We start from the raw sequence: 56,599 nt of genomic DNA, 5'->3' as shown, positions 1-56,599 counted from the left end.
CAGCAAGCCGAGGAAGGGGGAGCGGGTGCCGGCCATGGCAGTGGGCCTCCGGTGTGTCGACAAGAGGGCACAACTGCCCCCAGGACGCCGACCAGACTTCCCGGCACACCGCGCGCCTCTTCTTGACGCGTTCTTTACACCGTATCCAGCGGAGGGAAGACTGTCTGCCCCGCACGCCTCCCCAAGATCAGATCGGTGTCAGGTTGTGATCAGCCCTGGCGGGAGGCACCAGGCAGCAGCCGCCGCGAGCACCAGTGCGCGGCCGCGTACAGCTCAGGCCGCTCGGCGGGCATCGTGTTAGAGGACGGCGCCCGCGATCGTGAGGATCGCGCCCGCCGAGCGGCGGGCTCGCGGGTGAACAGCGTCACCCTCCGTCACCACCGCAAGTGCGACAGATCCGAAGTTTTACAGTCCCCCCGCGCGCAGGACGCAGCCGGCGCGGGGGGGCGCTGCGGCGGGGTGCGCTCGCAGGCCGCGGCGTGGCTGTCGGCCACCACGCCCACGATCGAGCTGGCCAGGTCCGCCCGAGAGCGCGGTCTCCGCCGGGCGGGAGTCACTGGTAGGACGGGTCCTCCCACGGACCGACGCTTCGGGAGCGGACCGGTTCCACGAAGCGCGGAGGGACGCTGTGCGGGTGGTCGGGTCCCCAGTTGGTGGCCTGGCCCTGCATGACGACGCGGGCCTCTGAGGTGTACCAGTCCACGAGATCACTGTCGGAGCGCACGATCCAGGTGCAGCCCTGTTCCGCGTCGGCGGTGAAGTCGCCGTGCCGGATGAGGGCGGGGCGCCAGAAGTAGGTGCCAGGCCACATCTTGCCGTAGTTGTAGTCGAAGGCGCCTTCGAGGCAGTACGCCTCCTCCGTGCACGGGTGGTGGGCGAGCGGCTCCTCGCGCCAGCCCGGCTTGGCCTTGATCAGCCTGCTGTAGAAGCCGGTCTTCTCGTCCCGGTGCAGCATCTTGATGTACAGGCCGGGGACCGGGGTGCCGCCGAGGTCGAAGCGCATCGGGCTGCCGTCGCGCACGTCGGTCCAGGACATCTCCGAGGTCTGCAGGACTACCAGCTTCCGGTCGGCGCGCAGGCCCTCCCGGTCGGCATCCGCGAGGTCGAAGCGCCAGTCACCGTACTCGCGGAACAGCAGGATCTCCGTACCGGCCGCGGCCGTGACGGCGGGGGTGCGGACTCCGGCCGGCGCCATCCAGAAGCCCTCGGGGCCGAGGACGGCGTCCCCGACGGTCACCCGGCCGGACAGGACGTACCACTCGGTGGCCGCGTGGTGCACGCCGCCCGGCCGCGACCAGTCGGTGTCGAAGCGGACCTTCAGCGACGCCGAGCCGTCCTCCTCGTCGTAGCTGAGGTTGCGCTGCCGGGTGCTGCCCTGCGCGTGCTCGAACTCCCCCATGTGCCAGATCAGATCGCGCTCGTCCACAAGCTCCACGTGCGGCCGCATGGCGGCTCCCTCCGGGTCGGGTTCCGATATGGAATGTAGCGCCGACAAAAATCCGATACAAGATGTACCGTTAATCAGGTGACTCGACCTGGCCGCCCCGCAGGACCCGCCTCGGACACCGAGGCCGTCGTCCTGACCGCTGCGCTGGACCTGCTACTCACCGAGGGCGCAGCCGCGCTCTCCGCGCAGCGCCTGCACACCGCCACCGGGGTGTCGCGGTCGACGATCTACCGCCACTGGCCCACACCTCACGCGGTACTGGCAGCGCTGATCGAGGTCGCCCCGCGCCCCGCACCCTCCCAAACGGGTGAGGCCCGGACCGATCTGCACGCCGAGGTGGACGCGCTCTGCGACCGCCTGCGCGACAAGCCGGTCGGCGACTTCCTGCACGCCATCGTCGCGGCGGCCGCATGGGACTCCGCGATGGCGGATCTGCGGCGCCGGTACGTGGAAGACCTGCTGGCACCCTTCCGCACCGCGCTGGCCCCCGCGGGCCTGACCGGCGCGGCACGGGAGGACGCCGTCTCCGCGATCGTCTCGCCCCTGCTGCTCGACGCGCTGCTGCTGGACCGCCCGGCGGCGCGAGAGCGCGCCCACCGCACTGTCGACGCGGTCCTGGACACCCCCCACTGCCTTTTCAGTGCCCCGCGATGGGGCGTCAGGCCTCCGGAGTTGGCATGACTCTCTCCCCCCGTCGAACGCATGGCGAGGCCCTCCCGTAGGGGGCCAAGAGGCGCTGGGCCGCTGGGCGCGGGCTTCGTCCTCTCATTGCCGGTCAGCCGCCTCCACCTGCACGGACTAACCCGGTGGGACCGCAAGCGCGGTCGTGCCCGCCCCCGTCGGCGCGGGGGCGGGCACGCGCGGAACGGTTTCAGGATCCACTGAGGGTCTGGATGGTGCCGGCCGTGCGCAGGGACTCGTAACGGCTGCCGCCGGGGCGGTGGGTGGCGGTGACCGTGCCGCTCACATCGTCGGCGGCCCAGACGGTGGCGAACTCCTGGAGGACGGCGACGTTGGCGTCCTGGGGTGCCCCGTTGGGCAGGGTGCAGAGCGTGTCGGTGCTGGCGCCCTCGGCGTCGCAGTGCGAGCCCGTGCTGAGCCGGATGCCGAGGAAGTCCCGGTGCACATCGGTGGTCAGCTCGCGGGTGCCGGAGGCCTGGCCGTTGGCGAGGTAGGGCGGCGAGGAGATGGCGTGCATGGGCAGGTTCGTGGTGTTCAGGCCGTTCAGCGCGTTGGCCATGTTGAGCCCGACAAAAGAGTTGACGGGGTCCAGGAGTACGAGGCCCGAGAGGCGGGCGAACGCCGCCGGGTACTGGGTGCGGAGCCGGTTGGCGACGTAGCTGACGGCCTCTCCGCCGGCGGAGTGACCGGAGAAGACGAACTTGGCGGGCATCTGGAGGCCGGGCCGGCCAGCCTTGGCCGCGGCATCGGCGAAGCTGCGGCCGAGCTTGTCGTTCGGGTCGGCGGCCTTGCCGAAGAGGTCGGCGACGTTGTTGAGGAAGGCGGTGTTGTTCCCGATGTTGGAGACCGTACAGCCGAACATGTCGGCGGAGGGCAGCGTGGGGGCGAAGACGACGAAGCCGGCGGCGGCGTAGCGCCGGGCGATGTCCTCCAGGTGGTCGTTGGCACGGCTGAAGCCGTGCTGGAGCCAGACGGTGCCCTTGGGCGCGGTGGACGGGAAGTACCAGTCGCCGGAGCGCTTGTAGACCAGGAAGGCGCAGCGGACGTCGACGGTGTTGGAGACCTTCACGACGTCGGTGGGGGCCTGCTCCGCGGCGGTGGCGGGCGAGAGGGCGGTGAGGGTCGCGGCGGCGGCCAGGGCTGCGGCGAAGAGGGTGCGCGGGAGGGACATACGTCTGTGCGAGGTGTCGCTCATGGGGACTCCCAGGGGGAAGGCCGCGTGGCGTCGCGGCGTCGCCGGGCCGGCCCGGAAGGGGCCGGGATGTTTCCACTGCTGGAACTCTGTTTCTCCTGCGGTTCCATTGGGCCCGAGCGGGGGAACCGCGTCAAGCAGAGCGGCGGTGATTCTTTTGCGGCTCCGCAGGCCGCTTGGAGCATGCCGAAAGCCCCGGCACGCGGGGCGCGGTGGCGGGGTCGGCGGACGGATCGGCGCTGATCAGTCAGGTGCGCGTGCGGGACGGAACCCGGCGAGGACGGGGTGCACGAGCCGCTCGATCGCGGTACGGCGGGCGGCCCGGTCACCCCGGGGCAGGGCGACGGGGCCGGCGACGGCCGGGAAGAAGGGGGCGAGGGCGGTGTGGGGCAGCAGCAGGAGAAGGAGGGAGAGGAGGGCGTCGACATCGGCGTCCGCGCGCAGTTCGCCGGCGGCGACCGCCTCCTCGACAAGGGGGCGCAGTCCGGCGAGGTAGAGGTGCTGGACGGGCTCCAGTACGGCCTGGCGTACGACGGGGTCGATCTCCATGTTGGTGGCGGCGGTCACGCCCCGTTCCAGGGGATGGGTCTCGAAGTAGGAGACCCAGGCGTCGATCGCGTCGACGAGGTACGAGGGGAAGTCCTGGGCGGCGCGGGGCCCGTCGGTACCGGGCGCGGCGCCGCTGTAGCCGTCGAGCCAGGGCCGCATGGCCTCGAAGATGCGCAGGGAGGTCTGCTCGGCGACGTAGGTGAACAGGTCGAGCTTTCCGGCGAAGTACTGGAAGAGGGACCCCTTGGCGACGCCCGCCTGCCGGGCGATGACGTTGAGGCTGCCGGTCGAGTAGCCGTGGGTGCCGAACTCGTCCATCGCGGCGATCAGGATCCGCTCCCGCCGGTCGGGCGGGAGGTGGGTCCAGGTGGTGGTGGGCATGCGCGCTCCCCCGACGTATGACCGGGCGGTCAGGTGACCGCCCGGTCATCGTCGGGGGCGTGCAGGCGCTCTGTCAACGCAAGGGGCCTGTCAGCGGGATCCGTTCAGCGGGCGAGGTAGCGGCCGGCGGGGGCTGCGGTGACTGCTCCGTCGCTGTAGGCGACCTGGCCGCCGACGATGGTGACCGTGGGCCAGCCGCGCAGTTCCTGCCCCTCGAAGGGGCAGTGGTCCTGTCCGGACAGCAGCAGGTCGGCCGTGACCGTGCGGACGGTGTCCAGGTCGGCGACGACGATGTCGGCGTCGGCGCCCACCATCAGCGACCCTTTGCCGGTGAGGCCGTAGGCGGCGGCCGGGTTAGCGGAGAGCAGTTCCGCGACGCGGCGCAGCGGCAGGCCGCGCTTGTGGTGGCCTTCGGAGAGCAGGATCGGATAGAGGAGGGCGGTGCCGCCGAAGCCGGGCAGCGCGGGCCACAGGGCGTCCCCCTTGGACTCCTCCATGCAGCAGGCGTGGTCGGAGGCGACCCAGTCCACGGTGCCGTCGAGCACGCCCGCCCACAGCGCGTCATTGTCGGCTCGGGTGCGGATCGGCGGGTTGACCTTGGCGCCGAGGCCGCATCCGGCGGCGTCCAGGCTTTCGTGGTCCAGGCACAGGTGATGCAGGGTCACCTCGGTGCGCAGGTCCAGCCCGGGCGAAGCGGCACGGGCGGCGCGAGCCCCGGCGAGAGCGGCGGCACTGGAGAGGTGCAGCAGGTTGACCGGGCAGCCGGTGGCGCGGGCCAGGGTGGCCGCCTCCGCGATCGCGACCTCCTCGGTCAGGGGCGGGCGGCCGTCGTGGTAGGCGCGCAGGGTCTGGGGGTCGCCCGAGCGGCGGACCCGGTCGATGAACAGCCTCATCAGCTCGGACTGTTCGCAGTGCAGGGAGAGCGAGACGCGGCCGTGGGGGCGGGCGGCGCCGGCGGCGGCGACCGCCTCCATGAGCTGGTAAAGGTGACCGAGGTCGTACTCCTCGCCCTCCTCGGCCATCCGGAAGCCTTTGGCGTCCCGGGAGTCGGCGGACAGGTTGAACCCCTTGTAGAACATGTAGTACTTGAAGGAGCTGACCCCGTGCTTCGCCACGAGGTCGGGTATCTCGCGCACCTGGGCGGTGTCCATCGGGGCGAGGTGGAAGCCGTAGTCCGTGTGGCTGCGGCCGCCGACCGCCGCGAGGACCTCGGGGAAGATGTCGCCGTAGGCCCCGGTCCGGTTGAGGTAGTGCTCGCCCGTGCGGAAGTAGGACAGGACGCTCGTCGCACCGCCGACCAGGGAGGACCGGGTCTCCTCCGCCGCGTCCTGTTCCAGGGAGCGGTAGATGCCGAGATGGAAGTGCGCGTCGACCGCGCCGGGGAAGACCGCCCGGCCCGAGGCGTCAATGACCTCGGCGGCCTCGGAGGTGTCGATGCGGTCGGCCAGGGCCGCGACCTTCCCGTCGCGCACGGCCAGGTCTGCGGTGATCTCGCCGAGGTGGGGCTGGATGAGCGTGCCGTTCTTGATGAGCAGGTCGTAACGAGACATGACAGGCCGGGCAGCCGCAGGGGGCGCCGCCCGCACCTCCCTTCCGCACCCGTGGGCTAACGGGAAACGCTGTTTCCCTTTTTCGTGACGAAGGGTCATGCTAGCTTTCCGGAACAGTGTTTCACAAGGAGAAACAGCGATCCGTGAAGGTGCGTGAGCCCCGATGGAGCCTTCCCTCCCCCGCGCAGCCCCGCCGCCCGCTCCGGCTGCCCTGCGTGGCGTGACCGTTCTGGACTGCGCCACCCTGTTCGCGGGGCCGCTGGCCGCGACGGTCCTCGGCGACTACGGCGCCGACGTCATCAAGATCGAGCACCCGGCCCGGCCGGACCCGGCCCGCACCCACGGCCCGTCGAAGGACGGCGAGGGACTGTGGTGGAAGATGCTCGGCCGCAACAAGCACACCGTCACCCTGGATTTGAGCCGCCCCGCCGGAGCGGATCTGCTGCTCCGGCTCGCCTCGCAGGCCGACGTACTGATCGAGAACTTCCGGCCGGGCACGCTGGAGCGCTGGGGGCTCGGCCCGCAGGACCTGCACCGTGCCAACCCCCGGCTGGTCATCGCCCGCGTGACCGGCTTCGGCCAGTACGGGCCCTACGCCCGCAGGCCCGGCTTCGGCACGCTCGCCGAGTCCATGAGCGGCTTCGCGGCCCTGACGGGCGAGCCGGACGGCCCGCCGACGCTGCCGCCCTTCGGGCTGGCCGACGGGGTGGCCGCGCTGGTCGCCGCCTCGGCCGTACAGACCGCGCTCTACCACCGCGACGTGCACGGCGGGCCGGGGCAGGTGGTCGACCTCGCGATCATCGAACCGCTGCTGACCCTGCTGGGCCCGCAGCCCACCGCGTACGACCAGCTCGGCACCGTGCCGGCACGCACGGGCAACCGTTCGGTGAACAACGCCCCCCGCAACATCTACCCGACCCGGGACGGCGCGTGGGTGGCCGTGAGCACCTCGGCGCAGTCCGTCGCCGAGCGGGTCATGAAGCTCGTCGGGCACCCGGAGGTGACCGCCGAGCCCTGGTTCGCCGGCGGCGCCGGGCGCGCCGCGCACGCGGACCTGCTCGACGGGCAGGTCGGGGAGTGGATCGCGGCCCGCGACCGGGACACGGTGATCGCCGCGTTCGAGGAGGCCGAAGCCGCGATCTCCCCCGTGCACGGCATCGCCGACATCTTCGAGGACCCGCAGTACCGGGCCCTGGACTCGCTGACGACCGTGGAGGATCCGGTGCTGGGACCGATCCGGATGCAGAACGTCCTCTTTCGGCTCTCCGCCACGCCCGGCGCCATCCGCTGGACCGGCCGCCCGCACGGCCGCGACACCCGGGCCGTCTACGCCGCACGGCTCGGCCTGACGCCGCGCGAGCTGGACGAACTCGCCGCAGACCGTACGATCTGACCCCCTCTTGGAGACCCCATGAACAGCGTCCACGGGTACCGTGGCGGGCCGCTGTCCCTCGCCGGCGCTCCCGTGATCGACCTCTCCCAGCCGATGCGCCGAGGCATGCCGCAGTCACCCAACCACCCGCCTTTCCGCATGCTCCTGGAACGCCGCCACGGCGACCACGTACGCGCCGACGGCGGCTCCGCGGCGAACGAGCTGATCGTCACCGGCGGCCACGTCGGCACCCACGTCGACGCCCTCGCCCACGTCTCACAAGCCGGGCTGCTGCACGGGGACGTCCCGGCGGCCTCGGTGCAGAGCCACGAGGGCTTCTCCCGGCACGGCATCGAGGAGTTCCCGCCGTACGTGGGCCGGGCGGTCTTCCTCGACGTCGCCGCCGTGCACGGCGTCCCCGTCCTGCCCGCCGGGTACGAGATCACCGTCGCCGACCTGGAGAAAGCTCGGGACGCGGCCGGCGTGGACATCGAGGCGGGCGAGGCGCTGCTGCTGGGGACGGGATGGTCCCGGCACTGGGCGGACGCGCGCGTCTTCACCGGCCAGGAGGGCGGGGCGCCGGGCCCCGGTCCCGCGGCCGGGGACTGGATCGCGGAGCGCGGGGTGCGGGTGACCGGCGGGGAGACCATCGCCTTCGAGCATGTCCCGCCGGGGCGCGGGCACGCCGAACTGCCCGTGCACCGGCTGCTGCTGGTCGAGGCGGGCATCCACATCGTCGAAACAATGCGGCTCACCGGGCTCACCGAGCCCGCCGGACTCGCCTCGCGCAGGCGGGCGGACTTCCTGCTGATGCTCGCTCCGCTGCCGGTCGTCGGCGCCACCGGCTCCCCTGTACGCCCGCTTGCCATCCTGCACGACCACGACAGGGAAGGCCGGGCATGAGCGGTCAGGGGTACGCGGCGCGCCTGGCCGCCTTCGCGTCGGCGTGCCGCGACGGAGTACCGCGGGAGATCGCGGCGGACGCTGCCGCGCGCACGCTGGACTGCCTCGGCAACAGTCTGGGGGCACTCGGCGCCCACTCCGGTGAGGACGCGGGTGCCTCGCCCCAGGCGGCGGCGCTGGCCCTGGCGCGCGCGGCCGGCGGGGTCGGGGAGGCCACCGCCGTCGGCAGCGGCATGCGGATGCCGGCCGACCGGGCCGCCCTGGTCAACGGCACCCTCGCGCACGCCCTGGACTTCGACGACACCCACCTGCCGTCCGTCCTGCACCCCACGGCCGCCGTCCTGCCCGCCGCGCTCGCCGCCGCCGAGGCGACCGGGGCCACGGGGGCCGCGCTGCTGGCCGCGCTCGCGGCGGGCGGCGAGGTGTGCGTCCGCCTCGGGATGGCCTCCTACGACCCGGGGCTGCGCAACTCGGTGTTCTTCGAGAAGGGCCTGCACGCCACCTCGATCTGCGGCACCGTCGGCGCCGCCGTGGCCGCGGGCCTGCTGTATGGGCTGACCACGGCCGAGCTGGCGCACGCCATCGGCATCGCCTGCTCGATGGGCGCCGGGGTGATCGAGGCGAACCGCACCGGCGGCAGCGTCAAACGCCTGCACTGCGGGTGGGCGGCCCACTCCGGGGTGTGCGCCGCCCAGTTCGCGGCGGGCGGGGTCACCGGGCCGCCGACCGTGCTCGAAGGCCGCTTCGGATTCCTGACGGCGTTCCTGGACGAGCGGTGGACAGCGCAGCCGCTGCTGGCCGGCCTGGAGGAGATGGGCGCGGCCGGGAACTGGCAGTACGCGCGGACCGTGTTCAAGCCGTACCCCTCCAACCACTTCACCCACCCCGGGATCGACTGCGCACTGGCCCTGCGCCGGGCCGGGCTGCGCGCCGAGGACGTGGCGAGCGCGCAACTCGGAGTGGCCGCGGCGCCCCGGCGCACCATCGGCGAGCCGCACGCCGAGAAGGCGCGCCCCCGTACGCCGTACCACGCCAAGTTCTCGGGTCCGTACACGGTGGCGGCGGCGCTCCTGTCGGAGACGGCCGTGGACGGCGCCGGCCCGGGGCTGCGGCACGCGGACTTCTCCCCGGAGGCATTCACCGATCCGCGCCGGCTCGCACTGGCGGAGCGGGTCGAGGTGGTGGCCGACCCGCAGTGCGACGCGGAGTTCCCACAGGCCTTCAGTGCGGTACTGCGGGTGCGTACGCACAGCGGCCAGGTGATGCAGTCGCGGGTCACCAGCTCACTGGGCGGCCCGGGCATGCCACTGACGCGGGCCCAGTTGGCGGGCAAGTTCCGGCTGAACACGGAGCCGGTGCTCGGAGCAGCCCGCGCGGACGGGGTGGTCGAGGCGGTACGCGCCCTGGGTGGGGCGCCCCGCGGCGCGGCAGGCGCGCTGCTGGGCCTCACGCGGATCGGATAGCGGCGGGGCGGGCAGAGCGGCCGGTGGCCGGTCAGCGGCGGGTGGCGAGCACCCGGCGGGCGGCGCGTACGACCGCCTCGTCCACCATGCGGCCGTCGGGGCCGGTGATGACGCCCGAGCCGTCCCGCGCTGCCTCGGCGAAGCGGTCCAGCAGGGTCTGCGCCGCGGCGACCTCCTCCGGGCCGGGGGTGAAGGCGGTGTGCACCGTGCCCAGTTGACGCGGGTGGACACAGGCCCTGGAGCGGTAGCCGAGCCCGCGCAGGGCCCGGGTGGTGCGGGCGAGGGCGTCGAGGTCGGTGAAGTCGGTGCTGACCGGCCCGACCGGGGGCAGCAGTCCGGCGGCGGCCGAGGCGAGGAGGAGGTCCGTGCGGATGGCGGCCAGGGCCGCACCAGCCGCCGCGCAGGCCGGGTCCGTCGCATCGGGTGACGTGATGCCGAGTTCGGCGCACAGGTCGGCCTCGCCGAGCTGAAGGTGGCGCACCCGGGGCGCCCGCGCGATCTGCCGTACGTCGAGGACCGCCGAGGCTGTCTCCAGCAGCGGTGCGAGGGCGAAGGTGCCCGGGGCGAGCCCGTGCCGCTCCTCGGCGGCGGCCAGGGTCTCGTGCTGGGCGGCGATGTCGGCACCGGAGCACTTGGCGAGGCAGAAGCCCGTCACCCCGGGCGCTGCGAGCAGGGCGCTCTCCGCACGCCCCCGCTCCCCCGGGTTGACGCGGATCCAGATCTCCGGCGTACCGCGCGGGACATCGGCGTGGTCGTCGAGGCCAGTGAGCCAGGCGCGCACCAGCTCCCGCGCCCGTTCCTTGCCCGAGGCAGGGACGGCGTCCTCCAGGTCCACGATCAGGGCGTCGGCGCCGCGCCCGAGGGCCTTGGCGAGCATCTCGGGGCGGTCGCCGGGGACGTAGAGGTAGGAGCGGGGCACGGGGGCGAGCTGGTTCGCGGTCATGGCGCGGTTCTCCGATTCGCTGAAGACGCGGCCCGGTCGGGGAGTTGGGCGGCTTCCCACCCTAGGAGCGCGGGCAGGCCGGGTCAATGGATTCGTTTCGCTGTGGGATCCGCCGTTTCGCACGAGACGCGCGGCTCGGAAACGCAGCTTTTACCCCGCCGCACGCCCCGACCCTTGACACGCCGAGCGGGCGAAGGGCTCCATATGAGAACACAAGCGAAACAAAGTTCCGTACAGGGAAACTCATCGCTCCCTTCGAGAGGAACCCCACCGCTCATGCACCCTCAACCCGCCAGATCCGCCCGGACCCGGGGTGGTGCCACGCTCGCCGCCCTGGTGGTGGCGGCGGCCGGCTCACTGGTCCTCGCCGGTTCGCCCGCCCACGCGGGCAGCGCACCCGTGACCTACGACTGCGTCTTCAGCTCCTCCCACTCCCTCTTCACCACCACCGCCACCCTCACCGCCCCGGCGACCGCGGCGGCCGGTGAGAGCGTGGACGTCAAGCTCAGCCTCGCCGACAAGGGCCCGGCCAACGGCCCCGTGGCACTGCCCGCGGGCAGCGTCGTCCCTTCCGCCAAGATCCTCGTTTCGGGGCAGGCGCCGCTCACGCTCACCGCCGCGGCCTCGAACCCGCCGATCCCCGCCAAGGGCGAGATCCCGATACCCGACCTGACCGGCAAGCTCACCGTGGCCCAGCCCGGCACGGTGACGCTGACGCCGGACCAGCTCACCCTCGACATCCCGAGCTATGGCCTGTCCCTCAGCTGCACCCTGCAAGGCACGGCCACCGCCCTGCACACCATGACCGTCACCCCGGCCGCCGGCAACACCACCGCGGCCGTCACGGGCATCTCGGGCCGCCCGGCGACGGACACCACGGGCGCCCGCCCCGGGGACATCCTCACCCTGGCCGGAACGGGCTGGAACGCCGCCGCTCCGATCGGCACGGTCGAGCTGTGCAGCCTGGCCGGCACCGGCTGTTCGGGCGCCGACCTCACCCCCGACCTGCGGGTCGGCGCCGACGGAAAGCTGGCCGGTACGGTGACGGTCGGCGCGGGCGCCGCCCCCGGGCCACACCGCCTGAAGATCACCCAGGGTTCCGCCACCGTCTCGCTGGTCCTCGGCGTCCTGGGCAGCCGTGCACTCCAGGTCACGCCCGGTGGCGGCGGGCCGGGTACGAGCGCCACCGTCAACGGGGCCAGCTTCGACCCCGGCGACCAGGTCAGCGTCACCACCGTCGACAAGGACGGCCGGCCGGTCGGCGGGGCGGGGCTCACCGCCCCCGTCGACGCCCGGGGCAACTTCACCGCCACTCTCGTCCCGGCCGTGGGGGCCGTGAAGATCGTGGCGACGGAGAAGGACGGCGGGGACGCCGCCGAGACGCCCTGGTCGGGAAGCGCCAACGGCGGCGGCTCCGACCAGACGCTGAAGGTGGTCGTCAGCGGCGGCGCGCTGACCATGTCGGCCGAGCCCGGCGAAGTGGTCCTCTCCCCCGTGACCGTGGACGGCACCGCGCACGACTCCACCGGCAGCCTGCGCGCCCTGGAGGTCAAGGACTTCCGCGGCACCACCGAAGGCTGGTCGCTGGTCGGCACGGTCACCGACTTCCGCAACGCCGCCGGAGCCGCCATCCCCGCCTCCCAGCTGTCCTGGACCCCGCAGTGCGCGGTGCACCCGGGCTCCGCGGCGGCCTCCGCCGTCGTCCCGGGCAGCGCCGGTCCGCTCAGCTCGGCCACCGCGGCCGCGCTGTGCACCCAGGCGGCGAGCGCCGACCCGGCCTCCGTCACCGGCGGCCACTTCGACGCGGGCGCGGCGCTGAACCTGCGCGTCCCCGAGATCGTCCAGAGCGGCGAGTACGCGGCCGTGCTGCGCCTGACCCTGTCCTGACCTCGTCCTGCCCCCTCCCCAGAGCAGCGTGCCGGCGGCGAGCTCCCGGGCTCGCCGCCGGACCACCGGCAAAGAGCGGAACCATGCCCCCCCTACGCAGTGATCCCCCGCCCGGCCGGGCCCCGAGGGCACCCGCCGGGACGCACGTGAGCACGGCCGTCCGCGTCGCATCGGCCTGCCTGGCCGCCTTGTTGGCCGCGTTGTCGGCCGCCGTGCTGGGGGATGCCCAGCCCGCGGCCGCCGCGGCGGCGCGAGCCGGTGCCGGCGCCGGCACCGGCTCCTGGTCGGTGCAGCCTGCCGGAACCACCGGCCGGCCCGCCTTCGTCATGGACTCTGCGCCCGGCTCGGTCGTCAAGGACGCGGTGCGCGTCAGCAATCTGTCCGGCGCCCCTCTCTCCTTCCAGGTCTACGGGTCGGACGCCTACAACACGCCCCGGGACGGCGCGCTCGCCTACCGCCAGGCAGGCGAGGCCCAGACCGGCCTCGGGAGCTGGCTCACCCTCGGTACGAACGCCCTGGTCATCCCGCCCGGCCGGGCCGCAGACATCCCCTTCACGCTGCACGTGCCCGCCGACGCCACCCCCGGCAGCCACGTCGGCGGGATCGTCGCCCTCAACAACGCCGTCGAGCAGGCTGGCGAGGCCTCCGGGGTCGACGTCGGCATTCAGCGGGCCATCGCCGTCCGGATCCAGCTCACGGTGGAGGGGCCGGTGACTCCCGGACTCGCCGTCCGGTCCGTCCGCGTCCGCCACCACCCATCGGGCACGCCTTTCGCGGGGGCTCGCGCCACGCTCACGTACACGGTTGTCAACACCGGCAACGCGGCGCTGCGCCCCACCGTCTCACCCCGGGTCGACGGACTGTTCCGTCTGCGGCACGGCGTCATCGCCGACCGTACGCTGCCCCTGCTGCTGCCGGGGCAGAGCGCCGAGATCAGCGCGGACTGGCCGGACGCCCCCGGCCTCGACTACCTCACCGCCTCCGTACGCGTCACCGCGCCCGGCCTGCCTGCGACCTCGACGCAGAGCGGCCGGGTCGTCCTGTCCTGGCCCACGCTCGGCGCCGTGGCCGCGCTCCTCGCCGTCCTCGCGGTCGCCTTGGGCTGGCTCCGCCGCAAGCGGTCCGGCCGCACCGGGGCGGTCTCATGACCAGCCGCCAGGTACCGGCCGCACCTCCGGGCCGCGCCGTCAGTCTGACGCTGGCCGCCGTCGTGCTGCTGACCGCGGCGGTCCTGTCGGTGGCGGGCGCCGGCCCGGCCGCCGCGACCGGGCCGAGCGTCACCGTGGACGATCCCCGGGCCGCCCCCGGCCTGCCGGTCAAAACCTCCGGGGCGGGCTGGCAGCCCGGCGTGACCGTACAGGTCGAGGTCTGCGGAGGCGAGGCGCTGCACGGCAGCGCCGACTGCGACACCCTGCGCGCCGCGGTCGCCTTGGTGGCCGCAGACGGCACCTTCCGCCTGACGCTCATCGCGGGTGCGCCGCCCGCCGCGTGCCCGTGTGTGCTGCGGGCGGTGGCCGGACAGATCGGGGTGCGCGCCCAGACCCCGCTGACCCTGGCCGGGGCGGCCGACGCGGCGCCGACGGCGCCCGTGCCCGCCGTACGCGTCGATGTCGTCGCGGCGGCCCTGTCCGGCGGGCCGCGGTTCGCCGAACTGTTCGGCGCTCCCGCCCACCGGACGCTGACCGTAACCCTGCGCAACCCTGGTGACCGGCCGCTGGGGCGGGCGCCGCTGATCGTCGCCTGGGGGCCCGGCGGCAGCGCCGACCTCCCGGTGGGCACCCCGCTGACTGCCGAACTGCCGCCGCACGCGGAGCAGACCTACCGGATCCCCGTACGGCTTCCCGCCGCGGCGTTCGGCCGCTACTCGGTCGGCGGACGGTACGCCTCGGCCGAGTTCGCCGTCAGCACTGATGTCTACCCCTGGGGGCTGCTGGGTCTGGCCTTCCTCGCCGCCCTGCTGACCGTGTTCACGGCAGCGGTCGCCGTACGCCGCGGCGTCGAGCGCCGCCGGGCGGGGCGGCCGGCGCGGGCGCCCGGGTCGGCGCCGGCCGCCCTTCCCGTCTTCGTGGATGCGGGCCGGCTGGCCGAGGTCCTCGCGGCCGGCGCGGGGGACGGTGAGCACCCCGGACTGGTCAGTACCCGGGCGCTGGTCCGCGAACTGGCGGGAGACGCCGCGCTCGTTGACTTCCGAGCGCTACGGGCGTTCGCCGACGCCTTGCGGGCGTCACCCCTGGAAACGGAGCGGTAATGGCCTTCTCCCCCCTCTTCCCCCTCTTCCTCACCCGCCCGCGCCCGGACCTGGGCGCCGCTGCGGCGGCCGGGCTGGCGGCCGGCGTGTTCCTCGCCTCGGCGCCGCTGCTCGCAGGGCCCGTCGGCATGCCCGGCGAGGCCGTCCGCTACCTCCTCCTGACGGGCATGCTGCTCGCCGCGGTGGTCGGCACGGTGCTGCGGCGGCGAGGCCGGGGCCGTCCGGGCGGGGCGACGGCTGCCGCGCGGCGGGCACTGGCGGCCTGTGTGCTGGCCGGCGCGGCACCGTCGGCCGCCGCTCTGCTCGCCTCGCCGCTGGTGTTCGCAGCGCTGCTGGTGATGGCCGCGGCCCTCGGCGGCGGCTCTCTCCGCCTCTACCGGCCTCGGCACTCCTGGCACGCCGCCTGCCTGGCGGGCGCGGGTGCGGCGGGCGCCGCGGTGGTGCTCCTCGCGCAGCACCCCCAGGTGGCCTGCGCACTCGCGTGCGCGCTCGCCGCGCTGCTCCTCACTCCGGCCTGCGCACGGGCCGCGCCGGACGACTCCGGGCACGCCGCAGCCTCGCACTGGACGGCGGGTGCCGTGGGCGCGGCCGTGTTCGGCGTGGTGTTCGCCGGCCAGAGCCTGGTTGTCTTCCGCTGGGAACTGCTCGGCGGCGCGGGCGCCCGGCCGTTCGCCTACGCGGCGCTGCTGGCGGCGGCCCTGACAAGCGGCCTCGCCGTGGCCGGCCGACGCCGACCGATCACCGGCGCCGGTACGGGTACGGGTACGGGCCTGCGTGGGGCGCTGTTCACGGCGGCCGGGCTCACGGCGGCGGTGGCGGCATGTGCGAGCGCCGCCCGGCCCTGGCAGTTCGTCCTCGCGCTGGCGGCCGTCCTCACCAGCGGTGCTGCCACCGCGGCGGCCCGCGCCGGCTCGTCCCCCGCGCGGGACAGCGTGCACGCGGGGGCTGCCGGGCACGGCGGGTACGCCGTCGCCAGGCTGTTCGGCGGGGCGGCCGCGATGACCGCCGTCGCGCTGTCCGGCCGGCTGCTGGGCGGCGCGGACACCCTGACCGTGATCGGTCTGGCGCCCGCCGTGGCAGCCGCCGGCGCTTTGGCGCACCACGGGCGCGGGCAGGGCGCCGAGCCGGACGACGACACCGTCGCCGGTGCTTGCGACGGCCCCCTGAAGGTCCGCGGCCTCGGCGTCCGTCAGGCGGGGGCGCCGCCCGTGCGCCGTCTCGACCTGACGCTGGCGCCGGGCGAGATCGCGTACCTGACCGACGCTCTCCCCGGCCGGCGGGCGGGCGCTGTACTGGCGGTCCTCGCCGGCCTGCGCAAGGCCGACGGCGGAACCTGGCGGCTGCGCGGCCACGACGTCTCCCGCGTCGAGGCGCGGGCCCGGTGGGACCTGCGGCTCTCCGCCTTCGTGGACCCGGCGGACGCGGCCCGGACGGGCGCTCTGCACCCCGGTCATCCCGCGGTCTCGGTGACGGACGCGGTGGCGGCCGCAGCCGCGCATCTGGACCCCGAGCGGGCGGCGGAGCTGACGGTGGCCGCCCGCGCGGCCTTCCCGTTCCTCGCGGCGAAGGGCGCCGACCCCTGCGGGCGGCTCGGCCCCGACGAACGCTGCGTCCTCGGGCTGGTCCAGACCCTCATCGCGCAGCCGGCGCTGCTCCTGCTGGACCTGACCGGGCCCGGCTGCGGGCCGCTCGCAGCCGATCCGGCGGTCACGTCCGTACTGCGCCACATCGCAGGCCAGGGGACGGCGGTCCTGGTCGCCTCCGCCCCGGCGCAGGCCGTCCCCGGTCAGCGTCCGATCGCGCTCCCCGCGTCCGGCGGCTCCCGGACAGCCCTCTTGCGACGGAACAGAAAGGCCATGCCGTGAGGATCTCGACGAAGAGCCGGAGCTGCCGGGTGGCCCTCGCGGCGACCACGGCGCTCACTCTGTCCGGCCAGTTCGCCGCTGCCGCCACTGCGGCAGGCACGGCCGGGGCCGCCGATACGCCGACCGCCACGGTTCACGTGTCCGCGGCAACCGGGCTGACCGAGGGCCGGCAGATCACCGTCGACGGCTCCGGGTTCCGCGCCGGGCTGACGTCTGTCGCCGTCGGCCTGTGCAAGAAGGGCTACACCGGCAACAAGGACTGCGACCTCGGCGGCGGGGCCCGGCTGGTGACCATCGGCCCCGACGGAGTGCTCCCGCAGGTCACCCTCACCGTGCACGCGCGCTTCGCCGGTGGCGACTGCCGCTCCACGCCGTGCGTGGTCGGCGTCGCGCCACTGCCCTCCGGGACCCCACCCGCGCTGATCGCCGCCAACAGCGTTCAGGTCGCGGTCGGTTTCGAGGGCGGGACGGTCCCCGGCGAGGCATCCGGCACCGGCCGAGCCGAACCGGCCGCGCCATCCGCCGCCGCTCCCAGCGGTGGCCGCGGCAACGACTGGAGCGGGCCGTCGACCCCGGTGTGGTCCCTGTCCCTCGGCGTGGCCGTCGCCTGCCTCATGCTCGGCGTCCTCTCCCTCGTCCGGGGCCACCGGAGGGCGGCGCCCGGAAGGTCCCCGCTGTCCCCATCTGGAGGAAACTCATGACATCGCTACGAAGAATCCGCTGCGCGAGCGCACTCGCCGCGGCCTCGGCCCTGGTCGCGGTTTCGGCCGGGCCGGCCGCCGCCGCCGGGACACTGACCGTCAGCAAGTCGACCGGACTCGCCGTCGGGGACAAGATCACGGTGTCGGCGAAGGGGCTGAGCCCAAATCAGGGTTTCGTGCCGATCGGTCTGTGCAAGCCGAAGCCGGCCGGTCCGACGGACTGCGAGACGTCACCCGACGCCGCGGTCATCGGCAAGACCGACGCGTCCGGGGTCTGGCACAGCGCGGCCAGCGACGCGACCACGGCCGAGATCACGGTCAAGGCCAAGGCGGGCGGGGCGGACTGCGTGGCCAAGGCGGGGAACTGCGTCATCGCGGTGTCGATCTCCGCGACGAAGGAACTGGTTGAGGTGCCGCTGGCCGTGGGGGCGGCCGGCCCCGGCGCGAGCAGTCCGCCGCCCTCCCGTCCGGCACCGACGGCGTCCGGCGGAGGCACGGCCACGTCCGGCGCGGGCACGACGGGGGCCAGCGCGGGCGCGGCGGGGTCGCTGCCGCAGACCGGGTCCACCGACGGCCTGCCGGTGGCCGCCCTGCTGGGCGGCACGCTGTTCCTGCTCGGCGGCTGCACGCTGGTCCTGCTGCGGCGCGGCAGCCGGGCGTGAGCGGCGGCGGCGCGGGAAGCGGATCCGCACGAACGGGTTCGTGCGGTCGGCGAACCGCGCCGCCCTCACCGCCCGAGGGCAGCCCTGGGCACGGGCGGGGCTGGGACCGGAGAGCCGGGACCGTGTCGGATGACGGCCGTCAGATCCGCCCGGGGCGGGGGTGCACGGGGTCCCCCAGGCGGCGGCAGGCCACGCCGACATCGACCACGTCGGCGTACTTGGAGTCGAGATCGAAGAGATTGCCCTCGTGGGGACCGGTGTCCCGGTCGGCCACGGCGTCGCGCACGACGATGGGGCGCAGCCCGTACTGAAGTGAGTCCAAGGTGGTGGCCCGCACGCAGCCGCTGGTGGAGAACCCTCCTATGACGAGCGTGTCCACGCCGAGGACCGTGAGGACGTCGCGCAGCCGGGTCTGGAAGAAGGCGCTCGGGTAGTGCTTGTGGATGACGATCTCACCCGGTTGCGGGGCGCAGAGCGGGGTGAAGGCCGCGAGGGGGTTGCCCGCGCGGAAGGCGTCGAGGCTGGGCACCTTGCGGGCGAAGTGCGGTGCGTGGGAGCTCGGTTCGTCGTCGTAGTGGACGGCGGTGAAGATGACGGGAAACTGGGTGCGGCGGGCGGCGCGGACGAGGTGCGCCATGGCGTGCAGGGCCGGTTCCGCCGTGTCGAGGTAGAGGCGGCTGTCGGGGACGGCGTAGGCCTGGACGGGGTCGACGAGGAGGACGGCGGGGTGTTCGCCCCAGCCGATGCGGCGGCCGAATCCGGCGGCTTCGTAGTCATCGGCGAGGGGCGTGTCGGCCACGTCAGATCACTCCGTCCGCGGTGAGCTTCTCACGCTCTTCCCCAGTGAGGCCCAGGAGGTCGCCGTACACCTCGTCGTTGTGGGCTCCGAGTTCGGGGCCCACCCAGCGTACGGCGCCGGGGGTGCCGGAGAGTTTCGGGACGACGTTCTGCATGGGGATCTCGCCGAAGTCGGGGTGCGGGAGGCGGACGATGGCGTTGCGGGCGGCGAAGTGCGGGTCGGCGAGCATGTCGGCGGCGGTGAAGGTCTTGCCGGCCGGGACACCGGCGGCGTGCAGGGCGCCGAGCAGGGTGGCCGCGTCGTGCCCGGCGGTCCAGGTGGTGATGACGTCATCGAGCTCGCCTTGGTGGGCTCCGCGCGCGGTGTGCGTGGCGTAGCGGGGGTCCTCGGCCAGGTAGGCGCGGTCCATGACCTCGGTGAGGCGGCGGAAGACGGTGTCCTGGTTGGCGGCGATGAGGACGGCGGCTCCGTCTGCGGTCGGGTAGACGTTGCTGGGAGCGACGTTGGGGAGGACGGGGCCGGTGCGTTCGCGCTGGTAGCCGCCCACCTCCCATTCGGGGAGGAGGGACTCCATGTAGGCGAGGACTGCTTCGTAGAGCGCGGAATCGACGATCTGGCCGGTTCCGGTGCGGGTGCGGGCGTGCAGGGCCATGACGGCGCCGTACGCGGCCATGGTGCCGGCGAGGGCGTCGCCGAGCGAGATGCCGGCGCGGGACGGGGGGCGGTCGGGTTCGCCGGTGATGTGGCGGATGCCGCCCATGGCCTCGCCGATGGAGCCGAAGCCGGCGCGGGGCGCGTACGGGCCGTCCTGTCCGTAGCCGGTGACGCGGACCATGACGAGGCCGGGGTTGATGGCGCGGAGCTCCTCGAAGCCGAGGCCCCAGCGTTCCAGGGTGCCGGGGCGGAAGTTCTCCACGAGGACGTCGGCGCGGGCGACGAGGCGGCGGACCAGTTCTTGGCCTTCCTCGCGGCGCAGGTTGCAGGTGACGGACTTCTTGTTGCGTGCGACGACCGGCCACCACAGGGACTTGCCGTAGGGCCGTTCGCGTCCCCACTGGCGCATGGGGTCGCCGCGTCCGGGGTCCTCGAGCTTGATGACCTCGGCGCCGTGGTCGCCGAGGAGCTGGCCGCAGAAGGGACCGGCAAGCAGGGTGCCGGTCTCGATGACACGGATGTCGGAGAGGGGTCCACTCATACGGCGAGTGTAAGTTTGGGAAACACTGTTTCGCTAGAGGAATCGACGCGACAGAATATGACGCATGGACAACTCTTTGGCGGCCAAGCCGCTCACTGGTCCCGGCGTGGTGGAAGTGGCCCCGCGTGACGGACTGCAGAACGAGGTGCGTGCACTGTCCCCGGCGCAGCGCGTGGCCCTGATCGAGCGGGCGGTGGCCGCGGGCGCGCGGCGGGTGGAGGCGGTGGCCTTCGTCCATCCCGGCCGGGTGCCGCAGATGGCGGGAGCGGAGGAGGTGATGGGACTGCTCAAGCGCCCGGACGGTGTTCGCTACAGCGGCCTGGTGCTCAACGCCCGCGGCATGGAACGGGCGAGTGCGAGCGGCGTGGACGAGGTCAACTACGTGGTGGTGGCGAGCGACGCGTTCTCGCGCCGCAATCAGGGCATAGGCACGCGCGAGGCGCTGGCCGCGTGGGAGGGGATCGCCTCCCGCGCCCACGCGGAGGGGATCGGGCGCTCACTGACCATCGCGGCGGCGTTCGGCTGCCCCTTCGAGGGGGAGACCGCAGAGTCGGCCGTGGCCGAACTTGCCCGGATCGCCACGGAGTCGGGCGCCGAGGAGATCGTCCTCGCCGACACCATCGGCGTGGGCGCCCCCGACGCGGTCACCCGGCTGCTCACGGCGGTACGGGAACAGGCGCCCGGAGTGGTCCTGCGCTGCCACTTCCACAACACGCGCAACACCGGCTATGCGAACGCGGTGGCAGCCGCCGCGGCCGGTGCGGCGTGGCTCGACTCCTCCCTCGGCGGCATCGGCGGCTGCCCCTTCGCCCCGGCCGCCACCGGCAACATCGCGACCGAGGACCTGGTCTACCTGCTGCGGCGGATGGGCCTGGAACCGGGCATCGACCTGGAATCGGCCGCTGCGGCGGGGACCTGGCTGGGCACCGTGCTCGGCATCCAGGTGCCCGCCCTGCTGGGCCGGGCAGGCCCCTTCCCCGGGTCCGGGCGCAGCGGCGAGCGGGGGGAGGAGTAGACATGGGAGCGCATCCGCACGGATGGTGGATCCTGCTCCACATCCTGCTATTCGTCTTCTGGCTGGGCGGCGACCTCGGCGTCTACGTCTCCAGCCGGTACGTCCTGCAGCCGGGCCTGCCCGTCGCCGCCCGCTCGACGGCGCTGTCGATCATGAGTGTGCTGGATCTCGGCCCGAAGATCTGCCTGGTGCTGATACTGCCGAGCGGAATCACGCTCATGGCGCTGGAGCCGCACGGGGCGCAGCGCCTGCTCAACGGCTGGTCCGCGGGGGCGACCTGGGTGTTCGCGGCGCTCTGGCTGTGGCTGACCGTGCGCGAGCACCACCGTCCGGGCCGCCGCCCCTGGATACGCCGAGCGGACTGGGCGATACGCGTCGCACTGACGGCCTCACTGTGGGGCGTCGGGCTCTACACCCTGCTGGCCGCGGAGCCGTTCGGGGTGCGGACCGATCCCCGCTGGCTGGGCGCCAAGGTCCTGCTGTATGCGACGGCGATCGCCTGCGGGCTGGGCATCCGGCTGACGCTGCGCCCGTTCGGGGCCGCGTTCCGCGACCTGGCGGGCTCGGGAGGAGGCGACGGGGTCGAGCGGACGCTGCGTCGGGCAGTCAATGGCTGTGTCCCGTACGTGGCGGGGATCTGGACGTGCGTCCTGGCCGCCGCGGCGCTGGGGGTGCTCAAGCCCGGGGCCGACCTCTGAGGCGGGTCACCGGACCCCTGGCCGGTACCCGAACTCGGCCGAGAGCCGTTCGACGCTCGCCATGAGCAGCGGGGCGCACTCGGCCAGGCGCGGCTTGAACCGGGACTGCGGGCCGGCCAGGCTGACCACCGCGATGACATGGCCGTCGTGTCCGAAGACGGGCGCGGCGAGCGAGGCGGAACCGCTCTGCCGCTCCCCCACCGACATGGCGTAGCCGCGCCGCTTGATGGCGGACAGCTCCTTGCGCATGCGCTCGGGGTCGGTGATGGTCCGGTCGGTGACCGCGTCCAGGGGGTGGCGTTCGAGGTAGGTCTCGATCTCGGCGTCGGACAGGAAGGCGAGGAAGGCCTTGGAGGAGCTGCCCGCGTGCAGGGGGAGCGGGATCCCGAGGGCCACCTCCATACGCAGCTCCTGCTCGGGGACGACCTGGTCGACGTAGAGCCTGGTGTCGCCGCGGCGGATGGAGAGGGTGGCGGTCTCCCCGCATTGGGCGGCGAGCCGGCGCAGCTCCGGGGCCGCGAGGACCCGAAGGTCGGTGCGCGCCAAGTAGGCGCGGCCGAGGGAGATGGCGGCCGGTCCGAGGGCGTAGCGGCGGGTGACGGGATCCGTGATGATCAGGTCGCGGTTGCGCAGGGCCGTGAGGACGCGGTGCACGGCGGCCTTGGTGATGTCCAGTTCTTGGGCGATCTCGGTGACACCGAGGTCGGGGCGGCCGCTGCGGCCGAACATCAGCAGCACGTCCATGGCGCGCTCGACTGCGGCGATGGACCTGCTGCTGCTCGTCTCCTCGGTCACAGGTGCCCCTTTTGCGCGATGGTTTCGAGGCCGTCCCCCGACTTGGCAAAAGCATAACGTCGATTTCCCCAGGGGAAACAGTGATCCCGGGGCGGGTGGATTCGTTGACACCGCGACGCGACCGTCGTTACGCTCATGGATACAGTGTTCCACTAGAGGAAACATAATTGAGCGGGGGTGCGATGACGACCGTCATCGACGAATCGACCTTCCGTCAGGTGCTGTCCCGGTGGCCCAGCGGCGTGGGGATCGTCACCACGGCCGGCGAGGAGGGCTGGCACGGCATGACGGCGAGCTCGTTCAGCAGCGTCAGCCTCGCACCACCTCTCGTCCTGGTCTGCTTGGACCAGGGGATCCGCTCCCACGATCTCCTCATACGCAACGGGGTGTTCGCCGTCAACGTTTTGGGCCGGGACCACCTCGCACTGGGACGCAGGTTCGCGGGCATGGAGCCGGGGGTCACCGATCGCTTCGCGGCGGGCGACTGGCTGCCCGGCGCCACCGGCAGTCCCGTGCTGACGGACTCGGCGGCCTGGGTCGACTGCCGCGTCCTGCACCGCTACCCCGGCGGGGACCACTCCATCTTCCTGGGTGAGGTGGTGGCAGCGGGAGTACCGCGCATCACCTCCCCGCTGCTGTTCCACTCGCGCTCCTGGGGGCAGCTCGCGGATCCGCTCCCCGACCGCGTGGACCTGGCCGACACCGGCCTGACCGACGCGGTGGCAGCGCCGCACACCGCTCGCCTGACCCACGCGCTGCGGCGGGCGGGCGTACGGGTGCGCCTCACATCGCTCGACGGCGCAGGAACGGCCGGCGCCGGGGCCGCCGGTATGAGCTGCTCCTCGGTCCACGTCGACAACGCCTCGGCCGCCGTCGCCGCCGCCGAGGCCGGCTGCCCCGCCGTCGAGCTCACCGTCGCACCGGACGGTACCGGCGGGGAGGCCGTCCACGCGGTCCGGGCGGTCAACGGCGCCGGGCACCCGGACACCCTCGTGGTCGCCCGGATACGCGACGCGCTGCGCCCGGGGGCGGCCCGCGCCGGCCTGCTGACCGTGCAGCGGCTGGCCGCCGCCGGCTGCGGGGAGATCGTCCTGGAGGAACCCGCAGAGGGCCACGACGATGCGGACGGAGCATCACCTTTGGCACTGCGCCGACTGCTCCAGGACGCGATCCCCGCGGCCGGGCCCGTGCCCCTGCGCCTCGCGCTGCGCGACGACCACGGCCTCGGCCTGGTCAACGCCCTGACCGGGATGAAGAGCGGGGTCAGGTGCTTCGACACCGCCCTCGGCGGCCACGGCGGCCTGCTGGCCACCGAGCGGCTCGTGCTGCTTTGCTCCCGCATGGGCGTCGCGGCCCCCCTGGACATCGCCGCGGTACGGGCCCTGCGCGCCGAACTGGGTGTGCTGCGACGGCAACCGCCCGCCGCGCCCGCACCCTGCTCCCCCGCCCGGGCAGCCGCCTCCCGCGGCCCGGAATCCCAGTAAGGAGTCAATGCCGATGACCACACATCAACTCACTGGCGCGCAGCTCGTCGACCGCATGACGCCGGCCGAGCGGGCCCGCGCCGAGCGCGTCGAATCCGTACTGCCTGCCCTGCGGGCGGCGGCCGCCGACGCCGATGCGCAGGCCGCCTTCCCGGCGGGTCACACCGGGCTGCTGCGAGAGGCCGGCCTGCTCGGGCTCGTCGTGCCCGAGAAGTACGGCGGGATCGGGGGCGGTCTGCGCGACCTCGCGGCAGCCACCTACGCCATGGGCACTGCCTGCCCCTCCACTGCGCTCGCCTTCTTCTTCCACAACACCAGTGCCTCGCGCGGTCTGCTGCCCCTGGAGGCCATCCGCGCGGGCCTGTTCACCCAGGAGGAGACGCCCGCCGTCACCGCTTTCGCCGAGCGGGTCCTGACCACGATGGCGGCAGGCTCCTGGCTCGCCAACTTCGCCAGCGAGTCGGCCAAGAGCGCCGCCGCGAACATATCCATTGCGACCACAGCCGCCCGTACCGAGGGCGGCTGGGTCCTCACCGGTGAGAAGTCCTTCGGCTGCGCGACCGGAGTCGCCGACATCTACCTGGTCACCGCCCGGCTGGAGAAGACGCAGACCGCGGACGGCCTGGCCATGTTCCTCGTGCCGCGCGACGCCGCCGGGGTGTCCTCCCGCCCGCACTGGAACGGCCTCGGCATGCGCGGCAGCGCCAACCACGGCATCCGGCTCGACGAGGTCTTCGTCGCCGACCCCGACGCCCTGACCGTGCCGGGGGCCTTCACGCGCATGCTCCAGGTAAGCCGCGGCAGCTTCGTGGGCAACCAGCTCGCCATCGCAGCCGTCTACACCGGCGCCGCACAGGCCGTCTACGACTACACGCTGGACCTGCTGACCAGGAAGACCTTCGCCGACACCGGCCGGCCCATCGCCTCTTCCCCCATGCACCAGGTCCTCATCGGGGACATGACCCAAAACCTGGAGACGGCCTACCAGTGGCTGCGGCGCCAGCTCGAACTGGAGACCTCCGAGCCCCCGATCAGGCCCAAGTCAGAGGTGTTCAGCCAGTGGCGGCTGGGCAAGGGCGCGGTCACCGAGGCCTGCTTCGGCGTCGCCCTGGGCGCCCTGAAGGCGTCTGGCACCTCAGAGGCACGGTTGGACGGCGTCATCGGCCGCACCCTGCGCGACCTGGCCATGGGCCTCGTGATGACCTTCCCCGCCGAGCGTGGCCGCCTGGAGGCGGCGAAGATCGCCACCGATGCGCAGGAGAACGCGCTGTTCGCTACGCTCGGAGAGAGCCAGTGACCCTCGTACCCCGTCTCCCCGATTCCGCCGGTGCGCCCGTCACCCTGCCTGCCACGAGCGACTTCGTCGAGGGGACATGGCAGCCCTGCGAGCTGCGCCTCGGCTTCGACTTGGAGGACCCGGACACCGGCGACCGGATCCGGCCGGCCTTCGCCAGCTCCGCCGAGCGGATCGAAACCGCACTGGCGGCGGCCGCCGCGCTCCACCGTTCCGGGGCCTGGTGCGGTCTGCCGGACGAGGACCGCGCCCGGGCGCTGGAAAGCGCGGCCGCCGCGGTCGAAGGATCGGTGGAGCGCATCGTGGCGGCGGAGGCCTTCGCCACCGGTGTGCCGCTCGCCCAGACGACCCGCCTGGGGGTCATCCTCTCGGGGGCCTTCCACATCGCGGCGGCCCAGCTGCGCGCCGGACTGCTGCGGCGCACGGTCACGGGTCACGGCGGACGCCCGGTGCTGGTGCGGCGCGCCGCGCTCGGTCCCGCCCTGTGCGTGCTCCCCTACAACGCCTCCGCGCCGATGGCGGCCCACAAGGCGGCCAGTGCGCTCGCCGCGGGCTGCCCGGTGGTCGTCAAGGCGCCGGAAATCAGCCCGTACGGAACCCAGTTGCTGGTGGAGTCCGCCGCCCTGGGTCTGGCGGCGGCCGGGGCGCCGCCGGCCGTCCTGCAACTGCTGCACGGGGACGCCGCGACCGGAGCCCGCCTGGTGGCCGACGAGCGGATCCGCGTCGTCTCCTTCACCGGGGGGACCGAGGCGGGCCGGAGGATCGGCGCCGTCTGCGGTCAGTCCCTCAAGCCCGTGCAGCTCGAACTGGGCGGCAACAACCCGCTGCTCGTCCTGCCGGGATCCGACCCGGTGGTAGCCGGCCGGATGGCCGCCGAACTGCTGACGGCACTCAACGGCCAGTGGTGCCGGGGGCTGGGCCGGCTGATCCTGCCCGCCGACCTGGCACCGGAGGTGCTGGAGGCCACAGGCCGCGAGCTCGCCGCATTGCGGGCGGGCGGCCCCCTGGCCCTGGGCACCGGCTACGGACCGCTCGCCCACTCCCGCCACCACGCGACCCTGACGGCAGGCGTGCACGCCCTGACCACCGCCGGCGCCAAGGCCAACACGTGGACCAAGGTGCCGGAACGCGGCAGCCACTTCGCGCCGCTGCTGATCACCGGAGCGCCCGAGGAGGCGACCCGCCGGGAACTGTTCGGCCCGGTGGCCGCCGTGCACACCTACGAGCGGGAGGAGGAGGCCCTACACCTGGCCAACGCCACCGGCTACGGCCTGGAGGGGTACGTGTGCGCCGCGGACCCCGACGACGGGCTGCGCGTGGCTGCCCACATCACCGCCGGGGAGGTAAAGGTGAACGGGTCCTCGGTGATGAGCCTCCACCTGGACACGCCCCGCCCGGCCTGGGGGGCGTCCGGCCTGGTCGACGAGGGCAGCGCCGAGACCCTGCTGCATTTCACCGGCACCCGGGTGACGGGCGTGGAAGCGGACTTCACCCCGCGCACGGCGCACGGGCGGGAAGAGAACCGGTGACCGCCACCCGGCAGACGCCCGCCGCCGACCGGGTCCTCGTGGCGGGAGCCGGCCCGGTGGGCCTGACGGCCGCGCTGGTCCTGGCCCGCCGGGGCGTGCCCGTGACCGTGCTGGAGGCGGGGGCAGAGCTGGCGACGGAGTCCCGGGCCTCCACCTTCCATCCGCCCACGCTGGAGATGCTGGCCGAACTGGGCGTCGTGGACGCGCTCCTGGCGCGCGGGCTGATCGCCGGCTCCTTCCAGTTCCGCGACCGGCGGACCGGGCCCGTCGCGACCCTCGACCTGTCGCTGCTGTCCGAGGACACCCCCTACCCCTTCCGGCTCCAGTGCGAGCAGAACAAGCTGACGCCGCTGCTCGTGGACGCGCTGGGCCGCTTTCCCGACAGCGAGGTGCGCTTCGGGGCGCGGGTGGCCGAAGTGGAGCGGACCTCGCGGGGCGTCTGCGCGGTCCTCTCCGACGGGAGCAGGGTGCTCGGCAGCTGGCTGGTGGGCGCGGACGGGGCGCACTCCGCCGTACGCCGCTCGGTGGGGGCCGAGTTCCACGGCATCACCTACCCGGAGCGGTTCCTTGTCGCCTCGCTGGACGAGGATCCCGGCGCCGTCCTGCCCGACCTGGCACCCATCGCCTACGTGCTGGATCCCGACGAGTGGATGGTGCTGCTGCAGACCCCCGACCACTGGCGGGTCCTGCTGCCCACGCCGGCCGGCACGTCCGACCGGAGCGAGTTGGCGCGCCTGCCCGGCCGACTGCTTGACATCACCGCGCATCCGGGCGGCCCCGCCCTCGCCCACGCCAGTCTCTACCGCGTCCACCAGCGGGTGGCCGGGACCTTTCGCAGCGGCCGGGTGCTGCTGTGCGGGGACGCCGCGCACGTGAACAACCCGCTGGGCGGCATGGGCATGAACAGCGGGATCCACGACGCCGTACTGATGGGCCGCGCGCTGACAGACCTCCTGACGGGCGCGGGGTCCGACGAGGAGCTGTCGGACTGCGCCGAGGAACGCCGCGCCTGCGCGCTGCGCTACGTCGGGGCCGAGACGCACGGGAACTGGGAGCGGCTGCGCACCCGGGATCCGGAAGAACGGGCGGCGCTCGCGGCAGAGTTGCGGGCGACGGCCGCGGACCCGGCGGCGGCACGGCGGTCACTGCTGCGCAGTTCGATGATCGACTCGCTGCGCGGCGTGCGGTGGTCACGGTGACACTGCCGTGGGAGGCGGGCGGGATCGGGGCGGCCATCACGGTGGAGAATCCGGCGTGCACGGCGCGCCCCGTGGGGAGCGTGCGGCTCCACAGCGAAGCGGAGGTGGACGCCGCCGTTGAGGCCGCGGCCGCCGCGGCGCCCGGCTGGGCCCGGACGGCCGGCTCGGACCGGTCGGCGGCGCTGACCCGGATAGCCGCCGGACTGGAGGCCTCCACCGGGGACCTCTCGGCTTTGCTGGCGCGGGAGTCCGGCAAGCCGCTCGCCGACTGCCGGGGCGAGGTGGGCTATGCCTGCGCCGTGCTGCGCTGGTATGCCGAGCACGCTCCGCCGCTGCTGGTGCGGCGCACGGTCGACGACGCCCAGGGCCGGCTGGAGCGCGACTTCCGGCCGTACGGGGTGGTCGCCGCGCTCACCCCGTGGAACGCCCCGGTGATCCTGACCGCCGTCAAGCTCGCCCCCGCGCTCGCCGCGGGCAACACGGTGGTCGTCAAGCCGTCGCCGCTGGCCCCACTGGCCGTCTCGGCGTTCCTGGAGGGCGCCGCCCGCGAACTTCCGCCGGACGCGGTGCGGGTATGCCACGGACACGCGGAGGCCGCGCTGCGGCTGGCCGGCCATCCGGCTGTGGGCAAGCTGTCCTTCACCGGCGGGGCGGTGGCGGGCCGGGCGGTCGGCGCGGCCGCCGCGCGGGCGCTGACACCGGCCACGATGGAGCTCGGCGGAAACGACGCCGCTGTGCTGCTGGACGACGCCACGCTGACGGACACGGACATGGACCGGCTGGTCCTGGCGAGTTTCGCGACGGCCGGTCAGGTGTGCATGGCCGCCAAGCGGATCTACGCGCCGCGAGCCGGGCTGGACTCCTTCGTGGAGCGGTACGTGGCGGCGGCCGGACGCGTACTGCGGCTGGGGGACCCGCTGGCCGCCCGCACCACCGTGGGGCCGGTGATCTCCGCGGCGGCCGCGGACCGGGTCCGCGGGCTGATCGCCGACGCCCGGGCGCGCGGCGGCAGCGCCGTCGAGCTGGGGACCGTACAGCCGGGTACGGACCTCTCCGGCGGCCACTTCGTGCGTCCCACGCTGCTTCTGGGGCTCAGGGAGGACGCGCCGCTGGTGTGCGAGGAGCAGTTCGGCCCGGCTCTCCCCGTTCTGGCCTACGAGGACGAGGACGAGCTCGTCGACCGGGTCAACGCCGGACCGTACGGCCTGGCGGCATCCGTGTGGAGCGCAGACGAGCCACGGGCCTTCGCACTGGCGGCCCGGCTCGACGCGGGCTTCCGCTTCGTGAACACCCACAACCGGACGGGGATGGCGCTGCGCGCCGCCTTCGGCGGGGTCAAGGGCAGCGGACACGGCCGCGAGTACGGTGCCGAGGGGCTGATGGAGTACGTACAGCCGGTGCTCACGCACGCACCGGCCGCCTTCCGGACAGGGGGCGGGGGCATGGCGCCGGGGGCCTATCCGGTCGGCGGTCCCGGAACTTGACGACGTGTCGGTTCCAGGTGGTCGACGACGGCGCGGTGGGCGAGCAGCGGGGTCAGCCATGCTGCCAGCGCCTGGTGTTCGGGGTGCCGCTGGTAGGCGGCGAGCTGGCCGGCGTCCGCGTGGCGGGTGGTGAGGACGAGGTCGTAGGAGACGTCGGAGCCGGTGACGTCGAGGCCGACGCTCAGGGACCGGATCTGGGGCACGGCGCCGTCGAGGCCCCGCAGCCTTTCAGCGGCCTCCGGGGCGCGGGCGGGATCGGTGAATCGCATCAGAACGACGTGCACCAGCAAGGCACTTGCTCCTTCGGCTCGATGTCGCTTCCCCTGTCGCGGTGGGGCCACCGAGTGTATGTTCGGGAAACGCTGTTCCGCTAGAGGAACCAATGGAGTTCACCATGGACGAAGCGCGCACGTTCCGCGTCGCGGCCGCCCAGTTCGCCGTGGGCCGGGACCGGAGGGCCAATCTGGCCGCCTGTCTCAGGATGATCGACGCCGCGGTGGAGCAAGGCGCGATTCTCGTGGTCCTGCCGGAGTTCTGCAATCACCTGTCCTGGTACGACGACCGGCAGCAGGCCTTGGCCGCGGCCTGCCGGCCGGGGGACGACTTCCTGGCGCCGGTGGCCGAACGCGCCGCCCGCCACGGCGTCTACGTCAAGATCCACGTCACGCTGGCCTCCGGGGTCCCTGGCGCGGAGCGCATCACGGCGGCCAGCATGCTCTACGGGCCGGACGGCGCTCTGACCGGAACGGCGGAGAAACAGGTCCTGATGGGAAGTGAGAACGACCATCTGGACCCCGCCATCGAGGCCGGACCGGTCATCGCCACCGCCCTGGGGCCCGTCGGGCTGTATTCGTGCATGGAAGGAGTGATCCAGGAGGTGTGCCGGGGGCTCGCCCTGCGCGGGGCGCACCTGCTGCTCAACAGCCTCAACTCCTTTGCCCTGGACGAGGCGGCGCTGCACATCCCGGTACGCGCCGCGGAGAACCGGGTGTGGGTGATCGCGGCCAACAAGGTCGGCCCGCTGCTCCCAGCCGACCGGATCGGCGCGATAAGCGCCGCTATGGGGGTGCCGCCGGAGGCCCTGGACGGGGCGGGCGAGAGCCAGATCGTCGCTCCCGACGGCACGGTCGTCGCCAAGGGTCCCCGGCGCGGGGAGGCTGTTGTGGTCGCCGACATCCGGCCGGCCGCGGCCGCCGACAAGCGCCGGACGGACGGCACGGACGTGTTCGCGGTGCGGCGGCCCGCCCTCTACCTGCCGATCGCCTCCCCGCCCGCCCCCGCCCCCACCTTCACCGGGACCCGTGCCGAGCAGGTCGGAGCCGCGGTCGTGCGGCCGTCCGGCCACGGCCCCGCAGCCGTCGCGGACGCCGCGCGACTGGCCCGCCGGGCCGCGGGGCGCGGCGCGGTTCTGATCGTGCTGCCCGAACTGTTCTGGCACCCCAGCGGCGTTCGCACCAGCCCGCGGCGGCCGGATACCGAGGAGGGCCAGGCCGTCCTGCTGGCCCTGCGCGCCGCGCTGGAGGGCAGTCCGGCGTACCTCGCCTGTACGATCCCGCTGCCAGACGGTCATGGCGCCGTGCTGCTCGACCGCGATGGGCCGGTGCTGACCCAGCGCCAGCTGCACGAGAGCAGGCGGCACGACGGCTGGGCCCGCGCGGGTGAAGCGGAGGCGCTGCTCACCCACGACACGCCCTGGGGCCGGGTCGCGGTCGTCCTGGGCGATGACGCCGCCCAGCCGGAGACGCTCCGCCTCGCAGCGCTTATGGGAGTGGACACCGCGGCGGTCTGCCTCGGCACGGCCGAGCCCTGGGAGACTGCCCTCGGTCTGCCCGAGCGGGCGGCAGAGAACCGGATCAACCTCGTCACCGCAGGCCACGACGCCGGCGCCATTCACGCCCTGCCCGTGGAGTTCGGCCTGTGGCGCTCCCGGGAAAGCCCCTTCGACGGCACCATCAGCACGCCCGCCACCACGGCTGCCGGCCCCGGCCTCACCCTCGCCCCGGTCCGCCCCCGCCAGGCCGAGAGGCGGCTGGTGTCGCGCGGTACGGACCTGGTCGACGGCCGCCCCTGGAAGCTGGCCAACGCCCTGGTGTCTCCGCGGCCTCCCGCCCCGGGCCCGAGCCCCGTTCCCCACCCCCTACCCGGTCAGTGAAGGAGCGACGTGTCAGAGACACTCAAGGCTGTACAGGACATGACGGACGAGGCCCCGGCCACCGATGTGACCGGGACCTTCGTGCAGTGGCAGGAGCTGCTGGGCGAGCTCAAGAAGAAGATCGCGGCCCGTTTCGAACTGCACCGGGACCCCTCCACCGAGGAACTGGAGTCCTTCGGTGAGACCGGCGGCCCGCGGGGCTCGCTGGCCGGCTTCAGCGGCCCGGAGGTGGACTGGATGATCCACTCCTGGGTCGGCGACCCCGAGCACGGTTTCGTCAACCTCCACCTCACCGTCTGGCTGGGCCCGCACGTCCGCGTCCCGCACCTGGGGATCGCCCTGCTGTGCTGGCCCGGTGGCTGGTTCTACCTCGACTCTGTGCCGCGTGCCAGCCTGGTGGCCGACGGCGACTACTACGACCGCTACTACGCCCCCGCCGAGGAGGAGTGGCTCGCGGTACGCGAGGAGTACAAGGACCTGTCCTGGTTCACCAGCCGCTCCGGGTTCATCCGCGGCAGCCTCTCCCCCACCGCCTACTGCTACTCCATGCCCCGCGACGCACGGCACATCGAGCTGGTCCGCCGCCTGCTGCACGAGCACGTCGACCGCTGGCTCGCCTGGGTGGAGGAGGCGGAGGCGGTGCCGGCCGGGGAACGCGAGGAGCTGGCCGGCGCCGACCTGGCGGTCCGCCGCAACATCGTGGAGCGTGACCCGGCGAACGTGATGGCCGTACGGTACTTCGGCGAGCGGACGACCGACCGGCTGGTACGGGCCCTGTGGGGCGGCGACCGCGGCCTGCCGAGGCCCTCGTGAACGAGGTCCGTTCCCTCTGGTGGGCCTGCCGGGTACCCGGTCTCAAGGAGCCTTTCGACACCGCGCACCTGCGGGTCTTCTACCCCGCCCGCGCCACCGGGTCCGACGCCGAGCGGCTGACCGGGGTGGTCGCGGCCGACGCCGGGAGCGGCCCGTTCCCGGTCGTCGTGCTGCTGCCCGGCATCAACGTGCCCGCCGACTCCTACCGGTGGCTCGCCGTACTGCTGGCCGGCCGGGGCTTCGTCGTGGTAACGCCCGAGCTGGTCGGGGAGTTGTTCGGCGGGAGCCACGGAGTGACGCCGGGCATCGACCTGGAGGCCTGCGGCCCCGGCGCGTACGGCAGCCGGGCGACGACGCCGTTGATCGGCGCGGTGCTCGCCGCCCTGGCCGAACGGGCCCCCGCCTCCCCGCTGGCGGGTCTGCTGGACGCGGAGCGGGTGGTGGTGGGCGGCCACTCGGCCGGCGGCACAGTGGCGCTGCAGTCTGCCGCCCACGTACCGGGGCTGCGCGGGGTGTTCACGTACGGCGCCCACACGCTGGTGGCGGCGGCCCTCGGCCATCCGCCGGGGACGGTCCTGCCGGTGGGCGCGGAGGTTCCGGTCCTGCTGATGTCCGGCGAGCACGACGGGGTGGTCGCCGCGAGCACTGACCGTTACGGAGCGGCCCCGGCCGCCATCGCCGACCCCGTCGCCCGCACCTTCCACGACGCCCTGACCGACGCCGGCGGCGCGCACGCCTGGGTCAAGATCGCCGGGGCGGGCCACTTCACGATCTGCGATCCCGTGGACGCGACCAGCGCCCGGAGCTTCCTGGAGGCGCCGCGGGCGGGCAGGGACCAGGCGCGCGCCCTCATCGGCCGCCTCGCGGCCGCGTTCTGCGCGGCGACCCTCCCTGAGCGGCCGTCCCCCGCGGACACCAGGGCCTACGGCGCGCTGCTGGCGCCGCCGCATCCGGGACTGGTCTCCGTGCTGCGCCGCTGATGTCCACTCCTCATTTCCTTGTCGAAACGCTAGCGGAGCGCGAGGTGCCCATCCGATGCTGAAGAATTTCTGGTACGCGGTCGAGTTCTGCGACCGTGTCGTCCGCAAGCCGCTGAAGGTCGTCTGCCTCGGCCAGTCCCTCGTGCTGTACCGCACCGCGGCCGGGAATCCGGTCGCGCTGTCGGACCTCTGCGCGCACCGCGGGGCCGCGCTGTCGGCGGGCACTCTCAAGGACGACTGCGTGGTGTGCCCGTACCACGGCTGGCGTTTCGATCCCGCCGGCGCCTGCACCGCGATTCCCGCGAACCAGCCGGGCCGGGGCATACCGAAGAAGGCGCGGGTCGACTCGTACCCCGTGCAGGAGAGGTACGGCTTCGTCTGGGTGTTCCTGGGCGATCTGCCCGAGGAGGAGCGGCCGCCGATCCCGTACTGGCCCGAGTTCGACGACCTGGTCCAGGACGGCGGCCGGTTCAAGGCGGTGACCGGCGAGTACCTGTGGCACTCCAACTACGAGCGGATCCTGGAGAACGGCTGCGACATCGCGCACACTCCCTTCGTGCACGCGGGCGCCTTCGGCAACCCGGACCGGCCGGAGGTCGAGGAGTACACGGTCGAGCAGCCGGACGAGTGGTCGGCCTTCGCCACCGTGGCCCTGAACCCGCCCGCCGCCAAGGGGCTGTGGGCCAAGCTGTACACGGACCGCAGGTCCCGGGGCAAGGACCGGCCGCCGGTGGTGACCACGGCGGGCTGGATGCTGCCCAACATGATCAAACTGCATGTCCGGCTACCGCTCGGCAACATGATCATCTACGACACCAACATCCCCGTGGACGAGACCACCACCCTGGTGAAGTGGGTGGCGCTGCGCGACTTCTTCACCGGTGACTGGGCGGACAACAACGCCCGCAAGCGGGTCCTGGGGATCTTCGACCAGGACGCCCCGGTCGTGGACGGGACCCGCCCCGAGCTGCTGCCCGCCGACCTCGGAGCCGAGCTGCACCTGCGCTCCGACATGATCTCCGTCGCCTACCGCAGGCGCCGCCAGGAACTCGCCGCCAAGGGCTGGGCGGTGAGCGACGCCGACCGCATCATCGGCGACGTCCCGGCGCGCAGCGCCACCGTGATCGCCTCCCCCGGCCGGCGCGCGGTCCCCGAGCTGGCCCGCGCCTGGGAGCAGAAGGCCCAGGGATTCCACCCGACGGTCGAAGGGGCCCAGTCCCCGGCACCGGCCAGTGAGAAGGAGTAGCCGCATGACGTCCTCAGCACCCGCACCCGACGCCGCCCCGGACGGCGCGACCCCCGCCGCCCGGCTGTCCCGAACCGTCCTGGACGCGATGTTGGCCGGGACGGCGCTCGAAGAGCGGCCCACGCCCTGGGCCGCGCTGACCACCCCGGCGACCCCCGATCCGGTGGGCTCCGTACGGTACTTCCGCGGCGGGGGCCAGGGCGGGGTCGACGCGGTCGTCACCGTCTCCCTGGTCGTGCCCGCCTTCGGCCTCGACAGCCACATGGTGTTCGCCTTCGGCGCCGCGGACTCCCCGCTGCCGCACTTCACCCTCGACTCCGTCCAGGCGGGCGGCGGGTACGCCTTCCACCTGGACCTGGTCCAGCGCGTCGACCTCGCCGTGAGCCCCGCGTACGCGGACCTCGTGTACGGGCCGCTCACGGCGCCGTTCGCCCGGGCCTCGGAGATACCCGGCCTCACCCCGGCGGCGATCAGCCCCCGCCAGCGCTCCCTGATGTCGCCGTGGATGCTCGTCCACCGCGCCGACGAGGCCGCACTGCGGGCCATCACCCCCGTCGCCGAGGCGTACCTGCGGCACTGGCTGGAACTCACCCGCGCCTTCCCGGCCGGCGCCGCCGGCGAGGCCAAGGAGGGCGACGCGGCGGTACGCGACCGGCGGCTGCGCCAAGCCCTGTTCAGCCGGGAGATCGACCCCGTCTGGGCACAGGTGGACCGGCTGCTGGGGACGGCCGCCACCGACGGCCTGCGCGGGCTGCTGACCACCGGCAGACTGCCGGCCGAGGAGGCCGGGGCATGAGCGACGTCTCCGGGCCCGAGCCGAGCGAGTGGCAGCAGCGCATCGCGGGGGAATGGCACGGCCGGCCCTCGCTGTTCGACGCACAGGGCACCTGGTGCGGGTACGAGGACATCCGCCGTTCCTCCGAGTTCACCGACGGGGAGACCGTCTACCGGATGGACGGCGGCCTCCTGCAGGGCGGCCCGCTCGCCGGCCGTTTCCAGCTCGCCGCGCCGTTCGCCTTCGCGGTGACCGACGCCGACGACAACCGCCTCTACACCGGCCCCGACTTCCACGGCAGCGGGCAGCCCTACGGCTCCTTCGTCGACGCCCACTACTACGGGCCGGGCTGGCAGGTGGCCCTCAACACCTGGAACCACGTCCTGCCGGACGGGCTGACCCAGGTCTACTCCTCGGTGCTTTACCAAGGCTGGACCGTGATCGGCTGCTTCAACGGCGTGTACGTCCGCACCACCGACCACGACGACAACGAGGCCACCCGCGCACACGTCGCACGACACGTGGCGGCCGAGACGGACGCTGGGCCGGTGCCGTGGATCCTGCCCACGAAACGACCCGGCAGCTTCACGGGCTCGTGCGAGCTGTGGAGCGCGGAGCAGAAGCACCTCGGGGACGTGGAGGTGGAGATCGCCGTACGGCCCGTGGACCTGTTGCGCGCGCGGCATCACGTCACCTGGCGCGGGGCCGGCCTGGACCGGTCCTTCACGGTGGAGCGCCGGCGCGACGGCACCCGCGAGTTCTGGGAGGGCCCGGATGCCTGGGGCAACGCGCAGGCGTTCGGCCGGGCCAACTTCCCGCTGTGGCACTTCACCGGCGGGGACGTGCACCGCGTGCGCGGGCGGGAGTTCGTCCTCGACGCGCGCCCCGCGATGGCGGCGGGCGGTCGGATGGCCGTGACGTACGAGCTGTTCGGCGGGAACGCGCTGGCCGCCGTCCTGCACGGGGTACTCGACTGGGAGGCCGCGTCGTGACCTCGACGGTAGTGATTACGGGCGGCACCCGGGGCATCGGGCACGGGCTGGCCCGCGCGTTCCTCGACCGCGGCTGCCGGGTCGCCGTCTGCGGGCGGGACGCGGCGGGTGTGGAGGCCGCGCTCAAGAGCCTCGGGGGCGGGGCGCACGCAGTCGGCCATGTGGCGGACGTGACCGACCGGGAGCAGGTGGCCGGCCTGTGGACGGCAGCCGAGGGGGCCTTCGGCCGGGTCGACGTGTGGATCAACAACGCCGGGGCGACCACGGCGCGCAGACCGCTGTGGAGCCTCGGCCCGCACGAGGCCGACGGCGTGACGGCGGTCAATCTGCGCGGCGTCGTCAACGGCAGCGCCGTCGCGGCGGAGCGCTTCCTGCGCCAGGGCAGCGGCCGCGTGTGGAACATGGAGGGCTTCGGTTCCGACGGGCGGATCATGCCCGGGCTCAGCGTGTACGGGGCGAGCAAGCGCGCCGTCAGCTACCTCACCGGCGCCCTGGCGGCCGACCTCCGCAAGGAGGCTGACGCCCGACCCCATGACGTCCGAGCGCTGCTGCTGTCGCCCGGGATCGTGGTCACCGACCTGCTGCTGCACGACTACACCCCGGACGAGTACGCGAAGGCCCGGGCCGTGCTCAACATCCTCGCCGACCGGGTGGAGACGGTCACCCCGTGGCTGGCGGACCGGGTGCTGGCCGACCGTACGGCCAACGGCCGCCGGGTGGCGTGGCTGACGCGCCGCAAGGTGGCCGGGCGCTTCGCCGCGGCCGCGCTGCGCAAGCGGTCGGTCCTGCCCGAGGCGCTACCCGAGGCATCGTCGGCCGCGCAGGAGCGGGAGGGGACTTCGTGAACGCGGCCCTGGACTATCCACTGTCGCTCGCGGTGGAGGACTTCGTCCCGGTCCTCCTGACGGGTGTCGGGGCCGCCCTGCTGGTCAGGCCGCTGCGCGGCCACGCCGTGCGCACCGGCCGGATCGCAGCGGCGGGGACGGCGCTGGTCCTCCTCGGCGGACTCTCGAAAGCCACCTGGAAGCTCGTGGTGGCCTTGGACGGTCCCAACGTCCAGGTCATGAACAAGGCGCTGTTCCCGTGCCTGTCGGCCGGGTTCCTGCTGCTCGCCCACGCGCTGCTCACGCTGCCCGCGAACGGACGCGAGCCGGCGGCCGGCCGGACGCCTCCGCCGCTGTGGGGGTTCGCCGCGGTCTGGCTGGCCGCCGGCGCGGCGGGGCTGCTCCTTGGGTCGACGGCGCCGCTGATGGTGCTGACCATCGTGGCCGTCACCGTCTGCGGCGTCCGGCTCATCCTGCTCGCCCGCTCCCACGGGGATACCGCGGCGGCGACGGCGGGCGGACTCTGGCTCACCGGCATGTACGTACTGGGGCCGCTGGCGGCCCGTCCCGACCAGAGCGTGGCTCTGCAGTGGGTGGAGCAGTCGGCGAACACCCTTACCCAGGGGGCCTTCGCCCTGCTCGCGTGGCGGCTGGCCAAACGCCACCGCCGCGCTCTCCCCCCATCCCCCACCACCCCGACCCGATCGGCGGCGTGAATGACGGACAGTCTCGGCTGGCGGCGCAAGTTCGGCGTGATCGCCCCCAGCACCAACACCATCGTCGAACCCGACTTCTCCCGCATGTCCGTACCGGGTGTGACGGCGCACTTCTCGCGCATCCACATCCGCGATCAGAACATGGCCGAGGACTCCGGCATGGAACGGCTGCTGGAGCAGATCCGCGACGAAATCGGCGCAGCCTGCGAGCGGGTGCTGACCTGCGAGCCGGAGTACATGGTCATGGGCATGAGCGCGGAGACCTTCTGGGGCGGCGTCGAGGGCAACCGGGCCTTCGTCCAGCAGATCCACGACATCACCGGCCTCCAGGTGGCCACCGGCGCCGAGGCCTGCGAGCGGGCCCTGCGCCTCTTCGGGGCACGGCGCATCGCCGTGGTGACCCCGTACCAGCCGGTCGGCGACGCCAACGTCGACCGGTTCTTCACCGAGCTGGGCTTCGAGGTGGCGGGCATCAAGGGCCTGCGCTGCCCGACGGCCGTGTCCATCGCCCATGTACCGGAGGCCGAACTACGCACCGCCCTCGCGCAGTTGGCGGCACTGCCGGGCGTCGAGGCGATCGTGCAGTGCGGGACGAACCTGTCGATGGTCTCACTCGCGGACGAGGCGGAACGCTGGCTCGGCCTGCCCGTTATCGCCATCAACGCCGCCACGTGGTGGATGGCGCTGCGGGACAACGGCTGCCGTGACACGCTGCACGGTTTCGGCACGCTACTGCGCGAGCACTGACGGCGCGTCCGCACAGCCCCCGGGGGCCGGCCGCGGCGCGGCGCCCGGGGGTCACCCATGCCCGCCGCCCGGCCAGGGAGCTGAAATCACCATGAACGCATCACAGGTCGACCGGATGACGGCGCGGTCCCGCGAGGCCGCGGCCGACTGGAGCGCGCTCACCTTCGGCGAGCGGGAGCACCGGCTGCGCCGGTGGGCCGCCGAGCTGGCGCGCTCGCGGGCCGCTCTCGTCGCCACCATCCGGGAGGAGACCGGCAAACCGGCGGCCGACGCGGAACTCGAACTGCTGGTCGGTCTGGAACACCTGGCCTGGACCGCCCGCCGCGCGCGCCGGACCCTGCGCCCGCGCAGGGTGTCGCCGGGGCTGCTTGCCGCGGAGCACCGGGCGCGGGTGGAGCGCCGGCCGCTGGGGGTCGTCGGCGTGATCGGCCCGTGGAACTACCCGGCCCTGACACCGCTGGGCGTGCTGGCCGGCGTACTGGCGGCGGGGAACGCCGCGGTGTTCAAACCGAGCGAGCACACGACGGAGACCGGGCGGGCGCTGGTCGACGCCTTCGAACGGGCCAACCCGGGGTCGGCGGGCACCCTGCGGCTGCTGACCGGAGGGGCGCGGGCCGGGGAGGCACTGTGCCGGGCGGGCGTGGACAAGGTCGCCTTCATCGGTTCGACGCGGACCGGCCGGGCCGTGATGGCCGCCTGCGCCGACTCCCTCACGCCGGTGGTGCTGGAGTGCGGCGGCAACGACGCGCTGATCGTGGCCGCGGACGCGGACGTACGGGCCGCGGCCCGGGCCGCCGTGTGGGGCGCCTTCTCCAACGCCGGGCAGACCTGCGCCGGGGTGGAGCGGATCTACGTGGCCCGGGCGGTCGGCGAGGAGTTCCTCGCGGCGCTGACGGCGGAACTGGCGCCGGTGCGCGCCGGACTCCACTACGGCCGTCTGACGACCGGAGAGCAGGAGAAGGTGGTGCGCGTCCACGTCGAGGACGCGACGGCCCACGGCGGCCGTTTCCTCTTCGGCGGCCCCGAGTCGTTCCGCACGTCCGGGGTTGTCGATCCCCTGGTGCTGACCGATGTCCCCGAGGGCCGGCCCGCGGTACAGGAGGAGACCTTCGGGCCGGTGGCGGTGGTACGGCTGGTACGGGATCTGGACGAGGGCCTCACGCTCGCCAACGCCGTCCCGCAGGCGCTGGGCGCCGCCGTCTTCTCCCGCTCGGCGGACGAGTCGGTCGCCGCGCGCCTGCGGGCGGGCATGGTGTCGGTGAACGGCGTCCTGACCTTCGGCGGCATTCCCGGCCTGCCGTTCGGCGGCAACGGCGCGAGCGGCTTCGGCCGGGTGCACGGGCGGGAGGGGCTGCGGGAGTTCACCTCGGCCCAGGCCGTGACCGTACGCCGCGCGCACCTGACCGGGTCCGGCCTGACCCGGCTGCGCTCGCCGTGGTGGAAGCGCCCCGTCCTGCGTGTGCTGATCCGGCTGCGGCACGGCTGAGCCGCGCCCCGCACGCCAAGAGGCGGCGCCCGCCGGCGGTGGACCGGGCGGACGCCGCCTCTTGGCGTGCGGTGGGGCTCAGTAGGCCTGCTGGACGGTGACCGCGGGGTCCGCGGCGTCCCCCCAGTAGCGGACGTAGGAGCGGGCGAAGGCGTCGCCCAGCGAGGCCTTCAGGAACAGCGCCGCCCAGCGGGCCGACGTACGGATACCGTCGATCTGGTCGATGGACTGGGCCGAGGGATCGGGGGCGGCGCCGGGCGGGTTCTGCACGTTGGTGATGCCGTAGTGATTGACGCCGGCCACGGTGACGAGCGCCTTCGGCTTGCCCAGGAGGGCCTCGTACGTGGCCTGCGCGGCCGCGGGGGCGGCCACGCCGTCGGCGGAGCCCTGGATCAGCGCCACCGGTACGGTGTTGTTGACCGGGGCGACCGGACCGCCGCCGGGCGGGGCGTTGTTGGTGCCGAAGAAGGCGGCCGCCTTGAGTTCGGCGGGCTTGACCGCGCCCGGCGGGAGGCCGAAGCAGAACGGCGGCGCGCACTGGCCCTGGACGGTGGCGACACCCGCGGCGCCGCCGAAGGAGTGGCCGAGGAGTGCGAAGGTCGTCGGCTCCATTCGGCCGGCGAGGGGGCTGCCGGCCCGGGCGTTCTCGGCCTTCGACCAGGCGACGGTGGTCAGGCCCTGGTCGGCTGAGGCCCACAGGCCGGGGACGCCGAACACGGACCGGAGGTGATTGGGCACCACCACGACGAAGCCGAACGCCGCGACGGTGCGGGCGTATCCCTCGTAGTGACTCTTGTCGACGTTGGCGCCCTGCTGGAGCAGCACGACCGGAAGCAGGCTGCCGGTCTCGGGGTAGTAGACGTCGGCCACGTCCGCTCCGACCGAGGCCGTGTAGGCGAGCGTGGGGACGGGGGTGGGGTTCTCGGGGGTCTCGGCGGCGGCCGCGGTGCCCGAGGCGGTCAGCAGGGCGAATCCGAGCAGGCCTGCCGCGATGGCGCGGCTGACGCTGCGCGGCGCGCGGTGCGGGGTGTGTGCCATCAGTGATCCGATCTTCTTCGCTGTCATTGGCGTGAGTTTTGTTTCTCTAGACGGAACATTGCTTCCTGTAAATAGCTGAGCGAGACCTCCGCACGTGAAGGTGGTTCCGGTTCCGGTTCAGGCCGAGCGGCGGGCCGCCTCAGCCGCGTCCGCGTCGTAGGAGCCCCGGCCGCGCAGGACGACCACGGATCCGACGAGCAGGGGCAGCAGCACCGCCAGGAAGGCCGTGCGCAGCGATCCGGTGGCGTCGGAGGCCAGGCCTATGAGCCAGGGACCGAGCGATCCGCCGAGGGTGACGAGGAGTTGCAGGACGGCGAAGCCGAGACCCCGGCGCTCGGCCGCGACGACGTCGGCGTTCGCGGCAGTGAGGTTGGCCAGCGCGGCGGCAAATCCGAAGTTGGCGAGGGTGAAGCACAGGGCCTGTGGCACGAGGACCGGCAGCGCGACGGCTCCGGCCAGGGCGAAGGTGCCGAACAGCAGACCGGCGCCGCCGATGGCGATGCGGCGGCCTTTGCGCGGGCCCCGTTCGCGGTCGCCGAGCCAGCTGCCCGTCACGATCCCCGCGACGATGCCGACCAGCCCGCTGCCGCCCGCCACGGCGGCGGCCTCGGCCTCGCCCAGGCCGAAGAAGCGGTTGTAGTAGGAGGGCATCCAGTAGAAGAGACCGCCCAGGCCGAAGATGAGGATGCTCAGGCCGGTGACGACCGTGCGCAGGGTGCGGATCCGCAGCAGTTCGCGTAGCTGGGTGCGCAGGGGTGGCGGCGTCGGGGAGTCGGCACGGCGTTCCGTACCGGCCGGAGGGGCCGGGGCCCCGCCATCCCGCCGGTACCACAGGGTGAGACGGTCGCCGGTGCCGCGGTCCGGTTCGCGCAGTGTGAGGACGAGGACGGCGACGACAAGGCCGGGCACGGCGACGAGGAGGAATCCGGTGCGCCAGCCGACGGTCTCGGCGAGGGCGCCGCCGGCGATGACGCCTATGGGCAGGCCACCGAAATAGGCCATGCGCTCGTACCCGAAGGCGCGGGTGCGGCCGGGGCCGGGGTAGAAGTCGGCGAGGAGGCTGGAGGCGGACGGGTTGTAGAGCTGTCCGGCGGCCCCGAGGAACATGCGGACGGTGAAGAGGGTGAGAAAGCTGCCGGCCAGCCCGGTTCCGACCGTGAGCAGCGACCAGACCGCCACGACGCCGGCGATGGTCCAGTTGCGGCGGGCGGTGTCGGCGAGCCGGCCGGCCGGGAGCAGCAGGATCACGGCGGCGAGCGATCCGGCGGTGGCGATGGCGCCGCCGGCGGCGTCGCCGAAGCCGAACTCCTCCTGGATCTTGGGCAGGGCGCCGGCGAGGAGGTTGTACTCGATACGGTCGATCGCCGCGACGAGGGCGATGCAGACGGCCGGCCACCATCCGAACGGCGCGGGATCGCCGCGCCGGACGGTGACCGGGGGCCGCCCGGGGAACACGGTGAACGCGCGCAGCTCACGATCGGGGTCGAGATGAGGGGCGGCTTCGCTCACGGTGCTCCTCCGGGCGGGCGGATCAGCGGGGTGGGGTCAGGGCCTTGCCGTGTACACGACTCCGGGCAGGTTCTGCGCGGCGGCGCCCCACACCTGGTCCCGGAGGGAGGTGTCGAGGCCGAGCGTGTAGAGCAGGTACGTGGTGGTCACCGCGCGGGTGAGGCGTTGCTGTTCGGCGCGGGTGACCGAGCCGCTGTCGCAGCCGAAGTCGCCGCTGTCTGTGAAGCCGCAATGGAATCCGCCGGTGATGACGCGCAACTGCGTCGGGGCGGGCTTCGCGTTGTACATCTTGCGTTGGTGGCCGTCGACTCCTGCGACGGTGTCCTTGCTGCCGCCGACGTACTGGGCCGGGATGGTGAGGGCGGCGGAGGCCGTGACCGCGGAGGGGTTGGTCTCGGCGGCGGCGAGCGTGCTGACGGATTTGACTGCCGGGTTGCGGGATGCGGCGAGCAGGGCCGCGCCGCCGCCCATGGAGTGGCCGGACAGGGCGTAGCGGCTGGTGTCGACGGCGCCCGCGAAGCGGGATCCGGTGGTGGAGTTCTGGGTGGTCAGCCAGGTCAGGCCGGCGTTGAGGTCGTCGGCGAATCCGCTGTGGCTGGGTGAGATGCCACCCTGGGACTTGGGGGTGACCGTGATGAGGCCCCACGAGGCGTAGTGGCGCAGGGTGCTCTCGTACTTGGAGATGTCCTGGAAGAAGCCGTGTCCGAAGGCGAGGCCGGGGTGGAGGCCTTGGGCGACGGGGGCGTTGGCGCCGGCGGTCGTGCCGGGATACCAGACGCGGGCGCTGTAGGAACGGCCGGAGGCGGAGACGGTGAGGTCGGCGTAGGCGACGGGGTAAGCCCCCGGCGCGGCGGGGTCGGCCGCGATGGCGGGGGCGGCGGGGACCGCCAGGGCGGTGGGGGCGGTCAGGGTGGCGGCGACGGCCAGCATGATGGCTGGGACGGCGCGCATGAGACTGCGCAACACGGAAGTGCCCTCCTATGGGGGTATCGGAGAGGGAAACGCTGTACGACAGTTCAGCATGCTGACACGTACACGCCAATAGCCGAGACGTTTCTTTCAGTGAAACGTCGTTCACTCTGGCGGAACAACTCGCCAGCTGTCGCTGGGCTGCGCCATCAGCCGCCTCATGCCAACGAGCAGTCCGGCCAGCATGAACGCTTCGCCAAGGTTTCCCAGCGGCGGCGCCGCGAAGGCGGCGGCCGAGGCAGCGAACACGGCGAGAGCGCCAAGCGCTATCCAAGGTGTTCCCCGGCTCACCCACGCGGCGATGCCGATCAGCAGGAGCACCACGATTGCGAGGACGGCCGCAACAGGGAATCCGTCGGGATCGGCGTCCGCATAGCGCAGGGTGTCGGCCCAGCTGCGGGGCCGCAGATCCAGGCCCGGCAGGGTAGTGGCCGCGCCGAGCACGGCCAGAGCGCCGGCGGTGGCCCAAGCCACGCCGAGGGCGGCGCGGCCGGCCCGCAGGGCGAGGGCGGCGCAGGGCAGCACGAGGGGTGTGCCCAACACGTGGATGATGAAGCGGCCGGCGCTCAAACTCTCCAGCAGCCGACCCTCGCCCAGCATGGCGCCGGCGGCCACGACGGCGGAATCGTAGGCCAGGGCATAGCCGAGGACACCGGTGAGCCGGCCGGCCGCACCAGTGCGCCAGGCGGCCGCGGCGAGGCATATCTGGAACGCTGCGAGCAGCGCGAGACCGGCCGAGATCACCGGTCCGCCGCCCCGCGCCGGTACAAGGTCTCGACCAGGTCGGCGTACCGGCCGGTGACGGCGGCCCGCCGGACCTTCAGCGTCACGGTGAGCTCCGGTCCACCGGGCGCCCACTCGTCGGCGATCACCTCGTGGACGCGGATCCGCTCGGCTCGCGAAAGGCGTGCGTTGGCGTCGGCGACAGCCCCGGCGAACGCGGCGGCGAGTTCGGCGCCGTGGGTGTCCCAGGGCGCCGCCGTTGCGATGCCCGTTCGCCTGGCCCAAGCGGTGACTGCCTCCCGGTCGGGGACCAGGAGGGCGACGTTGTAGGGTCGGCCGTCGCCGATGACGACGGCGTGGGCGATCAGGGGCGTGGATTCCCTCAGGACCCCTTCGATGCGGGCGGGGGCCATGTTCTGGCCTCCGGTATTGATGATGAGGTCCTTCTTCCGGTCGATGATCCGGATGTCTCCTTGGGCGTCGACGGCGGCGAGGTCACCGGTGTGCAGCCAGCCTGCCGCGTCGATGGTCCGCGCGGTGAGCTCCGACTCACCGCGGTATCCGCGCATCAGGAAGGGCGCCCGTACGAGGAGTTCGCCGTCGTCGGCGATCCTGATCTCCGCGCCGGGGACCGGCCGGCCCACAGTGCCGGGCCGCGGCATTCCGGGCGGGGCGATCAGGGCGATACCGCTGAGCTCGGACATTCCCCAGGCGTCGGTGAGCGGCAGCCCGAGGGCGTGAAAGAACTCCTGGAGACCTTCAGGTGCGGGCGCGGCCCCCGTGATACAGACCCGGGCTCGGTCAAGACCGACGCGGCGACGCAGTTCGGCGAGGACGGCGTCGGCCCCGTCGAGTTCCTTGCGCTCGGCCTGGGTGAGGACGCCCTTCCACCGGCGGGGGGCGTGGCGCCGTCCGGTGGCGAGGGCCTCCTCGGCGAGGGCGCGGAGCCCGGGGTCGGCTTCGGCGAGGGCCCCTTCCAGCGTGGTGCGCATGCGCTGCCAGACGGAGGGGACGGCTCCGAAGAGCGTCGGCCGCACGAGGGCGAGCGCCTCGGACAGCCGGGTGATGTCATCCAGGCAGGTCAGACGGGTTCCGCAGAGGAGGTTGGTGTAATGGGAGCCCCACCGGTCGGCGATGTGGGCCGCGGGCAGGAAGGAGATGTGGCTGTCCTGGTCGGTGACCTTCAACACCTGCTGGCTGCCCGAGAGTTGGCTCAGCATGGCGCGGTGGGTGATTTCGACGGCCTTGGGGCGGCCTGTGGTGCCCGAGGTGTGGATCAGGGTCACGAGATCGTCGGGCCCCACGCAGTCCAAGGCGGCAGCGAGTTCGAAGGGGCGGGGGGCCCTCGCCTCGGCTTCCTCGAGGGTGAGGACGCCCTCCTCCGGTGTTTGATCAACCTGGTCCACGGTCACGAGGTACCGGACTGAGGTTCCGGCTGCGGCGGCGTGGAGTACCGGCAGGAAGCGGCGTTCGGTGACGACCAGCCGGGCCGCGGTGTTGGCGAGCAGGTCGTGTATCTGATCGGCGGGCAGGCTGTTGTAGAGGGAGAACGGGACAGCACCCAGGTGCAGGGCGGCGCAGTCGGCCACGTGGAACTCGGGCCGGTTGGTGAGCATCAGGGCAACCGGCTCGCCCCGGCGGACACCGAGGTGGCGCAGCGCTGCGGCGACGGAGGCCACGCGTTCTGCGTACTGGGCCCAGGTCAGCGCGGTGCCCGCGAGAGCGAGGAGGGCGGGTTCCTGTGGCCGGGCGGCAACGGTCCGCTGGAAGGCCTCGCAGAGGGTGGCTGGCGGATCGGGCGTGGGTGTCATACGGGCTCCTCGGGAAGGGCGCCGGGCCGCCGCGCGGCTGCGGCGGCCCGGCGGGGAGGCGGCTCAGACGGTGCGGGCGGACGGGGTCGGGGCGGGGCTGCCGAAGGTGAGGGTGAAGTCGTGCAGGGTGAGGCTGAGCAGCGGTGGGCGGTCTGCCGGGAGCCGCAGGGGGCTGCCTGGCGGGATCTGCCAGGTCGCGCGGGCCAGGCCTACGGTGCTGCGGCTGCGCACGGGGCTGGTCTTGAGGTGTCCGTCCAGGAGCTGGGTGACGCGGTAGGCCACCGGCCACCGCCCCGGGAGGCTGGTCAGGGAGCGGAAGGACGCGGTGCACAGCGCCGTGGATCCGGTGCGGGCAGAGGCGTCAAAGCTCTTGTCCCGGCTGACGTCGAATGCGGCCAGCTCTTTCGGGATCCCCCACAGTTCGCGTCCTCCGGCCATCGACGGGGGGCTGTCCACCCAGATGTCGGTGATGGTGACCCGCGGCCGCAGGCCGTCGCGGACCAGGACCGCCGAGAGGACCTCGTTGTAGCGCAGGACGCTGTCGTTCTCGTAGAGGACCCAGGCGGCGCCCATCAGGGCCCGGCCGGCGAGGGTGAGGGGCCGCACTCCCGGCGGCAGGGGCGGCAGGGCGCGGCGCGGTACGGGCCATAGGGAGAGGTACATCTGCCCGGCGAGGTGCCAGGGTTCAGGCGGGTACGTCGGCATCGGTGTCCTGCCCTTCGGGCGGTCGGGGGCCCAGGCGCAGTGCGGCGGGAGCGTGCGCGGGGACGGCGGGGTGGCGCGGCGGGACGGGGTCCACCCGGCGGTAGCGTGCGCCGGGCCGGGGGCGGGGGTCGGCGTCGCCGTGGTTGGGCCACAGGGCTGTGGCCCGTTCGGCGAGGGCGGTGATGGTGAGGGAGGGGTTCACACCGAGGTTGGCCGAGATGGTGGAGCCGTCGATGATGTGCAGCCCGGGGTGTCCGTGGACGCGGTGGTAGGGGTCGACGACCCCGTGCTCGGCGTCGGCGGCGATGGTGCAGCCGCCGATGAGGTGGCCGGTGGCGGGTATGTCGAGCAGGTCGCCCCAGGTCCCGCAGGCCAGTGCGTCGTTTTGCCGGGCAGCGGTGCGGGCCAGGCGGTGGCCGGCCGGGATCCAGGTGGGGTTGGGCGCGCCTTCGCCGGGCCGGCTGGTCAGGCGGGGCCCGAGCAGGCCGCGGCGGAGGTGGGTGGTGAGGGAGTTGTCCACGGATTGCATGACCAGCAGGACCACCGACTGGGTGGCCCAGCGGCGGGGGCGGTGCAGGGCGGGCAGGCTGCGGGCGTTCGCGGCCATCGCGGCGAGACCGGCCATGAGCCGGGGGCGGCCGGGGACCGGGTCGGTCAGCGTCGCGCCCAGCAGGGCGAGGAGGTTGCTGCCGGGGCCGTAGCGGACGGGCTCCACGTGGGTGTCGTCGTCCAGCTGCACGGAGGAGGTGATGGCCACGCCGTGGGTGAAGTCTGCGTCGGGGTCCTTGGAGCGCACGGCCAAGATGGCCTCGGAGTTCGTCCGGGTCAGGTGGCCCAGGCGCGGGGAGAGGCGGGGCAGCGCGCCGTCGGCGCGTAGCCGGTGCAGCAGGCGCTGGGTGCCGAGGGCTCCGGCGGCGAAGACGACGTGCCGTGCGGTGGTGGTGCGGGGGTCGCGGCGCAGGGCGCGTCCGGTGCGTACGGAGGTGATTGTCCAGCCGGGGTGCGCGCCGGTTCCGGCGCCGTTCGGGCGGCAGTCGGTGACGGTGCGTTCGGGGATGACGGTCGCGCCGGCGGCTTCGGCAAGGCCGAGGTAGTTCTTGGGCAGGGTGTTCTTGGCGTTGTGGCGGCAGCCCGTCATGCAGGCCCCGCAGTGCAAGCAGGCACTGCGGTCAGGCCCGGCGCCGCCGAAGTACGGGTCGGGGACGGTCGTTCCGGGTGCGGTTCCGGGCGGCCCGAAGTGAACGCCCACGGGGGTGGGGCGAAAGGTGTCTTCGCGTCCCATAGCCCGCGCAGCGTCCTTCAGTACGCGGTCGGAGGGGGTGACGCGGGGGTTCGGGGTGACACCGAGCATGCGGCGGGCCTGGTCGTAGTACGGGGCGAGTTCGGTGCGCCAGTCGGTGATGGACGCCCAGCGGGTTCCCTCGTAGAACGGCGGCGGCGGGTCGTAGAGGGTGTTGGCGTAGCCGAGGGAGCCGCCTCCGACACCCGCTCCGGTGAGCACCAGGACCCTGCCCAGCAAGGTCATACGGAGGATGCCTCGACAGCCGAGGCGTGGGGCGAAGAGGTAGTCGCGCACGCGCCACGAGGTACGGGGGAAGTCGTCGTCCGCGAAGCGGCGGCCGGCCTCCAGGACGGCGACGCGGTAGCCCTTCTCGGCCAGGCGCAGGGCTGTGACGCTCCCGCCGAATCCGGAGCCGATGACGAGCACGTCGACGTCGTCGGGCGGGGCGGCGGGCGGTGGACCATTTCTGGGTGAAGCGGCTTTCGGTGGTGAAGAGGTGGGCATCACGGCTCCCGCATGCGACCGACCCGGGGCGGTCACATGGTGGCCGAGGGCACGCGTCCACCGTGTGACCGGGCGGTCACGTGACCGCCCGGTCATAGTGGGCGACCGGGCAATCCCTGTCAATGAGTCCGACGACTCCCGCACAGCGGGGCAACTGCCGCCAACTCGGCACCCAGTCAGCCTCGTTGACAACACCTCATCACCGGACGAACCTTGTGACCACCCGGTCACGTGACCGGGTGGTCACAAGGGAGGTCCGCATGGAACGTGTCTGCGTCATCGGAGCCGGCTCCTCCGGCATCGCCGCCTGCCAGGTGCTCGCCGAACGCGGCATCGCCTACGACTGCTACGAGAGCGGGTCGCAGGTCGGCGGCAACTGGCGCTACCTGAACGACAACGGCATGTCCTCCGCCTACCGCTCGCTCCACATCAACACCTCCCGCCAGGTGATGGAGTACGCGTGCTTCCCCATGTCGAAGAATTACCCGGTCTACCCGAGCCACTTCGACATCGCCCGCTACTTCGACGCTTTCGTCGACCACTTCGACCTGCGCCCCTCGATCGCCTTCCGCACCGATGTGACCGGTGTAGCAAAGTCCTCCGGCGGCAGCTGGGAGGTCACCGCCCGCCGGCGGGACGACGGAGCCGTGACCGCCGGGATCTACGACGCGGTCCTCGTCGCCAACGGACACCACTGGAAACCACGGATGCCGCGCCCGGCACTGCCCGGAGCGGACTCCTTCACAGGCATCCAGACGCACTCCCACTACTACCGCACTCCAGAGCCCTTCGCCGGAGCGCGCGTTCTCGTCCTCGGCATCGGCAACTCGGCGTGCGACATCGCCGTGGAAACCTCCCGCGTCTCCGCCCGCACCCTTCTCACCATGCGCCGTGGCGCGCACATCCTGCCCAAATACCTGTTCGGCTCCCCCACCGACCACCTCACCGGTTCCTGGCTCGCCCGGGCACCCCTGCCCGTGCAAGCCCGCGGCCTGGCCGCCCTCCTGCGGCTCAGCCGCGGCAGGCTCTCCGCCTACGGCCTGCCCGAACCGCGCCACGGCGTGCTCGGAGCCCACCCCACCATCTCCGACGACCTGCTCTCACGCCTCGGGCACGGCGACATCACCGTGACGCCGATGATCAGCGCACTCGACGGGGGAAGCGCCCTCTTCGAGGACGGCCACAGGGAGGAGATCGACGCGGTGATCTACTGCACGGGGTACGACATCGCCTTCCCCTTCCTCCCGAAGGACCTGATCGACCCCGCCGGCAACGCGGTGAGCCTCTACCGCCGCGTCGCCGCACCCGATCACCCGGGCCTGTACTTCATCGGCCTGGTCCAGCCGCTCGGCGCGATCATGCCGCTGGCGGAGGCACAGTCCCACTGGGTCGCCGACCTCCTCCAAGGACGCTGCGCCCTGCCTGCGCAGGGCGCCATGCACCGTGAGATCGCCACGTATCGCAGGCAGACGGCACGGCGCTACGTCGCCTCTACCCGCCACACCATCCAGGTCGACGCCCTGAGCTACCTCAAAGAGCTTCGGCGCGAGCGGGTCCGCACGGCCGCCTCCCGGCCCCTGACGGCGCCGACGCCGGGTGTCAGTTGACGGCACGACGACCTTCTTCAGCCTTGCGAAACACAGCTTCACAGAACGAAACGCACGTGACCCGATTGCCGCCACGTCAGCAGTGCCGCCCTGTCGACCCGCTCCTTGGACCTGCGGCTGCCCCGCAAGCGCGGACATGCGGCCTCCTATTCCTCCCGGCACAACACCGCGTCGGCGGCGCCACCCAGGCCGAAGGGGGGCGGGTTTCCCAACTACGCGCCCGTCGCACCGAGCAGCAGTTCGGCGACGGCCCTGCCGGGGATACCCGGCGGGCGGCCTCACCGCCGGCAACGACCCGCCCGCCGCAGCGCGGGCAGTCCATCGGGGTCGGGCGCCACGATCGGCACCGACAGCACCGGACGCCTTGACGACATCCCCCACCCCGGACTGGAGAGCCCGAAATGACCAATGCCGTCGGCCCCCGAGCCGTCTTCGGTGTCATCGTGCCGAGCACCAACACCGTCGTCGAGCATGACTATTGGGGAGCGCGAATCCCCGGTGTCACCTACCGCGCCGGGTCGATGCACATCGCGCACCCCTCGATGGACAGCGACCACGACTTCCAAGCCCTGCTGGCCCAGATCAGAACCTCGCTCGACGCGGCCGTCCGTGATGTCCTGACAGCCGAGCCGGACCGAATGGTGATGGGGATGTCAGCGGAGACGTTCTGGGGCGGTGTCGCAGGAAACGCCGCCTTCGAACAGCGGCTCCGCGAACGGACGGGGCTGCCGGTCACCACCGGCGCGAGCTCCTGCCGCGCAGCACTGCATGCGCTCGGATGCCAACGCATCGCCGTCTTCTCTCCCTACCAGCCCGTCGCCGACCGCGAGGTGAAGCGATTCTTCACCGAAGCCGGATTCGACGTATCGGCCGTCTCCGGGCTGCGCTGCCCGAGCGCCATGGACATTGCCCGGGTCGGGCCGCCCCGCATCCGGGAGATGGTCCTCGAACTCGACGACCCCTCCGTCGAAGCGATCGTCCAGGTCGGAACGAACCTCTCCTTCGTCTCCCAAGCCGACGCCCTCGAATCCGAACTCGGCAAACCGGTCGTCGCCATCAACACGGCCACGCTGTGGCACGCCCTGCGCGAGCACGGCCTCGACGACCGCATCACAGGCGTCGGCCGCCTACTCAGGGAGTACTGAGGGAGCCACCGCGGGGGCGCCGTTCGAGGGCGGGCACGCCGTGGAAAATGATCACAGCCACATTCACGTCCCAGTGCGGTTTGTCGACGCGCGTGGAAGCTGTCAGTGACTGTCTGACCTGCCCGGCATAGCGTGCCGGGGAATGGTCAGACGAGTCCCGACCGGCGGGCGACCTCCTCGTAGCTCTTCATCCGGGCACTGTCACGTTATCTGGGGCGTGATCGTCTGATGGCGCGGAGAGGCGCCGGCGGTCTGTTGTTCAGGGTGTCGCGGGCAGGCCAGCGGTGCCGGTGATGTGGTTCCAGATGGTGAACCTGATGATCATTTCGAAGCGGTGGCGGCCGGCGGTCATGAGATGCCGGCGGGTCGGAAGTGGGGTGAGATCCCGTTGAACGCAGACAGGAACCGTTGCGCTCCGCCGGGGGAACGGAAGCCTTTCATCACGCGTTCGCGTTGCCTTGTGGGCTGGTGGGAGTTCTCCGCCCGGTTGTTCAACCCCTTGTGGGAGCGGTGCTCCACGGACGGCATCACCTCCCGGTGGGCGGCGCCGCAGGAGCGGATCTTGTCGGTGACGACCACCCGTGGCACCGACCCGGTCACCTTGAGGAGGCGGCGGAAGAAACGCCTGGCAGTGGCTTTGTCCCGCCGGTTCTGTACGAGGATGCCGAGGACGTTGCCGTCCTGGTCGACGGCCCGCCACAAGCACTCCTGCTCCCCGTTGATCTTGATGAACACCTCGTCCAGGCGCCACTTGTCACCCGGTCGCGGGCGTCGCCGGCGCAGGCCGTTCGCGTAGGCCTGCCCGAACTTGAAGCACCAACGCCGGATCGTCTCGTAAGACACGATGACACCGCGCTCGAGCATCAGCCCCCCGACCTCGCGGCAGCTGAGGGGGAAGCGGAAGCACAGCCACACGCACTGCGAGATGACTTCCACCGGGCAGCGGTGGTTCCGGAACGACGCCACCGCATCCGACACGACCGGCTCCCCTCCCCAGACCAGCCAACCCGAAGAACATCCCACCCCGCCACCGACAACGTGACAGCGCCCACCGACGGCTTCTTTAACAGCCGGCGCATCCAGAAACGGCTCGGCTACCTCAGTCCGGTCGAGTTCGAGAAGAAGCACTACACCGAACAGGCAACGACCGAACGAGCGAACCTGAAACCCGGTCAACCCTCCCTGACCAACTGATCAACACCTCCCGAGCAACGGGGGAACCTCAGCTACCTGGCCGGTCCAGCGGGAGGCCCGGGGGCCGGGAAGCGGGGAGGGGGTGCTTCCGGGCCCCCGGGAAGCCGCCGACCGCCGGGGCGGGTGCATTTGTTCGGCGACATCTGATGTGACGATTCCCCCGCCACCACGTCACGGGCAGGCGCAGGCTGGACGGACCTGGGCTGGCCCGGTTATATCCCGGCATGCGGCAGTCCCCCGTTGCACGGCCGGATGCTGATCGAAGTCAGGAGACCGTTGTGCTGCGGGAGGTACGGAATTCCCACGGGCATCCGCACCCATCGCTCCCGGTACCCGCGGGCGGGGTGGTGAAGGTCAGGCCGGGGTGATGTTCTCCGCCTGGGGGCCCTTCTGGCCCTGGCCGACGTCGAACGTCACGACCTGGCCCTCCTGAAGTTCACGGAAGCCCGAGGAATTGATCGCGGAGTAGTGGGCGAAGACGTCCGGGCCACCACCCTCCTGCTCGATGAAGCCGAAGCCCTTCTCCGCGTTGAACCACTTCACAGTTCCCTTAGCCATGACACATGCCTTCCAGTCAAGTACGCCTCCCACACCATGCGGAAGGCGGAGGTGATCGCCCTGGTTCCTGCGGCACAGCACAGCAAAACGTCCACGCCTACGGCGTGGACTTAGGGAACTTCCGAACCACGACAGCTGACCCAGACGGTACACGCGACAACCCGCTGTCACCAAGGGAAACGGCTTCACGTCACGCCTGGAACCAGGTGCGCGCCGGCCCGCCGAAAACGGCGGGCGCGCCCCAGCTCAAGCCGCGGCCGTCGGATTCGACGATTCAGCAGTACGCCGGTATTCGGCGTTGATGCTCTGGGCTTCCTCGAGCTGGTCCTCGAGGACGATGATCCGGCAGGCCGACTCGATGGGAGTGCCCTGATCGACGAGCTCCCGGGCGCGGGCGGCGATACGCAGCTGGTAACGGGAGTAGCGGCGGTGCCCGCCCTCCGAGCGGAGCGGGGTGATCAGGCGGGATTCGCCGAGGGCGCGCAGGAAGCCCTGGGTGGTGCCGAGCATCTCGGCGGCCCGGCCCATCGTGTAGGCGGGGTAGTCGTCATCGTCGAGACGGCCGAACGAGTCGTCTGCTGTCATTGCACCTCTCTCGCACAAACGCATGGAGGGGCCCGGGTGCACATGGCACCCGGGCCCCGAAGGAACTGCTACACCATCTGCCGGCCCTAGTCCTGCGCCGGCCTTCTGTGTCCGCCGACCCGACTGATACTCCGTCGGGGGTGCGGGGCGACCATGAGGTAATCGACCTCAGTCGGCGAGGGGCACAGGCGGGCCTTGCCCGATTAGGCCGCTGCAGGCGGGGCACAAGCACTGGGCAGGCTGGGCCGCGTGTAGGCGGTCAGAAATCAGGGTGACCGGATGAGCACGATGGGCGCCGACGTCGCAACGGGCCTTCCCACTGCCTCGCCCGCCGACGCACGCGAGAGCACCCGGGACTTCCTCGACCGCCTCGTCCACCCGATCACAACCGAGGCCGCCGACACCGTGATCCTGGTCGTCTCGGAGCTCGTCACCAACGCACTGCGCCACGGCGGAGCGCCTACACGCTGGACCTAACCGCACACCCGGACGGCATCGAGGTCGCCGTCCACGACCCCAGCCCGCACCCGCCGCGCAGGCGCACCCCCGACCTGAACGGCGGCACGGGAGGATTCGGCTGGCCCATGGTCAACCGCCTCGCCCTGGCCACCCACGTCGCCGCCACCCCCGGCGGCGGCAAAACCGTACGCGCCCTCCTCCCCCGGTAAAACCCACCACAGCGCATCCCTCGTCTGGCGGCATTGCCTCAGTGAGCCGGCATCGTTGAAACGGGCGCATCACTCGCGAGGCCATCCCCGAGCCGGTCTCGCCCCCGGCCCTGGCCTCCAACAAGGCCAGGACGATCTCCTTCCTCCACACCGCCTGTGCAGCCCACCTGAACGAGCTCGTGACGCCACGACGGCCGAGCCGGAGACGGTCGTGGCCTCGACACAGACCCAGCCGGCGCAGCAACTCCTCGTCCCTGTCCACCGCCGACAGCCGGAGCTTGCCCAGGGTCACCTCAGGCTTGCCCGCACCGGCGGCGGGAGGCTTACCCGGTTCTCAGGGGGCCTGCCCGAGGCGGAAGCGGGAGCGCCAGCCGCGGGCCTTCTCGGCGGTCTCGGCGGCCTCCTGCTCCAAGCGGTTGCGCCCGCACTACATCCCCCGCCGGACCGCGACCCTCCCTGACGACAGGACTGGAGAAGTGGCCTGGGTCACCGGTCCGGCCCAACGGCCGTAACCGGCTACCTGCCCGTGCTGTTTGAAGGGGCGCACGTGCCGTACTCCCTGCGGCAGGTCCACTTCATTTAGGAGATCTTGATGTCGCGTATCGCAAAGGCCGTAGCGGTCACCGCCTCAACCGCTGCCATCCTCGCCGGCGGCGCCGGCATGGCGGCCGCGGACGCCACAGCCGAGGGCGCTGCCATCGGCTCCCCCGGCGTCCTGTCCGGCAACGTCCTCCAGGTGCCCATCCACATCCCGATCAACTTCTGCGGCAACACCATCAACGTCGTCGGTTTCCTCAACCCGGCCTTCGGCAACACCTGCATCAACGCCAGCGGCGGCGGCAAGGGCGACCACCACAAGGCCGACCACCACGGCGAGTACTGAGCACCACAGGCCCCTGAACTGCCAGCAGCCACAGTGCCGAAGCCAACAGAGCACCTCCTCTGAACCAGCCGCAGGGCACACGCCCTGAGCGCTCCGGCCTCCCCCCACCACCTGGGGAGGCCGGACCGCCACCCGACACGGCGCACAGTCACCACCCCAGAGGTGGGACACTCCCCGCAACATGCCACGCCAGCCCCGGCCGCGTCGCTACCGTCGGCGGGCACACGTACCGCTATGGAAGACGTGACGGGGCCAGACAAGCCCGGCAAACCGCACAAGCAGGACAAGGCCAGCAGGAACCCGCACGACGCCATCCCGCCCGCGGACAGCCACGCACACGGAGACTTCTGTCGGCGCTCACGTAATGGGACAGCGAAGGTCGAAATCGCTCACGCAACACTGCCGTCATCGAGGCAGATGCGCGCAAAGGACGCACCACCGGGGACATCCGCCGAGACAGGGAAAGTGAAGGCCGCGCTCGTGCCGCACACACCGCCGCTGTAGTTGCAGTCCAGGGGAGTGTCATGAATCAGGTGTGGATCTCCTCGAAGGAGTGAGCCTGATGGGTACGACGACTGGTCACCTGATCGAGAGCGTGGACGGCGTGTCGCTTGCCGAGGTCGGCGCGAGCACTGAGGGTGCCGACGTGAAGTCGATGCCGGTGTCGCAGAACGGTCTGTCCAGCGAGCTGCTGGAGGAGCTGGCCGCGCTCGCGGCCGAGAAGGTCCGCGATGGTGAGGGGCTGCGGCTGATGGGCGAGGGCGGGCTGCTGCCCGAGCTGGCCCAGCACCTGATGCAGGCCGCGCTGGAGGCCGAGATGGATGAGCACCTGGCCGCGGAGGCGGGCCGGGCCGGCGGGCGCGGCTCACGCTCGGGCGGCAACACGCGCAACGGCTACCGGAGCAAGAAGGTGATGACGGAGGTCGGCACCGTGATGGTGCAGGTGCCCCGGGACCGGCTGGGCACCTTCCAGCCCCGGATGCTGCCGAAGTACGCCCGCCGGACAGGCGCGCTGGACGATCTGGTGATCTCGCTGACCGCGAAGGGGCTGACCTCCGGGGAGATCGTCTCCCACCTCGCCCAGACGTACGGCATGACCACGACGAAGGAGACCATCTCCACCATTACCGACAAAGCCCTGGAGTCGATGGCGGAATGGCGCACCCGCCCGCTGGACGCGGTCTACCCGGTCGTCTTCATCGACGCCGTGCACGTGAAGGTGAGGGTTCTGTCGACGATCTTGTGATCTGGACGGTTGAGCGGACCACACCGACTGTTCGCGATCATGCATCGCGTGCTCACGTGATGTGTTCCTGGAGCTGTTTCCGTACCTGTCCGCGCTACTGATCGA

General features: G+C 72.7%; 49 protein-coding genes and 3 pseudogenes (1 of these 52 cut by a window edge). 32 read left to right on the top strand and 20 right to left on the bottom strand.

Annotated features, from left to right (window positions below):
- Together nhaA and OTB20_RS29220 are read right to left on the bottom strand one after the other, a co-directional pair.
- A protein-coding gene (gene nhaA, locus OTB20_RS29225) for a Na+/H+ antiporter NhaA (RefSeq protein WP_267822006.1) crosses the window boundary here: on the bottom strand, positions 1-36 show its beginning. 1,290 nt of this gene lie to the left of the window's left edge; 36 of the gene's 1,326 nt are visible here — the first part of the coding sequence; it begins with the start codon at positions 34-36; the stop codon falls past the left edge of the window.
- Positions 37-553: 517 nt separating this feature from the next.
- On the bottom strand, positions 554-1,447 hold the full coding sequence (locus OTB20_RS29220) for a DUF4437 domain-containing protein (protein ID WP_267822005.1): 894 nt from the start codon (positions 1,445-1,447) through the stop codon (positions 554-556).
- A gap of 78 nt (positions 1,448-1,525) precedes the next feature.
- Between OTB20_RS29220 and OTB20_RS29215 the strand changes: the two genes are divergently transcribed.
- Positions 1,526-2,128, top strand: a complete 603-nt coding sequence (locus OTB20_RS29215) for a TetR/AcrR family transcriptional regulator C-terminal ligand-binding domain-containing protein (RefSeq protein ID WP_267822003.1) — start codon at positions 1,526-1,528, stop codon at positions 2,126-2,128.
- A gap of 190 nt (positions 2,129-2,318) precedes the next feature.
- Here the strand turns inward: OTB20_RS29215 and OTB20_RS29210 are convergent, their stop codons facing one another.
- From OTB20_RS29210 to OTB20_RS29200, 3 genes are all read right to left on the bottom strand, one after another.
- The gene (locus OTB20_RS29210) at positions 2,319-3,323 is read right to left on the bottom strand and encodes an alpha/beta hydrolase (RefSeq protein WP_267822002.1); all 1,005 of its coding nucleotides are present in this window, start codon (positions 3,321-3,323) and stop codon (positions 2,319-2,321) included.
- 240 nt (positions 3,324-3,563) lie between these two features.
- Positions 3,564-4,250 carry a TetR/AcrR family transcriptional regulator gene (locus OTB20_RS29205; protein ID WP_267822000.1) on the bottom strand — a complete coding sequence of 229 codons (687 nt, stop codon included), beginning with the start codon at positions 4,248-4,250 and terminating at the stop codon, positions 3,564-3,566.
- Positions 4,251-4,354: 104 nt separating this feature from the next.
- Positions 4,355-5,800 carry a dihydroorotase gene (locus OTB20_RS29200; protein ID WP_267821999.1) on the bottom strand — a complete coding sequence of 482 codons (1,446 nt, stop codon included), beginning with the start codon at positions 5,798-5,800 and terminating at the stop codon, positions 4,355-4,357.
- A gap of 163 nt (positions 5,801-5,963) precedes the next feature.
- On the opposite strand from OTB20_RS29200, the gene OTB20_RS29195 reads away from it, so the two are divergent.
- The 3 genes from OTB20_RS29195 to OTB20_RS29185 are packed head-to-tail and all read left to right on the top strand — an operon-like array spanning position 5,964 to position 9,538.
- Positions 5,964-7,193 (top strand): CaiB/BaiF CoA transferase family protein, encoded by a 1,230-nt coding sequence (locus OTB20_RS29195; protein ID WP_267821997.1) that lies wholly within the window; start codon positions 5,964-5,966, stop codon positions 7,191-7,193.
- Positions 7,194-7,211: 18 nt separating this feature from the next.
- Positions 7,212-8,075, top strand: a complete 864-nt coding sequence (locus OTB20_RS29190; protein ID WP_267821996.1) for a cyclase family protein — start codon at positions 7,212-7,214, stop codon at positions 8,073-8,075.
- Positions 8,072-9,538 carry an MmgE/PrpD family protein gene (locus OTB20_RS29185; protein WP_267821995.1) on the top strand — a complete coding sequence of 489 codons (1,467 nt, stop codon included), beginning with the start codon at positions 8,072-8,074 and terminating at the stop codon, positions 9,536-9,538. Before OTB20_RS29190 ends, OTB20_RS29185 begins: the two co-directional genes overlap by 4 nt.
- 31 nt (positions 9,539-9,569) lie before the next feature.
- Here OTB20_RS29185 and OTB20_RS29180 read toward each other — a convergent pair whose 3' ends face one another.
- Positions 9,570-10,481, bottom strand: coding sequence for an HpcH/HpaI aldolase/citrate lyase family protein (locus tag OTB20_RS29180; RefSeq protein WP_267821993.1), 912 nt, complete (start codon positions 10,479-10,481; stop codon positions 9,570-9,572).
- 276 nt (positions 10,482-10,757) lie between these two features.
- Here OTB20_RS29180 and OTB20_RS29175 point away from each other — a divergent pair, with 276 nt between their 5' ends.
- From OTB20_RS29175 to OTB20_RS29150, 6 genes are all read left to right on the top strand, one after another.
- Positions 10,758-12,368, top strand: a complete 1,611-nt coding sequence (locus OTB20_RS29175; RefSeq protein WP_267821992.1) for a hypothetical protein — start codon at positions 10,758-10,760, stop codon at positions 12,366-12,368.
- 146 nt (positions 12,369-12,514) lie between these two features.
- A complete protein-coding gene (locus OTB20_RS29170; RefSeq protein WP_267821990.1) occupies positions 12,515-13,516 on the top strand; it encodes a DUF916 domain-containing protein in 1,002 nt (333 codons plus the stop codon).
- Complete coding sequence (locus OTB20_RS29165; protein ID WP_267821988.1) at positions 13,513-14,616, top strand: hypothetical protein; 1,104 nt, start codon at positions 13,513-13,515, stop codon at positions 14,614-14,616. Before OTB20_RS29170 ends, OTB20_RS29165 begins: the two co-directional genes overlap by 4 nt.
- Positions 14,616-16,481, top strand: coding sequence for a hypothetical protein (locus OTB20_RS29160; protein ID WP_267821986.1), 1,866 nt, complete (start codon positions 14,616-14,618; stop codon positions 16,479-16,481). Before OTB20_RS29165 ends, OTB20_RS29160 begins: the two co-directional genes overlap by 1 nt.
- Positions 16,478-17,182, top strand: coding sequence for a neocarzinostatin apoprotein domain-containing protein (locus OTB20_RS29155; protein WP_267821985.1), 705 nt, complete (start codon positions 16,478-16,480; stop codon positions 17,180-17,182). Before OTB20_RS29160 ends, OTB20_RS29155 begins: the two co-directional genes overlap by 4 nt.
- Positions 17,179-17,844: a neocarzinostatin apoprotein domain-containing protein gene (locus tag OTB20_RS29150; RefSeq protein WP_267821982.1), complete on the top strand. Its 666-nt coding sequence runs from the start codon at positions 17,179-17,181 to the stop codon at positions 17,842-17,844. The genes OTB20_RS29155 and OTB20_RS29150 overlap by 4 nt, the downstream gene beginning before the upstream one ends.
- 139 nt (positions 17,845-17,983) lie before the next feature.
- Here OTB20_RS29150 and OTB20_RS29145 read toward each other — a convergent pair whose 3' ends face one another.
- Entirely contained in the window at positions 17,984-18,643 is a 660-nt protein-coding gene (locus OTB20_RS29145) for an isochorismatase family protein (RefSeq protein ID WP_267821980.1), read from the bottom strand.
- 1 nt (position 18,644) lies between these two features.
- The gene (locus tag OTB20_RS29140; RefSeq protein WP_267821978.1) at positions 18,645-19,838 is read right to left on the bottom strand and encodes a CaiB/BaiF CoA transferase family protein; all 1,194 of its coding nucleotides are present in this window, start codon (positions 19,836-19,838) and stop codon (positions 18,645-18,647) included.
- A 64-nt stretch (positions 19,839-19,902) separates the two neighbouring features.
- Here OTB20_RS29140 and OTB20_RS29135 point away from each other — a divergent pair, with 64 nt between their 5' ends.
- Both OTB20_RS29135 and OTB20_RS29130 read left to right on the top strand, forming a co-directional pair.
- Positions 19,903-20,853 (top strand): hydroxymethylglutaryl-CoA lyase, encoded by a 951-nt coding sequence (locus OTB20_RS29135; protein WP_267821977.1) that lies wholly within the window; start codon positions 19,903-19,905, stop codon positions 20,851-20,853.
- A 2-nt stretch (positions 20,854-20,855) separates the two neighbouring features.
- Complete coding sequence (locus OTB20_RS29130; RefSeq protein WP_267821975.1) at positions 20,856-21,551, top strand: hypothetical protein; 696 nt, start codon at positions 20,856-20,858, stop codon at positions 21,549-21,551.
- 6 nt (positions 21,552-21,557) lie between these two features.
- Here the strand turns inward: OTB20_RS29130 and OTB20_RS29125 are convergent, their stop codons facing one another.
- Positions 21,558-22,346, bottom strand: coding sequence for an IclR family transcriptional regulator (locus tag OTB20_RS29125; protein ID WP_267718885.1), 789 nt, complete (start codon positions 22,344-22,346; stop codon positions 21,558-21,560).
- A 167-nt stretch (positions 22,347-22,513) separates the two neighbouring features.
- Between OTB20_RS29125 and OTB20_RS29120 the strand changes: the two genes are divergently transcribed.
- Genes OTB20_RS29120 through OTB20_RS29100 form a run of 5 tightly spaced genes read left to right on the top strand, consistent with a single transcriptional unit; the run spans position 22,514 to position 29,336 of the window.
- Entirely contained in the window at positions 22,514-23,830 is a 1,317-nt protein-coding gene (locus OTB20_RS29120; protein WP_267821974.1) for a flavin reductase, read from the top strand.
- A 13-nt stretch (positions 23,831-23,843) separates the two neighbouring features.
- Complete coding sequence (locus OTB20_RS29115; protein ID WP_267821973.1) at positions 23,844-25,127, top strand: acyl-CoA dehydrogenase family protein; 1,284 nt, start codon at positions 23,844-23,846, stop codon at positions 25,125-25,127.
- On the top strand, positions 25,124-26,653 hold the full coding sequence (locus tag OTB20_RS29110) for an aldehyde dehydrogenase family protein (protein WP_267821971.1): 1,530 nt from the start codon (positions 25,124-25,126) through the stop codon (positions 26,651-26,653). The genes OTB20_RS29115 and OTB20_RS29110 overlap by 4 nt, the downstream gene beginning before the upstream one ends.
- A complete protein-coding gene (locus tag OTB20_RS29105) occupies positions 26,650-27,852 on the top strand; it encodes an FAD-dependent oxidoreductase (RefSeq protein WP_267821969.1) in 1,203 nt (400 codons plus the stop codon). The genes OTB20_RS29110 and OTB20_RS29105 overlap by 4 nt, the downstream gene beginning before the upstream one ends.
- A complete protein-coding gene (locus tag OTB20_RS29100; protein WP_267821968.1) occupies positions 27,849-29,336 on the top strand; it encodes an aldehyde dehydrogenase family protein in 1,488 nt (495 codons plus the stop codon). The genes OTB20_RS29105 and OTB20_RS29100 overlap by 4 nt, the downstream gene beginning before the upstream one ends.
- On the opposite strand, the gene OTB20_RS29095 is transcribed toward OTB20_RS29100, so the two are convergent.
- Positions 29,309-29,620 carry a Dabb family protein gene (locus OTB20_RS29095; protein WP_267822082.1) on the bottom strand — a complete coding sequence of 104 codons (312 nt, stop codon included), beginning with the start codon at positions 29,618-29,620 and terminating at the stop codon, positions 29,309-29,311. The two genes, OTB20_RS29100 and OTB20_RS29095, sit on opposite strands and share 28 nt — an antisense overlap.
- Before the next feature lie 110 nt (positions 29,621-29,730).
- Here OTB20_RS29095 and OTB20_RS29090 point away from each other — a divergent pair, with 110 nt between their 5' ends.
- From OTB20_RS29090 to OTB20_RS29045, 10 genes are all read left to right on the top strand, one after another.
- On the top strand, positions 29,731-31,488 hold the full coding sequence (locus OTB20_RS29090) for a nitrilase-related carbon-nitrogen hydrolase (protein ID WP_267821966.1): 1,758 nt from the start codon (positions 29,731-29,733) through the stop codon (positions 31,486-31,488).
- Positions 31,489-31,497: 9 nt separating this feature from the next.
- The gene (locus OTB20_RS29085; protein ID WP_267821964.1) at positions 31,498-32,301 is read left to right on the top strand and encodes a hypothetical protein; all 804 of its coding nucleotides are present in this window, start codon (positions 31,498-31,500) and stop codon (positions 32,299-32,301) included.
- On the top strand, positions 32,298-33,281 hold the full coding sequence (locus OTB20_RS29080) for an alpha/beta hydrolase family protein (RefSeq protein WP_267821962.1): 984 nt from the start codon (positions 32,298-32,300) through the stop codon (positions 33,279-33,281). Before OTB20_RS29085 ends, OTB20_RS29080 begins: the two co-directional genes overlap by 4 nt.
- 55 nt (positions 33,282-33,336) lie before the next feature.
- Entirely contained in the window at positions 33,337-34,527 is a 1,191-nt protein-coding gene (locus OTB20_RS29075) for an aromatic ring-hydroxylating oxygenase subunit alpha (protein WP_267821960.1), read from the top strand.
- 4 nt (positions 34,528-34,531) lie between these two features.
- Positions 34,532-35,323 carry a hypothetical protein gene (locus tag OTB20_RS29070; protein WP_267821959.1) on the top strand — a complete coding sequence of 264 codons (792 nt, stop codon included), beginning with the start codon at positions 34,532-34,534 and terminating at the stop codon, positions 35,321-35,323.
- The gene (locus tag OTB20_RS29065; protein WP_267821957.1) at positions 35,320-36,294 is read left to right on the top strand and encodes a hypothetical protein; all 975 of its coding nucleotides are present in this window, start codon (positions 35,320-35,322) and stop codon (positions 36,292-36,294) included. Before OTB20_RS29070 ends, OTB20_RS29065 begins: the two co-directional genes overlap by 4 nt.
- Positions 36,291-37,139: an SDR family NAD(P)-dependent oxidoreductase gene (locus OTB20_RS29060; protein ID WP_267821955.1), complete on the top strand. Its 849-nt coding sequence runs from the start codon at positions 36,291-36,293 to the stop codon at positions 37,137-37,139. Before OTB20_RS29065 ends, OTB20_RS29060 begins: the two co-directional genes overlap by 4 nt.
- Positions 37,136-37,834: a hypothetical protein gene (locus OTB20_RS29055; protein WP_267718871.1), complete on the top strand. Its 699-nt coding sequence runs from the start codon at positions 37,136-37,138 to the stop codon at positions 37,832-37,834. The genes OTB20_RS29060 and OTB20_RS29055 overlap by 4 nt, the downstream gene beginning before the upstream one ends.
- Positions 37,835-38,581, top strand: coding sequence for an arylmalonate decarboxylase (locus tag OTB20_RS29050; RefSeq protein ID WP_267821954.1), 747 nt, complete (start codon positions 37,835-37,837; stop codon positions 38,579-38,581).
- Positions 38,582-38,672: 91 nt separating this feature from the next.
- The gene (locus OTB20_RS29045; protein ID WP_267821951.1) at positions 38,673-40,067 is read left to right on the top strand and encodes an aldehyde dehydrogenase family protein; all 1,395 of its coding nucleotides are present in this window, start codon (positions 38,673-38,675) and stop codon (positions 40,065-40,067) included.
- 78 nt (positions 40,068-40,145) lie between these two features.
- On the opposite strand, the gene OTB20_RS29040 is transcribed toward OTB20_RS29045, so the two are convergent.
- The 7 genes from OTB20_RS29040 to OTB20_RS29010 form a co-directional block, all read right to left on the bottom strand.
- The gene (locus OTB20_RS29040) at positions 40,146-41,132 is read right to left on the bottom strand and encodes a hypothetical protein (protein WP_267821949.1); all 987 of its coding nucleotides are present in this window, start codon (positions 41,130-41,132) and stop codon (positions 40,146-40,148) included.
- Between the two features lie 90 nt (positions 41,133-41,222).
- Positions 41,223-42,614 carry an MFS transporter gene (locus OTB20_RS29035; protein ID WP_267821947.1) on the bottom strand — a complete coding sequence of 464 codons (1,392 nt, stop codon included), beginning with the start codon at positions 42,612-42,614 and terminating at the stop codon, positions 41,223-41,225.
- Positions 42,615-42,650: 36 nt separating this feature from the next.
- Positions 42,651-43,580: an alpha/beta hydrolase family protein gene (locus OTB20_RS29030; protein ID WP_267821945.1), complete on the bottom strand. Its 930-nt coding sequence runs from the start codon at positions 43,578-43,580 to the stop codon at positions 42,651-42,653.
- Positions 43,581-43,688: 108 nt separating this feature from the next.
- A complete protein-coding gene (locus tag OTB20_RS29025) occupies positions 43,689-44,327 on the bottom strand; it encodes a hypothetical protein (protein WP_267821944.1) in 639 nt (212 codons plus the stop codon).
- On the bottom strand, positions 44,324-46,117 hold the full coding sequence (locus OTB20_RS29020; RefSeq protein WP_267821942.1) for an AMP-dependent synthetase/ligase: 1,794 nt from the start codon (positions 46,115-46,117) through the stop codon (positions 44,324-44,326). Before OTB20_RS29020 ends, OTB20_RS29025 begins: the two co-directional genes overlap by 4 nt.
- A gap of 63 nt (positions 46,118-46,180) precedes the next feature.
- A complete protein-coding gene (locus OTB20_RS29015; RefSeq protein ID WP_267821940.1) occupies positions 46,181-46,822 on the bottom strand; it encodes an acetoacetate decarboxylase family protein in 642 nt (213 codons plus the stop codon).
- On the bottom strand, positions 46,803-48,608 hold the full coding sequence (locus OTB20_RS29010; protein ID WP_267821939.1) for an FAD-dependent oxidoreductase: 1,806 nt from the start codon (positions 48,606-48,608) through the stop codon (positions 46,803-46,805). Before OTB20_RS29010 ends, OTB20_RS29015 begins: the two co-directional genes overlap by 20 nt.
- A gap of 260 nt (positions 48,609-48,868) precedes the next feature.
- Between OTB20_RS29010 and OTB20_RS29005 the strand changes: the two genes are divergently transcribed.
- Positions 48,869-50,215: an NAD(P)-binding domain-containing protein gene (locus OTB20_RS29005; RefSeq protein WP_267821938.1), complete on the top strand. Its 1,347-nt coding sequence runs from the start codon at positions 48,869-48,871 to the stop codon at positions 50,213-50,215.
- Positions 50,216-50,616: 401 nt separating this feature from the next.
- Positions 50,617-51,360 (top strand): hypothetical protein, encoded by a 744-nt coding sequence (locus OTB20_RS29000; protein ID WP_267821936.1) that lies wholly within the window; start codon positions 50,617-50,619, stop codon positions 51,358-51,360.
- Positions 51,361-51,619: 259 nt separating this feature from the next.
- On the opposite strand, the pseudogene OTB20_RS28995 reads toward OTB20_RS29000, so the two are convergent.
- From OTB20_RS28995 to OTB20_RS28985, 3 genes and pseudogenes are all read right to left on the bottom strand, one after another.
- A pseudogene (locus OTB20_RS28995) lies at positions 51,620-52,338 on the bottom strand (IS6 family transposase).
- A gap of 570 nt (positions 52,339-52,908) precedes the next feature.
- Positions 52,909-53,112, bottom strand: coding sequence for a cold-shock protein (locus tag OTB20_RS28990; RefSeq protein ID WP_267821934.1), 204 nt, complete (start codon positions 53,110-53,112; stop codon positions 52,909-52,911).
- A gap of 246 nt (positions 53,113-53,358) precedes the next feature.
- Positions 53,359-53,697 carry a MerR family transcriptional regulator gene (locus OTB20_RS28985; protein WP_267821933.1) on the bottom strand — a complete coding sequence of 113 codons (339 nt, stop codon included), beginning with the start codon at positions 53,695-53,697 and terminating at the stop codon, positions 53,359-53,361.
- A gap of 279 nt (positions 53,698-53,976) precedes the next feature.
- Between OTB20_RS28985 and OTB20_RS28980 the strand changes: the two are divergent.
- The 3 genes and pseudogenes from OTB20_RS28980 to OTB20_RS28970 form a co-directional block, all read left to right on the top strand.
- Positions 53,977-54,365 (top strand): annotated as a pseudogene (locus OTB20_RS28980) (ATP-binding protein).
- A gap of 592 nt (positions 54,366-54,957) precedes the next feature.
- Positions 54,958-55,248: a chaplin gene (locus OTB20_RS28975; protein WP_267821931.1), complete on the top strand. Its 291-nt coding sequence runs from the start codon at positions 54,958-54,960 to the stop codon at positions 55,246-55,248.
- A 655-nt stretch (positions 55,249-55,903) separates the two neighbouring features.
- Positions 55,904-56,473: pseudogene (locus OTB20_RS28970) on the top strand (transposase); the annotation flags it as partial.
- Between the last annotated feature and the right edge of the window lie 126 nt (positions 56,474-56,599).

It is taken from the genome of Streptomyces sp. H27-H1 (assembly GCF_026627445.1).
GTDB lineage: Bacteria > Actinomycetota > Actinomycetes > Streptomycetales > Streptomycetaceae > Streptomyces.
This window is presented reverse-complemented; position numbering and strand designations above follow the sequence as displayed.

Excerpts from the sequence above, each read along its gene's own strand:
- OTB20_RS29220 (WP_267822005.1), bottom strand. The coding sequence starts at position 1,447 with ATGCGGCCGCACGTGGAGCTTGTGGACGAGCGCGATCTGATCTGGCAC.
- OTB20_RS29210 (WP_267822002.1), bottom strand. The coding sequence starts at position 3,323 with ATGAGCGACACCTCGCACAGACGTATGTCCCTCCCGCGCACCCTCTTC.
- OTB20_RS29205 (WP_267822000.1), bottom strand. The coding sequence starts at position 4,250 with ATGCCCACCACCACCTGGACCCACCTCCCGCCCGACCGGCGGGAGCGG.
- OTB20_RS29200 (WP_267821999.1), bottom strand. The coding sequence starts at position 5,800 with ATGTCTCGTTACGACCTGCTCATCAAGAACGGCACGCTCATCCAGCCC.
- OTB20_RS29195 (WP_267821997.1), top strand. The coding sequence starts at position 5,964 with ATGGAGCCTTCCCTCCCCCGCGCAGCCCCGCCGCCCGCTCCGGCTGCC.
- OTB20_RS29190 (WP_267821996.1), top strand. The coding sequence starts at position 7,212 with ATGAACAGCGTCCACGGGTACCGTGGCGGGCCGCTGTCCCTCGCCGGC.
- OTB20_RS29185 (WP_267821995.1), top strand. The coding sequence starts at position 8,072 with ATGAGCGGTCAGGGGTACGCGGCGCGCCTGGCCGCCTTCGCGTCGGCG.
- OTB20_RS29180 (WP_267821993.1), bottom strand. The coding sequence starts at position 10,481 with ATGACCGCGAACCAGCTCGCCCCCGTGCCCCGCTCCTACCTCTACGTC.
- OTB20_RS29175 (WP_267821992.1), top strand. The coding sequence starts at position 10,758 with ATGCACCCTCAACCCGCCAGATCCGCCCGGACCCGGGGTGGTGCCACG.
- OTB20_RS29165 (WP_267821988.1), top strand. The coding sequence starts at position 13,513 with ATGACCAGCCGCCAGGTACCGGCCGCACCTCCGGGCCGCGCCGTCAGT.
- OTB20_RS29160 (WP_267821986.1), top strand. The coding sequence starts at position 14,616 with ATGGCCTTCTCCCCCCTCTTCCCCCTCTTCCTCACCCGCCCGCGCCCG.
- OTB20_RS29150 (WP_267821982.1), top strand. The coding sequence starts at position 17,179 with ATGACATCGCTACGAAGAATCCGCTGCGCGAGCGCACTCGCCGCGGCC.
- OTB20_RS29140 (WP_267821978.1), bottom strand. The coding sequence starts at position 19,838 with ATGAGTGGACCCCTCTCCGACATCCGTGTCATCGAGACCGGCACCCTG.
- OTB20_RS29135 (WP_267821977.1), top strand. The coding sequence starts at position 19,903 with ATGGACAACTCTTTGGCGGCCAAGCCGCTCACTGGTCCCGGCGTGGTG.
- OTB20_RS29130 (WP_267821975.1), top strand. The coding sequence starts at position 20,856 with ATGGGAGCGCATCCGCACGGATGGTGGATCCTGCTCCACATCCTGCTA.
- OTB20_RS29115 (WP_267821973.1), top strand. The coding sequence starts at position 23,844 with ATGACCACACATCAACTCACTGGCGCGCAGCTCGTCGACCGCATGACG.
- OTB20_RS29090 (WP_267821966.1), top strand. The coding sequence starts at position 29,731 with ATGGACGAAGCGCGCACGTTCCGCGTCGCGGCCGCCCAGTTCGCCGTG.
- OTB20_RS29075 (WP_267821960.1), top strand. The coding sequence starts at position 33,337 with ATGCTGAAGAATTTCTGGTACGCGGTCGAGTTCTGCGACCGTGTCGTC.
- OTB20_RS29070 (WP_267821959.1), top strand. The coding sequence starts at position 34,532 with ATGACGTCCTCAGCACCCGCACCCGACGCCGCCCCGGACGGCGCGACC.
- OTB20_RS29065 (WP_267821957.1), top strand. The coding sequence starts at position 35,320 with ATGAGCGACGTCTCCGGGCCCGAGCCGAGCGAGTGGCAGCAGCGCATC.
- OTB20_RS29050 (WP_267821954.1), top strand. The coding sequence starts at position 37,835 with ATGACGGACAGTCTCGGCTGGCGGCGCAAGTTCGGCGTGATCGCCCCC.
- OTB20_RS29045 (WP_267821951.1), top strand. The coding sequence starts at position 38,673 with ATGAACGCATCACAGGTCGACCGGATGACGGCGCGGTCCCGCGAGGCC.
- OTB20_RS29040 (WP_267821949.1), bottom strand. The coding sequence starts at position 41,132 with ATGACAGCGAAGAAGATCGGATCACTGATGGCACACACCCCGCACCGC.
- OTB20_RS29020 (WP_267821942.1), bottom strand. The coding sequence starts at position 46,117 with ATGACACCCACGCCCGATCCGCCAGCCACCCTCTGCGAGGCCTTCCAG.
- OTB20_RS29015 (WP_267821940.1), bottom strand. The coding sequence starts at position 46,822 with ATGCCGACGTACCCGCCTGAACCCTGGCACCTCGCCGGGCAGATGTAC.
- OTB20_RS29010 (WP_267821939.1), bottom strand. The coding sequence starts at position 48,608 with ATGCCCACCTCTTCACCACCGAAAGCCGCTTCACCCAGAAATGGTCCA.
- OTB20_RS29005 (WP_267821938.1), top strand. The coding sequence starts at position 48,869 with ATGGAACGTGTCTGCGTCATCGGAGCCGGCTCCTCCGGCATCGCCGCC.
- OTB20_RS29000 (WP_267821936.1), top strand. The coding sequence starts at position 50,617 with ATGACCAATGCCGTCGGCCCCCGAGCCGTCTTCGGTGTCATCGTGCCG.
- OTB20_RS28990 (WP_267821934.1), bottom strand. The coding sequence starts at position 53,112 with ATGGCTAAGGGAACTGTGAAGTGGTTCAACGCGGAGAAGGGCTTCGGC.
- OTB20_RS28985 (WP_267821933.1), bottom strand. The coding sequence starts at position 53,697 with ATGACAGCAGACGACTCGTTCGGCCGTCTCGACGATGACGACTACCCC.
- OTB20_RS28975 (WP_267821931.1), top strand. The coding sequence starts at position 54,958 with ATGTCGCGTATCGCAAAGGCCGTAGCGGTCACCGCCTCAACCGCTGCC.